This is a genomic window from Pseudomonas sp. M47T1, assembly GCF_000263855.1.
Lineage (GTDB): Bacteria > Pseudomonadota > Gammaproteobacteria > Pseudomonadales > Pseudomonadaceae > Aquipseudomonas.
The window spans coordinates 57,672-112,874 of record NZ_AJWX01000019.1 but is presented as its reverse complement, the minus strand read 5'-3'; the positions used below and the strand labels follow the sequence as shown (position 1 = coordinate 112,874).

Genomic DNA, 55,203 nt, shown 5'->3' with positions numbered 1-55,203 from the left:
AGGCCACGCGGCGCATCCGCCAGTTGCCCGAGCATGCCGACCTTCCCATCATCGCCCTTACCGCCAACGCCTTGCTGGGCGATCGCGAGGCATGCCTGAGCGCCGGCATGAACGATTACCTGGCAAAGCCGTTCAAACGTACGGATCTGCAGCAGATCCTGCAGCGTTGGCTTACACCTTAAATGCGCCGCCAAGGCAGCCGGGGCTGGCGATAAATGCTAAAGTGCGGCAGTCTTAGACGTTACATCAGGCAAAATGAACTGCCTGGGTAAAAAATTTCAGTGCACAGGTGTACTTCTTTGACCCTGGCGCTGTGACTTTCACTACAACGCAATAGTCTATGTGTAGGCTGCCGGGTCAAAGGCGCAATCGCTTTGGCACGGCCGGGAGAATTTGCCCCACTGCCACACGGGACTATTGAGGAGCTCGCATGACCAAACAACACGCCTTTACTCGGGATGAACTACTGAGCTGCAGCCGCGGCGAGATGTTCGGCCCAGGTAACGCGCAACTGCCCGCCGGTAACATGCTGATGGTCGATCGCATTGCCCATATCAGCAACGAAGGTGGCAAGTACGGCAAAGGTGAATTGGTCGCCGAGCTGGATATCAATCCGGACCTCTGGTTCTTCGCCTGCCATTTCGAAGGTGATCCGGTGATGCCGGGCTGCCTGGGCCTCGACGCCATGTGGCAACTGGTCGGTTTCTTCCTGGGCTGGCAGGGTCTGCCGGGCCGCGGTCGCGCACTGGGTTCGGGCGAGGTGAAATTCTTCGGTCAGGTATTGCCGACCGCCAAGAAGGTCACCTACAACATCCACATCAAACGCGTCCTGCGCGGCAAGCTGAACCTGGCCATTGCCGATGGTTCTGTCAGCGTTGACGGCAAAGAGATCTACACCGCCGAAGGCCTCCGGGTCGGCGTGTTCACATCCACCGAAAATTTCTAAGGGTTATCCGCATGCGCCGCGTCGTTATCACTGGTCTGGGCATTGTTTCCTGCTTGGGCAATGACAAAGACACCGTCACCGCAAACCTGCGTGCAAACCGCCCTGGCATCCGCTTCAATCCGGAATATGCCGAAATGGGTCTGCGCAGCCAGGTTTCCGGCTCCATTGACCTCAACCTCGAAGAGCTGATTGACCGCAAGGTCTACCGCTTCGTTGGCCACGCCGCCGCCTACGCCTACCTGGCCATGGCCGACGCCATCAAGGATTCGGGCCTGACCGACGAGATGGTCTCCAACCCGCGTACCGGCCTGATCGCCGGCTCGGGTGGTGCGTCCACGCTCAACCAGATGGAAGCGCTGGACATCCTGCGCGAAAAAGGCGTGAAGCGCGTTGGTCCATACCGCGTGACCCGCACCATGAGCAGCACGGTCTCCGCCTGCCTGGCCACGCCCTTCAAGATCAAGGGCCTGAACTACTCCATCGCTTCTGCCTGCGCCACCAGTGCTCACTGCATCGGTACCGCCATGGAACAGATCCAGATGGGCAAGCAGGACATCGTCTTCGCCGGTGGCGGTGAAGAAGAGCACTGGAGCCAGTCGTTTCTGTTCGACGCCATGGGCGCCCTGTCCAGCAAGCGCAACGACACCCCTGAAAAGGCCTCTCGCGCCTACGACAACGACCGTGATGGCTTCGTCATCGCTGGCGGTGGCGGCATGGTGGTGGTCGAGGAACTGGAACACGCCCTGGCCCGTGGCGCCAAGATCTACGCGGAAATCGTCGGTTACGGCGCCACTTCCGATGGCTACGACATGGTTGCCCCAAGCGGCGAAGGCGCTATCCGCTGCATGCAGCAGGCGCTGTCCACCGTCGACACCCCTATCGACTACCTGAACACCCACGGTACCTCGACCCCGGTCGGCGACGTCGCGGAAATGAAAGGTGTGCGTGAAGTGTTCGGCGACAAGGCTCCGGCCATCAGCTCCACCAAGAGCCTGTCGGGTCACTCCCTGGGCGCCGCCGGCGTTCACGAAGCGATCTACTGCATGCTGATGATGGAAGGCAACTTCATTGCCGGCTCCGCCAACATCGACGAACTGGACCCAGCCGTTGCCGACATGCCGATCCTGCGCGAGACTCAGGAAAACGCCAAGATCGACACCGTCATGAGCAACAGCTTCGGTTTCGGTGGCACCAATGCCACGCTGGTGCTCAAGCGCTGGCAGGGCAAGTAAGGGCTTACCCCCTTACTGAAAAAGAACGGCACCTTCGGGTGCCGTTTTTTTTGGCCTGCATCATCGCGCCCCGTGCGAGCGGGTTCTACCCGCGAAGGCCACACCGCGCAGTCATTGAAAAACCGCAGCGCGCTTTTCGCGGGTAGAACCCGCTCCCACCTAATTCGTAGCCCCCAGCACAAACGTACCAGCATGGCCTGGCGACACGGGCTACAGTAGGGCGATCATGCACAAGGACCGCCCGATGACCATCACCGTCAACACCGAATCCGCCGACAGCTTTCGCCACAGCCTGCAGATCGACGACCACGCCCTGTTCACCGACCTGCCCAAGGCCTTGGGCGGCGACGATTCAGCCCCCTCCCCCCACGACTATTTCGATGCCGCCCTGGGCGCCTGCAAGGCCCTGACCCTCAAGTACTACGCGCAGAAAAAAGGCATCCCGCTGACCGGCGTATCCGTGGACGTGCAGCGCGACGACAGCCAGGAGCAAAAGGGCCACTACGCGATCAACGTGATACTGACCCTCAAGGGCGTACTTACCGCAGAACAGCGCGCCGAACTGCACCGCGTGGCCGACCGCTGCCCCGTACACAAACTGATGACCACCACCGACGTGGCCATCACCACCACGCTGGCCGAAGGCGCCTTCAGCCAGTAACGGAGCCCATCATGCCGCACTTGGTGATCCGCCCACCCGCCGAAGACGTCGAAGGCCAGCCCATCCTGCGCCCACTGCCGTCGCGGCAATGCCGCGCCGTGGGGCCCTTCGTGTTTTTCGACCACATGCTCGCCACCGTCTATGCCCCCGGGCATGGCGTGAACATTCGCCAGCACCCGCACATCGGCCTGTCCACCCTCACCTACCTGTTCGAAGGCGAACTGCTGCACAAGGATAGCCTGGGTTCGGACCAGCGCGTAGCACCCGGCGAAGCCAGCTGGATGACCGCAGGCAAGGCCATTGCCCATGTGGAGCGCACACCGGACGATCTGCGCGCCAGCGGTTCACGCCTGCACGGCCTGCAGATATGGTTGGCATCGCCTGTGAGCGTCGAACAGGGCGACAGCCACTATCGCCATCACCTGGCAGGCGATCTGCCCGTCAGCGAGAGCCTGGGCGTTCGTATCCGCATGATCGCCGGGGAAGGCTTCTGCCTGACGTCGCCAGTGCCGGTTCTTTCCCCCACCCTGTACGCTGAAGTCCACATGGTGGCGGGCAGCACGCTACTGATTCCTGATGAACATCTGGAGCGGGCGCTGTATGTGCTGGAGGGTGATATGCAACTGCAAGACGAGGCGGTGCAGCCATTGACGCTGCTGGTGCTCGACGCCGGAGAACAACCGACGCTGGTGGCGCAGTCAGACTGCCATCTGATGCTGATCGGTGGCGCACCGCTGGATGGCCCGCGACGAATGAACTGGAATTTCGTCGCCAGCGACGTGGCCTTGATTGATCAGGCGCGGGCGAAATGGGCGGCCAGGGACTGGCCGACTGTGCCGGGCGAAACCGAAAGGATCGAATTGCCCTCAAGCCGCAGAAATTAGTGTGGGAGCGGGCTCTGCCCGCGAAGAAATCGCCACATTTCGTCAGACGGAACGCGGCGCGACATTCGCGGGCAAAGCCCACTCCCACAGGGCCTACCGCGTTACACCGCTGGTTTGAAGACTTCTTCCAGCAAGTTGTGCATGGCCGTGAACGCACGGTCTGCCACTACCTTGTTGTACATCTGCACGCCCGGGTTGTTGGCTTCCACGTCGGTGAACGAGTGGTACGCACCGCCGTAGCTGGTGAACTGCCAATCCACACCGGCAGCATTCATTTCTTCTTCAAACGCCGGCAGCTGCTCTTTCGGCACCAATGGGTCGCTGGCACCGTGCAGCACCAGCACCTTGCCCTTGATGTTCTTGCCATCGGCCGGGTTCGGGGTGTCCAGGGTACCGTGGAACGATACGGCAGCCTTCAGCGGCGCGCCGGTACGGGCCAGCTCCAGGGAGCAGCAACCGCCGAAGCAGAAACCGAAAGTAGCCAACTGGTCCTTGTCCACCGCAGCAGTGGTCTGGGCCTGCAACTGCTCGAACGCGACCTGCATGCGCTTGCGCAGTTCGGCACGGTCAGTCTTGAGCGGCATCATCGCCGCCAGGCATTCCTCGTTGCCTTTCGGGCGCACGGCCTGGCCGTACAGGTCGGCCAGCAGCACCACATAACCTTGGGCGGCGACGGACTGCGCGATACGCTCGGCGCCTTCGCTCACGCCTACCCAGTTAGGGGCCATCAGCAAGCCCGGGCGCGGGGATACCACCGCAGCGTCATACACCAGGCGGCTTTCATACGGCTTGCCATCGATCTGATAGACAACGGATTGAACGGTAACAGTCATGATGTTTCCCCAATACAAAGAGAGTAGGACTTAAACGCAAAAACCCGCCGAAGCGGGTTTTTGCTGCAACAGTTTAAACGGACAATTCAACCAGCAGCTTGTTCAGACGGCGCACGTAGGCGGCCGGGTCCTTCAGGCTGTCACCGGCAGCCAGGGCTGCCTGATCGAACAGGATGTGCGAGAAGTCGGCGAAACGGTCTTCGCTCTGCTCGTGATCCAGTTTCTCGATCAGCGGGTGAGAGGGGTTGAACTCGAAGATCGGCTTGGAATCCGGCACCTTCTGCCCGCTGGCTTCCAGGATCTGACGCATCTGCAGGCCCAGGTCCTGCTCACCGATAGCCAGGATCGCTGGCGAGTCGGTCAGGCGATGTGACACGCGCACTTCGCTGACGCTGTCGCCCAGCGCGGCTTTCAGGCGTTCGATCAGGCCTTCCTTATCCTTGGCCACTTCTTCCTGGGCTTTCTTGTCTTCTTCCGAATCCAGCTTGCCCAGGTCCAGGTCACCACGGGCCACGTCGACAAAACCCTTGCCGTCGAAGTCGGTCAGGTAGCTCATCAGCCACTCGTCGATACGGTCGGTCAGCAGCAGCACTTCGATGCCTTTCTTGCGGAAGACTTCCAAGTGCGGGCTGTTCTTGACCTGCGCGTAGGACTCACCGGTGAGGAAGTAGATCTTGTCCTGACCTTCCTTGGCGCGGGCCAGGTAGTCGGCCAGGGACACGGACTGCTCGCCGCTGTCGTCGTGGGTAGACGCAAAGCGCAGCAGCCCGGCGATTTTTTCCTTGTTGGCGAAGTCTTCCGCCGGACCTTCCTTGATGACCTGGCCGAAGTTCTTCCAGAAGCCCTTGTACTGCTCAGGCTCGTTCTTGGCCAGCTTCTCCAGCATGTCCAGTACGCGCTTGGTGAGGGCGGTTTTCATCGAATCGATGATCGGGTCTTTCTGCAGGATTTCCCGCGACACGTTCAGCGACAGGTCGTTGGAATCGACAACACCCTTGATGAAGCGCAGGTACAGCGGCAGGAACGACTCGGCCTGGTCCATCACGAACACGCGCTGCACGTAAAGCTTCAGGCCTTTTGGCGCCTCACGCTGGTACAGGTCGAAGGGCGCACGGGCCGGCACGTACAGCAGCGAGCTGTACTCCAGCTTGCCTTCGACCTTGTTGTGGCTCCAGCTCAGCGGGTTCTCGTAGTCGTGAGCGATGTGCTTGTAGAACTCCTGGTATTCCTCGTCCTTCACCTCGGTGCGCGGACGGGTCCACAGGGCGCTGGCACGGTTGACGGTTTCCCATTCAACGGCAGGCTTTTCCTCGCCTTCGGCCGCTTCCTGTTCTTTCGGCAACTCGATGGGCAGGGCAATGTGGTCGGAGTACTTCTTGATGATGTTGCGCAGGCGCCAGCCATCGGCGAACTCGGACTCGTCGGCCTTCAGGTGCAGCACGATGCGGGTACCGCGGTCGGCCTTGTCGACGTTGGCCACTTCGAAGTCGCCCTCGCCCTTGGAGGACCAGTGCACGCCTTCGCTGGCGGCGCTGCCGGCGCGACGGCTGTACACGTCAACCTGGTCGGCAACGATGAACGCGGAATAGAAGCCCACGCCGAACTGGCCGATCAGGTGCGAGTCTTTTTTCTGGTCACCCGTCAGGTTTTTCATGAAGTCGGCGGTGCCGGACTTGGCGATGGTACCCAGGTGGGTAATCACGTCGTCACGGTTCATGCCGATGCCGTTGTCTTCGAGGGTGACGGTCTTGGCGTCCTTGTCGAAGCTCACGCGAATCTTCAGCTCGGCGCCGCCTTCAAGCAGTTCGGGCTTGGACAATGCTTCGAAGCGCAGTTTGTCGACAGCGTCGGATGCGTTGGAGATCAATTCGCGAAGGAAAATTTCCTTGTTGGAATACAGCGAATGGATCATGAGGTGCAGCAGTTGCTTCACCTCGGTCTGGAAGCCCAGGGTTTCTTTTTGAGTTTCCACACTCATGGTCATCAAACTCCAATCAGATGGCAAAGGCCGCGGGCTCAAGCGCAGTTGCGGCGGGATGACAACGAGATGGGGGCACCGGCAGTGATTTCAAGGGGCCGTGCTTTCATCAATCTTGAAATGCGCTCGCGCGGTGGCGATGGGCTCTTGCGGATCGGCCTGCCAGGCCGTGATCGCCACATTGGTCACTCGCCGCCCCTGGCGCCATAGCTGGCAGCGGGCAAACGTATCGCGGTAGAGCCCGGCGCGCAGGTAGTCCACGGAAAAGTCGATAATCTTCGGCACCTGCTCAGTGCCCGTGAACAGAATCAACTGCAGGGCTGCGGCCAGCTCCATGAACCCGGCAATCACGCCGCCGTGGATGGCCGGCAACAAAGGGTTACCAATATTGTTGCGATTGGCCGGCAGGCAGAACAGCACGCCCTGCTCTTCGCGACGGCACTCAATGCCGATCAACGAGGCATAAGGGATCAATGCCAGCAGCGGCGCGTAATCGTTGCGTTCATGGGCCACCCGCAGTTGGTCGCGCAAAGCCTGGTCAATCATGGTCGGGCTCCCTGGCCAAGCGCGCCGGCGAATGCCGTGCCACCCTTGATGCCCTTGCCCAGGCGCATGAAAGTGCCCACCACCTGGGCGATGGGCTGCTCGGCACTGTCCTGGTAGGCAAAGCCGCGCGTGAAGATCACGTCACGCGTCACACGATAACATTCAGCGTAGCCATGGATCGCCTTGTGGGCCTGCGCCGGATGGATGTAGTCAATGCGCAGGTCCAGCGTGGGGCACACCTCGAAACTGGGTAGCACGCACAGCGTGGCGATACCGCAAGTGGTGTCCATCAAGGTGGTGACCGCCCCGCCATGTATGACGCCAGTCTGCGGGTTGCCAACGATGGCCGGCGAATACGGCAGCATCAGTGTCACGCCCTTTTCGTCGATAGCAGTGACACTCAGGCCAATGATCTGACAGTGCGGCAACGCGCTGATAAATCGGCGGGCTTGCTGTAACAACGGCGTTTCAGTCATATGACAAGGCCTTGGTTATTATTTTTCGAATCAGCACACTGTGAATAAAAAGTCTATACGGATCCAACACTTATATATCGCTGAGCGGTACGGAACTTACATTGCCGGTCAACGCTCGAAGGGAAAGTAGATATCTTCAATAAGGAGAAACACCCCATGCGTAAAACTTTAGCTTATGCCCTGATGCTGGCCGCTTCCCTTGGCCTGGCTGCCTGCGACAAGAAATCCGAGGACAAAGCCCAGGATGCGCAGCAACACGCCGAACAAGCACAACAGAAGATGGACGACGCTCAGGATAAAATGAACGACGCCGCTAAAGAAAACGCTGAAGCTGCCAAATCCAACGACGAAGCCAACCAGGAACGCGCCAAGGAAAACTCCGACGGTGCCTCCAACGTGCAGACTCCAGCACCTCAGGCAACCACACCGAGCGAACCTGCGAAAAACTGAGCCGCGTAAACCGCGTCAGTCAAAGCCCGGCCAATTGCCGGGCTTTTTTGTGGGCGCCTGCAAAAACTATTGGATGGTCGACAATACCCAGTACCGATAAACGGGGCTAAGCATTAACAACAGCGAACACACCAGTCCGATCATCCACACCAAAGAACGCTGGGAGGGTTTGTCGTACCAATACAGCGGCAAGTAAATGAGGCGACAGATGATGAAGATGATTGCCAGCAAATCAATGACCCAGCCTTGGGTCTGGGTGGTGTGGGCCATCAGCACCCCTACCGCGAACAGTATGAAGGCCTCGAAGCTGTTCTGGTGGGCCGCCACCGCCCGCGCGCCCTGCCCGGTGAGCTGCCCCTGCTGCGCGCGGGGCTGATGGTTGTTGTAGCCACCCTGCTCTTTCATGGCTTTGGTCACGGGTACGCGGGCCACGTAGATCAGGATGGCGGCGATAAAGACACACCAAAACGGGATACTCATGGGGGCAGCTTCCTTTTAAGGGTCGCGATGCGAACCGGTACAGGGGGTATAGCACGCGGTTACGACGTTGATCTGGCTTTGGCTTTGGCTTTTGGTCTTGCTCCCGTGCTTTTGATCTGGCCGGTACGCGGCGTTAGGGCGGTTGCGTGGGGCATGCCAAAACGAAAATGCCCCGCATCCGTCGATGCAGGGCATTTCAATATTGCATTGGCAGCTTGTGGCCGCCTGCAAAGGTCTGCTACCAGATATCAGGCAACCGCTTCGCGCGCCTTGCCCATCACCCGATCAACCACCACAGCAGCAGCCAAGGTAGCCACCGATGGCACCAGCCACGCCAGCCCCTGGTCGCTCAACGGCAGGTGAGCCAGCGACGCTGGCAGCCAGTCGGCGAAGCCGGCGCCCTTCAGAGCGTCAACCAGGCCGAAGATCAGCGAAACACCCATCACCGGCGCGAACACGCGAGTCGGCGAGGTGAAGAACTCCTTGCAGAAACTCAACGCCACCAACACGATGCACGGCGGGTAGATGGCCGTCAGCACCGGAATGGAGAAGGCAATCAGCTTGGTCAGGCCCAGGTTGGAGACCAACAGCGAGAAGCCGGCCAGCAGCACTACCAGGGCCTTGTAGGACAGAGGCAGGCACTTGCTGAAGTACTCGGCGCATGCGCAGGTCAGGCCTACCGCAGTGACCAGGCAGGCCAGGGAGATCAGCACAGCCAGGAAGCCACTGCCCAGCGAACCGAAGGTGTGCTGCACGTAGGCATGCAACACCATGGCGCCGTTGGTGGCATCGGCGGCGATGATATGGCTGCCTTCACCCAGGCGGAACAGGCTGACATACACCAGCGCCAGGCCAACGCCGGCGATCAGGCCGGCGATGATCGCGTAGCGGGTGATCAGCTTCGGCGACTCCACACCGCGCGAGCGGATGGCATTGACAATGACAATACCGAACACCAGGGCGCCCAGGGTATCCATGGTCAGGTAGCCGTTGATGAAGCCGTTGGAGAACGGTGCCGCCTGGTAGGCCGGTTGCGCGTCACCCACCGGGCCTGCCGGCAGCATGAACGCGGCGATGCCCAGCGCGGCCAGCGCGATGATCTTCAGCGGCGCCAGGAAACGGCCGACGGTATCGAGCAGCTTGCCCGGGTACATCGACACGGCCAGCACCACGACGAAGTACACCAGGCTGTAGCAGAACAACGCAGTCGGGCTGTCGCCGGTCAGGGGCGCCAGGCCCACTTCAAACGACACGGTGGCGGTACGCGGGGTAGCGAACAGCGGGCCCACGGCCAGGTAGCTGACCGCTGCCAGCAGGCCGCCAGCGACCTTGCCGATCGGGCTGCTGAGCGCGTCCATGCCGCCGCCGACTTTCGCCAGGGCAACCACGGTCACCACCGGCAAACCCACGGCGGTGATCAGGAAGCCAAAGGCGGCCATCCACGCATGCGGACCGGCCTGCAGGCCGACGATAGGCGGGAAGATGATGTTGCCAGCGCCCACGAACAACGCAAACGTCATGAAACCAAGTGCCAGAATGTCCTGGCCTTTCAACACTTTCATTAAGGAATCCACACTACTGAATCGGAATTTAGAGAGGGATCTCCCCATGGGTCAGGGAAATGCGGCCAGGCTGGATAAGCCGGGCCCTTTGCAGCGCGCAACCACCCCTTTTGGGGGCGAATCGCAGAATGGCGGATAGCGTATCGGATCTGGGCGATAAACGCACTGATATTGCACATACCGTCCGATGAACGCGCGGTAATGTCGCAGGAACGACCGTTTTTGCCGATTTATAAAGGTGAAACGTTTCTTCAGAAGCAGCTGACAGACACACCCTTGATCGGCCGATAGGCTTGCCGGCTTTCCCTTGAGGTTGAATGCGCCATGCACCCCGATGAGCCGAATCCCGCCACCCCAAGACTGAAAACGGCGCGCCTGCTGCTCACGCCCTTGCGCGAGCACGACGCCGATGCATTCCAGGCGCTGTTTGCGCATTGGCACATCGTCCGCCACCTGACTCACCACGTACCCTGGCCCTACCCTGCCGGCGAGGCGAAGCGCTTCATTGTGCAGGATGCGCTGCCCGCCATGGCCAGGGGCCAGGAATGGCACTGGAGCCTGCGCCTGCGCAGTGACCCGGCACAACTGATCGGCGGCATCTGCCTGATGGATGAAGAGGACGACAACCGTGGCTTCTGGCTGGGCCAGGCGTGGCAGCGCCAGAGGCTGATGAGTGAAGCGTGCCGCGCGGTAAACCGCTTCTGGTTCCAGACCCTGGGCCGCGAACGCCTGCGGGTGGCCAAATCGGCCGAATGCCTGGCCTCAAGGCGCCTGTCGGAACGCGAAGGCATGCACAAGGTGCTGGAGCGCCCGGCGATGTTCGTCAGCGGCCCGGCCGTCGAGCAGGTGTGGGAGCTGAGCCGCACCGCCTGGCTGGCACACCACGCGCCGCACATTACCTGACGCCCCGCGTTGCACCCGCTGCCGCCAGGCTGCGCTGGCCCTTGCGTGCGCTGTAGACCTTCAGCGAGGCATGGGGTCAGCGCAGCCTGCGACAACGGCTACAGCGGCACGCAGAAACGACAAAGGCCACCCGAAGGTGGCCTTTGCTGGTTCAGCGAATCAGGAAAGCCTTAGGCCTTCTTGATTTCCCAACCGGTCAGCTCGGCCAGGGCCTTGCCGATGTCGGCCAGCGAACGCACGGTTTTCACGCCAGCGTCTTGCAGGGCAGCGAATTTCTCGTCTGCAGTGCCTTTGCCGCCGGAGATGATTGCGCCTGCGTGGCCCATGCGCTTGCCTGGAGGGGCAGTCACACCAGCGATGTAGGAAACAACCGGCTTGGTCACGTGAGCCTTGATGTAGGCAGCCGCTTCTTCTTCAGCCGAACCGCCGATCTCGCCGATCATTACGATCGCCTCGGTCTTCGGGTCTTCCTGGAACAGCTTCAGGATGTCGATGAAGTTGGAGCCCGGGATCGGGTCACCGCCGATGCCGACGCAGGTCGACTGGCCGAAACCGGCGTCGGTGGTCTGCTTCACGGCTTCGTAGGTCAGGGTGCCGGAACGCGACACGATACCTACCTTGCCCGGCAAGTGGATGTGACCTGGCATGATGCCGATCTTGCACTCGCCCGGAGTGATGACGCCTGGGCAGTTCGGGCCGATCAGGGTAACACCCAGCTCGTCGCACTTGACCTTGGCATCCAGCATGTCCAGGGTAGGAATGCCTTCGGTGATGCAGATGATCAGCTTGATACCGCCGAACGCCGCTTCAAGGATGGAGTCCTTGCAGAACGGAGCCGGAACGTAGATCACGCTGGCGGTAGCGCCGGTGGCTTTGACTGCCTCGGCAACGGTGTTGAACACAGGCAGGTTCAGGTGAGTGGTACCACCCTTGCCCGGGGTCACGCCGCCAACCATCTTGGTGCCGTAGGCGATGGCTTGTTCGGAGTGGAAAGTACCCTGCGAGCCGGTGAAGCCCTGGCAGATGACTTTGGTATCTTTATTGATCAGGACGCTCATTACTTGCCCTCCGCAGCTTTAACGACTTGTTGAGCAGCGTCGGTCAGGCTGGTGGCCGCGATGATGTTCAGACCGCTTTCTGCCAGTACTTTGGCGCCCAGGTCAGCGTTGTTGCCTTCAAGGCGAACAACAACCGGGATTTTCACGCCGACTTCTTTCACGGCGCCAATGATGCCTTCGGCAATCATGTCGCAGCGAACGATGCCGCCGAAGATGTTGACCAGCACTGCGGCGACATTGGAGTCGGACAGGATGATCTTGAACGCTTCGGTCACGCGCTCTTTGGTAGCGCCGCCGCCCACGTCCAGGAAGTTGGCAGGCTTGCCGCCGTGCAGGTTGACGATGTCCATGGTACCCATGGCCAGGCCGGCACCGTTGACCATGCAGCCGATGTTGCCTTCCAGTGCCACGTAGTTCAGTTCGAACTTCGCTGCGTGGGCTTCACGGGCGTCGTCTTGCGACGGGTCGTGGAAAGTCTTCAGCTTGGGCTGACGGTACATGGCGTTGGCGTCGATGTTGATCTTGGCATCGAGGCAGTGCAGATCGCCGTCGGCCTTGATCACCAGCGGGTTGACTTCCAGCAGGGCCAGGTCGTGGTCCTGGAACAGCTTGGCCAGGCCAACGAAGATCTTGGCGAACTGGGCAACCTGCTTGCCTTCCAGACCCAGCTGGAATGCCAGGTCGCGACCCTGGAACGGCTGTGCGCCAACCAGTGGGTCGATGGTAGCTTTCAGAATCTTTTCAGGAGTGTCGTGAGCGATCTTCTCGATGTCGACGCCACCTTCGGTGGAAGCCATGAACACGATACGACGGCTGGAACGGTCAACGACTGCGCCCAGATACAGCTCTTTGGCGATATCGGTGCAGGATTCAACCAGGATCTTGGTAACAGGCTGGCCATTGGCGTCAGTCTGGTAAGTCACCAGGCGCTTGCCCAGCCATTGCTGTGCAAATGCCTTGGCGTCTTCTTTGCTGCGAACCAGCTTGACGCCGCCCGCTTTACCGCGACCACCGGCGTGGACCTGAGCCTTGACGACCCATTCGGTCCCGCCGATTTTCTCGCAAGCTTCTGCTGCTGCTTCCGGGGTGTCTACTGCGTAGCCCTTGGATACTGGCAGGCCGTATTCAGCGAACAGCTGCTTACCCTGATACTCGTGAAGATTCATGCTAATTACCGTCTTCGTTAGGTACTGCGCTTCGGCGCTGCGCTCTCATGGAGTGCCGCGCCACCTGTGACTGCTGCTCGAAGGGAGCCGAGGATGCGTGGTCCCTGGATGCCCTGCGAGGTGAGTCCGACGAACTTTCCGCGGTGAGTCGTTGCACGCAAGACTCACGACGGGCGGCCCGTCGTGGTTTCTTATTGTTTCACTTAACGCTTTTTACGGTTGGCAATGTGAATGGCACCGCCATTCACGGCCAGCGCTGCTTCGTGCAGTGCTTCGGACAGAGTCGGGTGGGAGAAAACCATCATCCCGAGGTCTTCGGCGCTGGTGCCGAATTCCATGCCGATTGCGCCTTGCTGAACCAGTTCTGCTGCGCTTGGGCCGATTACATGAACACCCAGTACGCGGTCAGTCTTGGCATCAGCGATAACTTTTACAAAACCGCCGGTATCGTTTGCTGCCATGGCACGGCCACTGGCGGCGAACGGGAAGGTGCCCACGTTAACTTCAACGCCTTCAGCCTTCAAGGCCTGTTCGGTTTTACCTACCCATGCGATTTCCGGGTGTGTGTAGATAACCGATGGGATCAGGTCGTAGTTCATCTGGGTCTTGTGGCCCTTGATGCGCTCGACAACCATGATGCCCTCTTCCGAGGCCTTGTGCGCCAGCATCATGCCACGTACCACGTCACCGATGGCGTAGACGCCCGGAACGCTGGTGGTGCAGTGATCGTCGACAAAAACGAAGCCGCGCTCGTCGATGTTCACGCCGCTGTCGGAGGCCAGCAGGTCGGTGGTCACCGGGCGACGGCCCACGGCCACGATCAGCTTGTCGAAGGTGATCTTCTGTTCGCCGTTGGCGTCGGTGTAGGTCACTTCGACTTCTTCGCCGTTGACCTTGGAACCAGTGACGCGAGCGCCCAGCTTGATGTCCAGACCTTGCTTGGTCAGGGTTTTGTAGGCTTCTTTCGAGACGGCGGCATCAGCGGCCATCAGGAAGGTGTCCAGGGCTTCCAGAACGGTAACCTGCGCGCCCAGGCGCGACCATACCGAACCCAGCTCCAGGCCGATAACGCCGGCACCAATCACGCCCAGGCGCTTTGGCACGGCCTGGAATTCCAGGGCGCCGGTGGAGTCGACGATGACATTGTTGTCGACCGGAGCCGGCGGAATGTCGATAGGACGCGAACCCGACGCCAGGATGACGTTCTCGGCCTCGATGACTTCGGTGGTGCCGTCAGGCTTGGTGACTTCGACTTTCTTGCCAGCCAGCAGCTTGCCGTGGCCCTGGATCGAAGTGACGCCGTTGGCCTTGAACAGGGTGGCAACGCCGGAGGTCAGGCCTTTGACGATGTTGGCCTTGCGGCCGACCATCGCCGACACGTCCATGGACACGCCGCTGTGGCTGATGCCGTGGATGGCAAAGCCGTCCTGGGCTTCGTGGAACTTCCAGGAGCTGTCCAGCAGTGCCTTGGACGGAATGCAGCCGACGTTCAGGCAGGTACCGCCCAAGGCCAGTTTGCCTTCCTTGTCGGTGTACTTCTCGATGCAGGCAGTCGAAAGACCGAGTTGTGCGGCCTTGATCGCAGCCACATAGCCGCCAGGGCCCGCACCAATCACTACCACGTCGAATTTCTGAGTCATAAATAGGTTCCTATTAGCTTCAAGCGTCAAGCTGCAAGCTGCAAGCTAGAGCCACACCGCGAACGGCCTGAGGGCGTTAGCTTACAGCTTTCAGCTGCTGTTCGGACTTTAAGCCGCGAGCTCCAAGCAAGGGCCACAACGCAACCGGCTTGCGGCTTGCGGCTTGTAGCTTGCAGCTCGCAGCTGCTTCATCAGATGTCCAGCAGCAGACGAGCCGGATCTTCCAGCAGATTCTTGATGGTCACCAGGAAGGTTACCGCTTCCTTGCCGTCGATCAGGCGGTGATCGTAGGACAGTGCCAGGTACATCATCGGGCGAATCACAACCTGGCCATTCACGGCCATCGGACGCTGGAGGATGTTGTGCATGCCCAGGATGGCTGCCTGTGGCGGGTTGACGATCGGGGTCGACATCATCGAACCGAAGGTACCGCCGTTGGTGATGGTGAAGGTACCACCGGTCATTTCTTCCATCGACAGCTTGCCGTCGCGGGCCTTCTTGCCGAAGGTGGCGATGCCGCCTTCAATTTCGGCCAGGCTCATGAGCTCGGCGTTACGCAGAACCGGTACCACCAGACCACGGTCGCTGGACACGGCAACGCCGACGTCGGCATAGCCGTGGTAGACGATGTCGGCACCGTCGATCGAGGCGTTGACGGCCGGGAAGCGTTTCAGCGCTTCGGTGGCAGCCTTGACGAAGAACGACATGAAGCCCAGGCGCACGCCGTTGTGGGACTTCTCGAACAGGTCCTTGTACTTCGAACGCAGGGCCATGACTTCGGTCATGTCGACTTCGTTGAAGGTAGTCAGCATGGCCATGTTCGACTGTGCTTCAACCAGACGCTCGGCAACCTTGGCACGCAGGCGGGTCATCGGCACGCGTTTTTCAACGCGATCACCGGCGGCTAGCACAGGGGCAGCAGCGGCAGCGGCAGGCTTGGCAGCTGGCGCGGCGGCAGGTGCGGACTTCTTGGCTTCGATGGCGGCAACCACGTCTTCCTTGGTCACGCGGCCGTCTTTGCCAGTGCCCTTGATGCTGCTCAGGGCAATGCCGTTTTCTTCGGCCAGCTTGCGGGCAGCCGGAGCGCCGATGGCGTCTTCGTCGCCAGCAGCAGCAGGGGCAGCAGCGGCAGCGGCAGGCGCGGCAACTGGAGCGGCGGCAGCGGCGCCGCCTTCAACGATGGAGCCCAGGATTTCGTCGGACAGCACGGTTTCGCCTTCGCCCTTGACGATGGCACCCAACACGCCATCAGCGGTGGCCAGTACTTCCAAAACTACTTTGTCGGTTTCGATGTCGACGATCAGTTCGTCGCGCTTGACCGCTTCGCCCGGTTGCTTGTGCCAGGTGGCAACGGTGCCATCGGCAACCGATTCCGGGAAAGTAGGGGCTTTGATCTCGATAGCCATTATCAGTGGTTCCTTAAATTCGGTTTCTTGTGCGCGATGGCATCAAACAGTGAATGCGTCTTTCAGCAGTTTTTCCTGCTGCTCGGCGTGCATCGAAGCGTAACCACAGGCTGGCGCGGCCGAAGCATCGCGACCGGCGTACTCCAGGACCAGGCCCTTCTTGTGGTTGTTGAAGCTGCGACGCATATGGTGCTGGCTGCTGTACCAGGCGCCCTGGTTCATCGGCTCTTCCTGGCACCACACCACGTGTTCGAGGTTGGTGTAGGGGGCGAGCGTCTCCATCAGGTCATCTTCAGGGAACGGGTACAGTTGCTCCAGACGCACGATAGCGATGTCATCACGGCCTTCGGCACGACGTTTTTCCAGCAGGTCGTAGTAGACCTTGCCGCTGCACAGCACCAGGCGCTTGACCTTGGCCGGCTCGATGGCGTCGATTTCCGGGATCACGGTCTGGAACGAGCCTTCGGCGAGGTCTTCCAGGGTCGAGATGGCCAGCTTGTGACGCAGCAGCGACTTGGGCGTCAGCACGATCAGCGGCTTGCGCAGCGGACGGATGACCTGACGACGCAGCAGGTGGTAGATCTGAGCCGGGGTAGTCGGCACGCACACCTGGATGTTGTGCTCGGCGCACAGCTGCAGGTAACGCTCCAGACGCGCCGAGGAGTGCTCAGGCCCCTGCCCTTCATAACCGTGCGGCAGCAGCATGGTCAGACCGCACAGGCGGCCCCACTTGTGCTCGCCACTGGTGATGAACTGGTCGATCACCACCTGGGCGCCGTTGGCGAAGTCGCCGAACTGGGCTTCCCAGATCACCAGTGCGTTCGGCATGGTGGTGGAGTAGCCGTATTCGAACGCCAGTACCGCTTCTTCGGACAGGAACGAATCGTACAGGTCGAAACGTGGCTGGCCGGCGTAGAGGTTCTGCAGCGGCACGTAGGTCGATGCATCTTTCTGGTTGTGCAGCACGGCATGACGGTGCGAGAACGTACCACGGCCGATGTCCTGGCCGGTCATGCGCACAGGGTGACCTTCGAACGCCAGGGTCGCGTACGCCATGGTTTCGGCGTAACCCCAGTTGATCGGCAGGCCGCCGGCTTGCATCTTCTGGCGGTCTTCGTAGATCTTCGCCACCTGGCGCTGAACCACGAAACCCTCGGGGATTTCCAGCAGCTTGGCGGACAGTTCCTGCAGGGTCTTCAGGTCGAAGCGGGTGTCGTGACGCGCGGTCCAGGCATGGCCCAGGTACGGACGCCAGTCCACGAACAATTCCTTGTTCGGTTCCTTCACCAGGCTTTTCACAACGTGCAGACCGTTGTCCAGCGCGTTGCGGTACTCGTCCACCTGAGCCTGCACGGCGTCGGCATTGAGGCTGCCACCCTGGATCAGGCGCTCGGCATACAGCTCGCGCGTGGTGCGCTGCTTGGCGATCTGCTGGTACATCAGCGGCTGGGTGCCGCTTGGCTCGTCGGCCTCGTTGTGGCCGCGACGACGGTAGCAGACCAGGTCGATGACGATGTCACGCTTGAACTGCATGCGGTAGTCGATCGCCATCTGGGTCACGAACAGCACTGCTTCCGGATCATCACCGTTCACGTGCAGGATCGGCGCCTGGATCATCTTGGCAACGTCGGTGGCGTACTCGGTGGACCGCGAGTCCAGCGGGTTGCTGATGGTGAAGCCGACCTGGTTGTTGATGACGATGTGAATCGTGCCGCCGGTCTTGAAACCGCGGGTCTGGGACATCTGGAAGGTTTCCAGCACCACACCCTGGCCTGCGAACGCCGCGTCACCATGGATCGAGATCGGCAGCACCTTGTCGCCGACCGCGTCGTTGCGACGGTCCTGACGGGCGCGCACGGACCCTTCGACCACCGGGGAAACGATTTCCAGGTGAGACGGGTTGAACGCCATGGCCAGGTGGACTTCGCCGCCCGCGGTCATCACGTTGGACGAGAAGCCCTGGTGATACTTCACGTCACCGGAGCCCAGCTCGACCTTCTTCTTGCCTTCGAACTCGTCGAACAGCTCGCGCGGGTTCTTGCCGAAGGTGTTCACCAGCACGTTCAGGCGGCCACGGTGGGCCATGCCGATCACGACTTCCTTGGTGCCGTAGGAACCGGAACGCTGGATCATCTCGTCGAGCATCGGAATCAGGCTTTCGCCGCCTTCCAGACCGAAACGCTTGGTGCCCGGGTATTTGGTGCCCAGGTACTTCTCCAGGCCTTCTGCCGCGGTGACGCGCTCGAGCACATGGCCCTTGATGTCGGCAGAGTAGACCGGACGGCTGCGTACGCTTTCCAGACGCTGCTGGAACCACTGGCGCTGTTCGGAATCGACGATGTGGGTGAACTCGGAGCCGATGGTGCGGCAATATGTCTGCTGCAAAGCTTCGAGAATTTCGCGTAGGCTCGCTTCCTCCTTGCCGATGAACAGGTCGCCGGCACGGAAGGTCGTATCAAGATCGGCATTGGTCATGCCGTAATGATTGATTGACAGGTCTGCCGGTGCAGGTCGCTGCCACAGCCCCAGCGGGTCCAGCTGGGCCGCCTGATGGCCGCGCATGCGGTAGGCCTGGATCAATCGCAGCACTTCAACTTGCTTCTTCTCGTGCTCGCTGCTCACGCTACCGGCGGAAACCGGTTGGGCGCGGCGCTGGTTTTTCGCCAGCAACACGAAATGATCGCGAATTGTGGAGTGCGAAACATCGGTAGCTGCGCCACCATCGGCAGGCAGCTTCTGGAAGTAGGTGCGCCACTCTTCTGGCACAGCGTTAGGGTCGTGCAGGTAGAGTTCGTAGAGCTCTTCCACATAGGCAGCGTTACCACCGGAAAGGTAGGCACTGCTCCACATGCGCTGCATCACGCTTTCTTGCATGCTTGGTCACCCTCGTTTGGGGACTCCACCGGCGTTGACGCCACAGCAAGCTTGAATAAGTCCGAGTGCAGCGACTACAACAAGCCACCGAGTATCACGCAAGTAGTCCGGGTACCAGCCCGGATGCCCCTGCTGGTCTCATTACTTCAAAATTAAAAGCGACGACCTTATGGGTCACGCTTTGGTTGTCACCAAGGTGCGGGTTGAAGAAGACCCGCACCCCGGAGGTTTACGTTACAGCAGGTAAATCAGACGCCGCTTTGCAGCAGCATGTTACGTACGTGACCGATTGCCTTGGTAGGGTTCAGACCCTTCGGGCAAACGTTTACGCAGTTCATGATGCCCCGGCAGCGGAACACGCTGAACGGGTCATCCAGGGACGCCAGACGCTCGGTGGTCTTGGTGTCACGGCTGTCAGCCAGGAAACGGTAGGCTTGCAGCAGTGCAGCAGGGCCCAGGAACTTGTCAGGGTTCCACCAGAAGGACGGGCAGGAAGTCGAGCAGCAAGCGCACAGGATGCACTCGTACAGACCGTCCAGCTTCTCACGCTCTTCAGGCGACTGCAGACGCTCGATGGCCGGGGCCGGCGTGTCGTTCTGCAGGAATGGCTTCACCTTCTCGTACTGCTTGTAGAAGATGCTCATATCGACGACCAGGTCACGTATTACCGGCAGACCAGGCAGAGGACGGATAACCAGTTTGTTACCTTTTACGACAGCGGACAATGGCGTGATGCACGCCAGGCCGTTCTTGCCGTTGATGTTCATGCCGTCGGAGCCGCAAACGCCCTCACGGCAGGAGCGACGGTAGGAGAAACCCTCGTCCTGTTCCTTGATCAATGCCAGGACGTCCAGGACCATGATGTCCTTGCCGTCGGTATTGACCTGGAAGGTCTGCATGGACGGCGCGGTATCCACGTCCGGGTTGTAGCGATAAACACTGACTTGCAACATGGCGGCCACCCTTAGTAAGTCCGGACTTTAGGTTCGAAAGTCGGAACGGTTTTCGGCGAGAAGTTCACAGCGCGCTTGGCGACGCGTTTCTCACCCGGGAAGTACAGGGTGTGGCACAGCCAGTTTTCGTCGTCGCGGTCTTCGAAGTCTTCACGGGCGTGGGCGCCGCGGGACTCTTTGCGATGCTCGGCGGCGATCGCAGTGGCTTCGGCCACTTCCAGCAGGTTCTGCAGTTCAAGCGCTTCGATGCGAGCCGTGTTGAAGCCCTGGCTCTTGTCGTTGATCTTGACGTTGGCGATACGCTCGCGCAGGTTCGCCAGCTGGGCGATGCCTTTCTGCATGTATTCGCCGGTGCGGAACACGCCGAAGTAGTTCTGCATGCATTGCTGCAGCTCTTTGCGCAGGGTAGCCACGTCTTCGCCAGTGGTACGGCTGTTCAGGCCGTTCAGGCGCGCCAGAGCCACTTCGATATCGGTGTCGCTGGCACGGCTGTATTCAACGCCTTCGCTCAGCGCCTGCTCCAGGTGCAGACCGGCGGCGCGACCGAATACCACCAGGTCGAGCAGCGAGTTGCCGCCCAGGCGGTTGGCACCGTGAACCGATACGCACGCCACTTCACCCACTGCGAACAGGCCAGGGATGATGGTGTCCACGCCTTCGGCGTTCTGGGTAATGGCCTGGCCATGAATGTTGGTGGCAATGCCGCCCATCATGTAGTGGCAGGTTGGAACAACCGGCACCGGCGCGACCACAGGGTCCACGTGGGCGAAGGTCTTGGACAGCTCGCAGATGCCTGGCAGGCGGCTGTGCAGCACTTCCTCGCCCAGGTGGTCGAGCTTGAGCATCACGTGGTCGCCGTCCGGGCCGCAACCGTTGCCGGCGATGATCTCTTTAACCATCGAACGGGCAACCACGTCGCGACCGGCCAGGTCCTTCGCGTTCGGCGCATAACGCTCCATGAAACGCTCGCCGTGCTTGTTGATCAGGTAGCCACCTTCACCACGGCAGCCTTCGGTAACCAGTACACCGGCGCCGGCGATGCCGGTCGGGTGGAACTGCCACATCTCGATGTCCTGCACCGGCACGCCGGCACGCAGGGCCATGCCCACGCCGTCGCCGGTATTGATCAGGGCGTTGGTGGTGGACGAGTAGATACGGCCGGCACCGCCAGTGGCCAGTACGGTCGCGTCAGCGCGGATGTACGAGGTTTCGCCGGTTTCGATGCAGATGGCGATCACGCCGACGAACTGGCCGTCGGAGTTCTTCACCAGGTCAACGGCGTAGTATTCGTTCAGGAATACGGTACCGGCCTTCAGGTTGGCCTGGTACAGGGTGTGCAGCAGCGCGTGACCGGTACGGTCGGCCGCAGCGCAGGTACGGGCAGCCTGGCCACCCTTGCCGAAGTCCTTGGACTGGCCACCGAACGGACGCTGGTAGATGCGGCCCTGTTCGGTACGGGAGAACGGCAGGCCCATGTGTTCCAGCTCGAAGACCGCTTCAGGGCCCACGGAACACATGTATTCGATAGCGTCCTGGTCACCGATGTAGTCGGAACCCTTGACGGTATCGTACATGTGCCAGCGCCAGTCATCGTTCGGGTCGGCGGAGGCGATGGCGCAGGTGATGCCACCCTGGGCCGATACAGTGTGCGAACGAGTCGGGAACACCTTGGTGACCACGGCAGTCTTGTGACCGCCCTGTGCCAGTTGCAGTGCGGCACGCATGCCCGCGCCGCCGCCACCGATGATGATGGCGTCGAAAGTCATTGAATTGATGCTAGCCATGAATCAGATACCCCAAAGAATCTGCACACCCCAGACGAAGTAGGCGAACATTGCTACGCCGCATACTGCCTGGAACAGGAAACGCACTGCTGTAGCGGCCTTGCCCAGCGCCATCGGCGTCAGGTAGTCGGTCGCGATCGTCCACATGCCAACCCAGGCGTGAGCACTGAGGGCCACCAGCGCCAGAAGGCTGAAGATGCGCATGGCGTTGTGGGAGAACAGCGCATGCCATTGGTCGTAGCCAATGCCCGGGTGCGCGACGAGGTATCCGATCAGGAAAATGAAATAAGCCGCGAGAACAACCGCCGACACACGTTGTGCCATCCAGTCGTAGAGGCCCGAACGCGAAAGATTCGTAACGCTGGTTACCATATCCAAACTCCTGCCAGAACGATCAGCACCACGGAAACGGCGATGATGATTTTGGAGCCCCGGCGACCGCCTTCCAGCGTTTCACCGATACCCGCATCCATGATCAGATGGCGCACACCGGCCACCAGGTGATACAGCAGGGAGGACAAAAGACCCCATGCAACGAACTTGGCCAGAGGGCTGGTCAAGGTGTCCTTCACGGAGGCGAAACCTTCCTCGGAACCCAGGGATTTGCCCAATGCATAAAGCATGAAGCCGATACCCAGGAACAGGATGATGCCCGATACGCGGTGAAGGAACGACGTTACGCCGGTTATGGGGAGTTTGATGGTCCTTAGGTCTAGGTTTACAGGTCGTTGGCTATTCACGGCTTTTTTTCACACTGAAGAGCCCCTAGCAAGCAGGGCAAGTTGTCGGGAAGTGTACTGGTCAGGTACCCACCACCCAGGGAGTGACGACGTCAGCGGAAACGGGCTGAAAAGCCCCTGACGGTCGGCTGCCGAGTATAGACAGTTAGGATACTAATGACAACGCGCCGGCCTACCCCGAAGAGCTGATTGCGCTCTCGGAAAAAAAGGCGTAAATGGCAGGGAACAGCGAGGAAAAACTGCGCTAAAAGCCTTGTACAGCCTGACTTTAAGCAAATTGACATTCGGATTTATCTCACTATAGTGGTGCGGGCCCTGCGTGGGGGGTCTGTCTGATGATTTCAAGCATTAATAGGAGGCCACATGGCTGACAAAAAAGCGCAGTTGATCATCGAGGGCGCAGCCCCCGTCGAGCTGCCGATTTTAACCGGCACCGTTGGTCCCGATGTTATCGACGTCAGGAGCCTGACTTCCACGGGCCGCTTCACCTTTGACCCTGGTTTCATGTCGACCGCCTCGTGCGAGTCGAAGATCACCTACATTGATGGTGACAACGGCATCCTGCTGCATCGCGGCTATCCGATCGAGCAACTGGCCGAGAAATCCGACTACCTGGAAACCTGCTACCTGCTGCTCAACGGCGAACTGCCGACAGCCGAGCAGAAGGCCCAGTTCGTCAGCAACGTGAAGAACCACACCATGGTTCACGAGCAGTTGAAGACGTTCTTCAACGGCTTCCGTCGCGATGCTCACCCGATGGCCGTGATGTGCGGCGTGGTGGGTGCGCTGTCGGCGTTCTACCACGACTCCCTGGACATCAATAACCCGCAGCACCGCGAGATTTCCGCCGTGCGCCTGGTTGCCAAGATGCCTACCCTGGCCGCCATGGTGTACAAGTACTCCATGGGCCAACCCATGATGTACCCGCGCAACGACCTGTCGTACGCGGAAAACTTCCTGCACATGATGTTCAACACCCCGTGCGAGATCAAACCGATCAGTCCAATCCTGGCCAAGGCCATGGACCGCATCTTCATCCTGCACGCCGACCACGAACAGAACGCCTCGACGTCCACCGTGCGCCTGGCAGGCTCCTCGGGTGCCAACCCGTTCGCCTGTATCGCCGCCGGCATCGCCGCACTGTGGGGCCCTGCCCACGGCGGTGCGAACGAAGCGGTACTGACCATGCTCGATGAAATCGGCGATGTATCCAACATCGACACGTTCATCGCCAAGGCCAAGGACAAGAACGACCCGTTCAAACTCATGGGCTTCGGTCACCGCGTGTATAAAAACCGCGACCCGCGTGCCACCGTGATGAAGCAGACCTGCGACGAAGTTCTCAAAGAGCTGGGCATCAAGAACGACCCGCAACTGGAACTGGCCATGCGCCTGGAAGAGATCGCACTGACCGATCCGTACTTCATCGAGCGCTCGCTGTACCCGAACGTCGACTTCTACTCGGGGATCATCCTCAAGGCGATCGGCATTCCAACCAGCATGTTCACCGTGATCTTCGCCCTGGCTCGCACAGTAGGCTGGATCTCGCACTGGAAGGAAATGCTCTCCAGCCCGTACAAGATCGGCCGCCCGCGCCAACTGTACACCGGCTACGATTCGCGCGACGTGAGCAAACTGGAAGACCGCAAGTAAGGTTTCCCAGCTGCAAAAAAGGCTGCCCTCGGGGCAGCCTTTTTTATGCGTGATTGGACGCGGCTTGCGCCGCTGCTGCAGAGACCTGGAAGCAGCTGGCGCCAGGCTGCGGAAAGGTCCGCAGGACCCTCGGCGGCGTTATGCCAATCGCGGGCCCGCCGTGCGGGACTTCGCAGCCTGCGGCAGCTCCCCCCGTTGCCGCCAGCCTACTGCTCAGCCTTCGCGCGCAGGGCCTTGAGTGTGTTGAACGGCGCATCCACCACGAACTTGTTGGCCACGAACGACGGCACGCTGCCGCCCGGTTCAGTGTGCACCTGGTAGGTCACTTCGGTGCTGTCGGCGCCCTTGGGCACCAGCTTCCAGAAGCCATCCACCTGGGCCACGCGCACGAAACCCTTCTCTTCCGGCAGGTAGGCAGGCACCTCCTTCAGGTTCCGCGTCAGGGTGCCATCGGCGGCCTGCACGCTGGTCACTTCCAGCACCGAATCACGCGGGGTGACGGGCCAGGGGGTGTTGAACTGGGTATAGGTCCAGCTCTTGTCGCCTTCGGTCTTCAGCAATTTCTGCGACTTGCACTCGTGAATCCAGGCACAGGCGCCTGCCGCATCCTCCTGCAGCGCCTTGACCTTGGCCAGGGGTGCCTTGATGGTGGTAACACCGCGGTAAGCCTTGTAATCGGAACCCGGCACCGCACTCAGCGACACTTTGATGCCGTCTTCATCCTTCGCTGTTTGCCAATCCTCGGCATGCACCGCGGTGGCGACCAGCGCCGTCAAACCACATACAACAGCCAAACGATGCAGCGAACCCATAGCTATTTTCCTTATTGTCCAAGAGGCACACCGAACTCATCACCCTGATCAGGCTACAGATGTCATCTGTTCCCACCAACCCAACAACTGTATCGCTTGCGCAGAGGTTTCCCCGCACACCTCCGGGTCAGCGGAGAACCCCCCACAGACGGCGGGGCGCTCCGGGCGACCGAAAATCTGGCAGAGATTATCGGCACTCAGCTGCACACAACGCTCGCCCGCCGGCTTGCCGTTGGGCATGCCAGGGATAGGGGAAGAAATGGAGGGGGCGATGCAGCAAGCGCCACAGCCTTCACGGCACATCATGACAACAGGCCTCACGTGGAGCGATGAGTTGAATGAACAACGATAGTAACCGCTTAAACAGGCGTTTGAAATTGCCCGAAAGGTAAATTAGACAGGCCGATACTGCCAACCGCCTGCCCGATTACTGCTTGAACTCGAAATCCAGGGCCGCACCCTCGACTTCGCGGCTATTGTCGTTGCGTCGCTGCAATTGCAGCTCATTGCTGAGCAGACGACCGTTAAGCTGGAAGTCTTCCGATTTCTTTTCATCGAAATAGGACGGCAACAGGGATTTATCCCTGGCGGGCGCCGCCGCATCGATCTTCTTCTGCGGCTCCAGGGTGTTGACCATGGACTTGGGCAGGGTAAGGTCGATCTTCTGCTTGGGCAGATCGGCCGCAATGGCGTCGGCATCCTTGCGGCTCTTGGTCTTGCTGGCTACCGGCTTTTTCACCGGCGCGACCTTGGCTGGGGGCTTTTTCGGGGCCGCCGGCGCTTTTTTAGCAGGCGGCGCCGCCTTGACGGACTTTTTCGCAGGCACGGCTGCACTGTCCGCCTGAGCAACCAGCAGCGGTGTAGCAGTCAACGGCAACGGTTGCGAAAAAGCCGGCCCGGATCCCAGGCACAGCACCAGCAGTCCGATACAACGCAAGGCATTCATAGACACAGGCAGAAATGGCAGCACAAGCCTATATGCTCCCCGCTAGAGGGCTCGCTGGCAAGCCCCGCACAGGTTACAAAAGGTAAATCCTTAGTAAAACTGGCCGCTGGCCACTTCCTGGCAGAGCTGCCCGGCCAGCAGGCCCAGGGTCATCAGCGCCCGCTCCGCCTCCTTGTTCCACGGAATGCCGCAGTTCAGGCGAATGCAGTGGTTGAACTGCTCGGTATTACTGAAGATCAGCCCCGGCGCGATGCTGATACCCTGCTCAAGGGCCCGCACGTGCAATTCCTGGGTATTGACCCGGCCCGGCAAGCTCACCCACAGGATAAACCCACCCAGCGGCCGGGTGATCTGCGTACCCTCGGGAAAGAACTGCTGCACCGCCAACTGATAGGCGCTGAGGTTCTTGCGATATTCGTGACGGATGTAGCGCAAATGCCGGTCGTAGCCGCCATTTTCCAAGTAACTGGCGATGCCCATTTGGGTGACACTGCACGCCGAATGGGTGGTGAACGTCTGCAGGCGCTGAATTTCCGCCTGGTATTTGCCGGCAATCATCCAGCCCACGCGCACGCCCGGCGACAGGGTCTTGGAAAAACTGGAGCAGTACACCACATGCCCCAATCGGTCATAGGCCTTGAGCGCCTTGGTCTTGCCTTGGTCGAACATCAGCTCGCCGTAGATATCGTCCTCGACAATCTGGATATCGAAGTCTGAAGCCAGGCGCAGCAACTGCTTCATGCGCTCCTCGGGCATGGTGCCGCCCAACGGGTTGCTCAAGCGCGGCGTCAGCACCAGGGCCTTGATGGACCATTGGTTGGCTGCCAATTGCAACGCCTCCAGGCTGATGCCCGTGGACGGGTCACTGGGAATCTCGATGACCTTCAGGCCCAGCAGGTCTGCCAGTTGCAACAAGCCATAATAGGTAGGCGACTCGGCGGCGATCAGGTCGCCAGGGCGGGTCAGCACGCGCAACGACATTTGCAGCGCGTCCACACAGCCGTGGGTAATCACCACCTCGGAGGGGTCCACCACCACGCCGGCATCGCGCATGCGGATAGCCACCTGCCGACGCAATGGCTCGAAGCCCGGGCTGAACATGTAGCTGAACGCCCGCGGGCTATGGAAACGGGTAACCTTGGCGATCTGCTGATGCAGGGCGCGCACGGGCAGGTAATCCACATGGGGCACCGCTGCGCCCAGGGGAAACACGCCTTCGCGTCGCGACTCCACCAGCACCTGCTGGATGATGCTGGCGCGCGTCACCAACCCAGGGCGCTCCACCCGGGCGATATCCGGCGTAGGCGCGGTCAGGGCGGGGGTCTGGTGCACGTAGTAGCCCGACTGCGGCCGTGCACGGATCAGCCCCTGATCCTCGAGATTGGCATAGGCCTGCAGCACCGTGGCATGGCTGACATTGAGCTGCGAGCTCATCTTGCGCACCGACGGCACCCGCTCCCCCGGCTGATAGACGCCACGGCGAATATCGTCAGCCAGTTGCTGGGCGATGCGCTGGTAGAGCAGAAGACTGGTCATGGTGGAGCTTCTCGACTGATCAGGCGGTTTTATTGTCAGTACCGGAACAGTTGAAAAGTGTACGGGGACAGTTGCGCGAATGCGAGGGGATTGTGCCGCAAGATGCAGCCGCTGCCGCCACGCTGCGCTGGCCCTTATGTTCACTGAAGATGTTCAGCAAGGCACAGGGCCAGGGCAGCGTGGCGGCGAAATGTCAGCGGGCGGCGCCAAGCACGCCTTTTTCATCGGAGAAGACGATTTCCACCCGACGGTTCATCGCCCTGCCCCGCTCCGAGGCGTTGGCTTCCACCGGATACTGATCGCCGTAACCCTGCACCTGGATGCGTTTCTCGTCGATACCCAGGTCAACCAGGGTGTCGGCCACGGTCTGCGCGCGGTCCTTGGACAGTTCCACGTTGAAATCGCCGTCGCCGGTGTTGTCGGTGTAACCCTCGATGCGCACAACGCGCTTGGGGTTCAGTTGCAGAAACTGCACCAGTTTGAGGATCATGCGGTTGGCCGACGGTTTGAGCTCTGCCTCGCCACTGTCGAACAGCACGTCACCCAGGGTCAGCACCAGGCCACGATCGGTCTCGGTGGTGGCCATGCTGACAAACTGTTCCTCCAGCGCCTTGCCTTGCTGCTGCACGCTGTTGAGCTTGGACTCACGCAGGGCCAACTGCAGGCGCTGGCGCTCCAGGTCCTGCTTGGCCAGCCTTTCCTTGTTCAACGCCAATTGCGTGTGCTCGCGGGCGATTTCGCTGTAGCGCTGGCTCAGGTAGGCGTACTGGGCCACATCATCGCTGGTGCCCCAGTAGCTGGCCAGGCGCTCGGCGCGCGACAGCGACTCGCCCGCACGGATGACATCACGCGGCGCGCTGCGCAGCACGTCGGCATCATCCTTGACCTTCTGAAAGCTGGCGTTAGCCTGTTGCAGGCTAACCGCCGGTGCCTGGTGGCCGGCACAGCCCAACAGCCCGGCGCAGCCCAGGGCAATCAGGCTGGCGCCCAAACGTGTAGACCGACTCATTGCGCCTCCCCCAACTGCTTGTGCAGACGCACGATTCGAATATTGACCTGGGTCAGTTGCTCCTGGCTCTTTTCGGTCAACACCCGCGCCTCGGCCAGGCGTGCGTCCAGTTCGGACTGCTCGGCCAGCAGCCGGGCCTGGCGATAGGACTGCAAACCGTTGGCCGCCTGCGCACTGGCGAGCTTGTCGCTGGCCATCTTCATTTCAGCTACTTCGTCGGTTGCACCCACGGCGCGCGCCTGGTCCACGGCCTGTTCGGTCAGGCGCAGCTGTTCGGTGGGGGCCGGGTCACTGGCGCAGCCCGCCAGGGCCAGCAGTGCCGCCACGGCCATTGAAACTTGAATTCTCACACGGGTTCCCTACTGTTCTGGGGCACTGAGCGGTTGCTGCAAGCGCGCTTTCCAACGTTCGACATTGCGCTGCAATACCGCCTCGGCTTGGCCGGAAGCCGGCAATTCTGTCATCTTTTTTGCCAACTGTCCGCGCAGCCACGGATCATTGCACGCCGAGTTGTGCGAGAGCGCCAAGTACAAGCCCGGGCGGTCCAGCGGCGTCTCGTGGGCCGTCACATCATCGCCCAGCCCAAGGCTCTGGGATACGGCCTGCCCGGCATAACGCCCGGCCACCACGTATTCGACCTTGCCCAGCATCAATTGCTGAAAGGCGGCGGTCAGCGACGCGGCGGGCACAAGGCTCAGATTCTCGTCAGCGAAGCGCTTGAACGAGGCGCCGAGCCGCGCGCGGGCGGATACAGCGCCTGCATGCCCATGCAGGTCGCCCACGGTGTGATACACCATGGAGGAGCCGTTGCGCGTCCACACCAGGTAATCGTTGAGTGCCATGCGCGGGTGGATATAGTCCAGCGCTTCCAGCTCATCGAATGACATGGGCGCGTCCACCAGCAGGTCCATGCGCCCAGTGCTCACCTCTTCCAGGGCTTGCGTACGCTGACCGCTGTACAGCACCTCGACCTTGATACCCAACTCGTCGCCGATACGCTTGAGCTGATCGACGTTGGCGCCGATCAGGTGTTGCGGGTCATCCGGGTCGCGCCAGGAAAACGGTTGGGCGTCCGGGCTACCGGTGGCGATCAGACGCTCGCATTTGCCGGCGGCGCTGGCCAGCGAGGGCAGTAACAAAGCCAATGTGCAGGCGCCCACCAGAAAGGGTCGCTTCATACTTAATCCTTGCAGCCGCTACAAAAAAACTGACACAAAAAAAAGCCCGGCCTAATGGCCGGGCTCTTTTATAAGTGAAGCCGCTGGATCAGACCAGCTTTTCCAACTCGGGCACTGCTTCGAACAGGTCAGCCACCAGGCCGTAGTCAGCCACCTGGAAGATCGGCGCTTCTTCGTCCTTGTTGATCGCAACGATCACTTTGGAGTCTTTCATGCCGGCCAGATGCTGGATCGCGCCGGAGATACCGACGGCGATGTACAGCTGTGGCGCAACGATCTTGCCGGTCTGGCCGACCTGCATGTCGTTGGGCACGAAACCTGCGTCTACCGCGGCGCGCGAGGCACCCACGGCTGCGCCCAGCTTGTCGGCCAGGGCGTACAGGTGCTTGAAGTTGTCACCGTTCTGCATGCCGCGGCCGCCGGAAACGACGATCTTGGCAGCGGTGAGTTCTGGGCGGTCGGACTTCGCCAGCTCTTCGCCGACAAAGGACGACTTGCCAGCGTCATGGGCAGCGCCCACGGCTTCGATGGCAGCCGAGCCACCTTCGGCGGCAACAGCGTCGAAGCCGGTGGCGCGTACGGTGATGACCTTGATGGCAGCGCTCGATTGCACAGTGGCGATGGCGTTACCGGCGTAGATCGGACGCTTGAAGGTGTCAGCCGATTCCACCGAGATGATCTCGGAGATCTGGTCAACGTCCAGCTGGGCAGCCACGCGCGGCAGCACGTTCTTGCCGTTGGAAGTGGCAGGTGCCAGAACATGGCTGTAAGCCGAGGCCAACTCTACAACCAGCGGCGCGACGTTTTCCGGCAGGAAGTGCGCGTAGGCAGCATTGTCGGCAACCAGCACTTTCGCCACGCCAGCAATCTTGGCGGCCGCTTCAGCCACGGCGCCAACGCCTTGGCCGGCAACCAGCACGTGCACATCACCACCGATTTTCGCGGCAGCTGCGACGGTGTTCAGGGTAGCCGGGGCTACAGCACCCTTCTCGTGTTCAGCGATAACCAGGATAGTCATTTAGATTACCTTCGCTTCGTTTTTCAGTTTCTCGACCAGTTCTGCAACCGACTTGACCTTGATGCCGGCGCTGCGGGCAGCAGGGGCTTCAACCTTGACGGTCTTGTTGGTGGAAGCAACGCTTACACCCAGGGCATCAGGGGTAACGGTTTCCAGCGGCTTCTTCTTGGCCTTCATGATGTTAGGCAGCGATGCATAACGAGGCTCGTTCAGACGCAGGTCGGTGGTGACGATGGCCGGCAGGTTCAGCGAAACAGTTTGCAGGCCGCCGTCGATTTCACGGGTGACGCTGACCTTGTCGCCCGCCACGTCCACTTTGGACGCGAAGGTGCCCTGCCCGAAACCGGTCAGCGCTGCCAGCATCTGGCCGGTCTGGTTGTTGTCGCTGTCGATGGCCTGCTTGCCCAGGATCACCAGCTGTGGCTGTTCCTTGTCGACAACGGCCTTGAGCAGCTTGGCCACGGCCAGGGAGTTCAGTTCGTCGGCGGCTTCCACCAGAATGGCGCGGTCGGCGCCCAGTGCCAGGGCAGTGCGCAGTTGTTCCTGGGCAGTGCTCGGGCCGATGGTGACCACGACGATTTCAGTGGCAACGCCCTTTTCCTTCAAGCGCACGGCCTCTTCCACGGCAATTTCGCAGAAAGGGTTCATGGACATCTTGACGTTGGCGAGATCGACGCCGGAGTTGTCCGCTTTGACACGGACCTTGACGTTATAGTCGACCACTCGTTTGACAGCTACAAGAACCTTCATGGATTCCTCGTTACTCTCCGGTGAAAAGAATGTCGCCCAGGCAGGCCAGGCGATGCTCAGTGGGCACAAGGGCACCTTTAAAAACGACGGCGAGCGCGCTTTATTCAGCTTTGACCCCGGATTTCAACGACTTACCGGCAAAACCGGGGGAGTCATCGGTGGTGGCGACGTGTAAACTCCACTACATCAGGGGCAAAGGCTTGCCTGCGCGGCTCTGGCCTGGCTTTTAGAGATGCTCTTGTAGCCGAAGGACAACCTGCGGCAAATGCGAAACCGCCCGTATCTTGACCGCTACGCCCGGACCGGTCAATAACCGGAACCGCCCGGTCATGTACCCGCCCCCCCTGCGATTTTACTGGCCTTGGGCAAATTCAAACAAACGTTTGTATTGGACCCTGCCACTGGTGTAGATATAATGCGCGGCCAAAGAGATTGCGCTGTAGTGCATCCCCGAGCGCGCTACACAGCGCCCGGCGCCCACAAGCGCAACGCCAATAGAAGAAACTGTGAGCCTTGAGTAGGAGAGAACCTGTGGAACGCGAATACATGGAATTCGACGTGGTCATCGTCGGGCCGGCCCCGCTGGCCTGTCCGCCGCCTGCCGCCTGAAGCAGAAAGCCGCCGAGGCTGGCAAGGAAATCAGCGTCTGCGTGGTGGAGAAAGGCTCGGAAGTGGGCGCCCACATTCTCTCCGGCGCGGTGTTCGAACCTCGCGCGTTGAACGAACTCTTCCCGAACTGGAAAGAGCTTGGCGCGCCGCTGAACACCCCCGTCAAGCGCGACGACATCTACGTGCTGAAAAATGCCGAGGCCGCCAGCAAGGTCCCCGGCGCCTTCGTGCCCAAGACCATGCACAACGAAGGCAACTACATCATTTCCCTGGGCAACCTGTGCCGCTGGCTGGCCCAGCAGGCCGAGAACCTGGGCGTCGAGGTATACCCCGGTTTCGCCGCCCAGGAAGCCCTGATCGACGAAAACGGCGCCGTGCGCGGGATCCTCACCGGCGACATGGGCGTGGACCGTGAAGGCCACCCAAAGGAAGGCATGTACACCCCCGGCATGGAGCTGCGCGGCAAGTACACCCTGTTCGCCGAAGGCTGCCGTGGCCATATCGGCAAGCAACTGATCAAGCGTTTCAACCTGGACAACGACGCCGACGCCCAGCACTACGGCATTGGCCTGAAGGAAATCTGGGAAGTCGACCCGGCCAAGCACGAGCAAGGCCTGGTGGTGCACACCGCCGGCTGGCCGATGGACATCATGGGCACCGAGAACACCGGCGGCTCGTTCCTGTACCACCTGGAAAACAACCAGGTGGTGGTGGGCCTGATCGTCGACCTGTCGTACAGCAACACCTACCTGTCGCCGTTCGATGAGTTCCAGCGCCTCAAGCATCACCCAGTCATCAGCCAGTACCTGGAAGGCGGCAAGCGCATCAGCTACGGCGCCCGCGCCATTTGCAAGGGTGGCCTGAACTCGCTGCCGAAGATGGTCTTCAACGGTGGCGCGCTGATCGGCTGCGACCTGGGCACCCTGAACTTCGCCAAGATCAAGGGCAGCCACACCGCCATGAAATCCGGCATGCTGGCCGCCGATGCCGTGGCGGACAAACTGTTCGCAGGCGCCGAGGGCGGTGACCTGCTCACTGGCTACGTCGATGCGTTCAAGGCCAGCTGGCTGTATGACGAGCTGTTCGCCAGCCGCAACTTCGGTCCAGCCATCCACAAGTGGGGCGCGGTGCTGGGCGGTGCGTTCAACTACATCGACCAGAACATCTTCGGCGGCAAGCTGCCCTTCACCCTGCACGACACCAAGCCGGACTACGCCTGCCTCAAGCTGGCCAAGGACTCGAAGAAGATCGACTACCCCAAGCCCGACGGCAAGTTGAGCTTCGACAAACTGAGTTCGGTATTCCTCTCCAGCACCAACCACGAAGAGGAACAACCCTGCCACCTGAAGCTGACTGACCCGAGCATCCCGATTGGCACCAACCTGCCGCTTTACGATGAACCGGCGCAACGCTACTGCCCGGCCGGCGTGTATGAAGTCATCACCAAGGAAGACGGCGAGAAACGCTTCCAGATCAACGCCCAGAACTGCGTGCACTGCAAGACCTGTGACATCAAGGACCCGTCGCAAAACATCACCTGGGTAACCCCTGAAGGCTCGGGCGGCCCGACCTACCCGAACATGTAACCTTCTGTAGCGCTGGGGGCGGCCATCCGACCCCAGCGGCTATAACGACACAAACATGGCGTTGTGACAGCATTGTTATCAAGCGCCATACATCGCCGCAACGCTTCCGATACCCGAAAACACTGGAGTTCGCCGCATCTGGGCCGATAGAAAAGCATCAGGTCAGTGAGCGCATCACGGCCCTCAGTATCGGAGCCATTACCATGCACATCGAGCGCCTAGGCACTATCCAGAACGATCTGGAGCACACCGCCGCCCACCTTGAAGCGCTGTCGCACATGCTACAAGGCCACGCCCTGTTCCTGCGCCACTCCACCTATTCGGACAATTCGGCTGACATCGACTTCATCGAACGCCACCTCAGCGGCCTCGCCGCTTCCGTCACCGACCTGCGCGGCGTAGCCCGCAACATTGCCAAAGTCGCCTGACCGTTACTCCACCCGCAACGCCCACAACACTTCCAGCACATGCCAGGTCGCCTGTTCGACTTCCCCGGCACGATGAACGATGCCCAACTGACGGGACAATGGCGGTTGCAGCGAGCGCATCACCATGCGCGCATCGGTCAGCGGCGTGTCGGCTTCATGGGGCAGCAGCGTGGCCCCGTAGCCCGCCGCCACCAGGCTCTTGATCGCGTCGTTGTAATTGACGTGGATACGCGGCACCGGCTGCTGGCCGTCGCCGGCGAACCATTCGGCAGTCAACCGTGACAGACGCGTGGTGCTGTCGTTGAGGATCAGTGGCCGGGCCGCCAGCCACGCGGGCGTTACCACGTCAGGCACCTCCCACGCCGCAGGCAGGAACGCCATCACCGGGTCCCGGCGCCAGGGCTGAATCTGCACCCCCTTGACCGGCAGCTGAGGCAAGGCGATCAAGCCGATATCCAGGCTGCCGGCCGTCAGTTGGCGCAAGGTTTCCTGGGACGTCAGCACCGCCACCTGCACATCGATACCGGGATGGCGCTGGCCAAGGGCTTCCAACGCCTGGGGCAACAGCTGGGCAATCGCCCCCGTGGACGCGCCCAACCGGACCCTGCCTGCCAGCCCCTGCACCTGGCGCTGCACATCCTCCAACGCCTGCTGGGCATCGAGCAGCAGACGCCTGGCGCGCTCCACCAGCGTCTCGCCAATGGCCGTGGGCAGCACGCGGCCGCGCGCGCGGGACAACAGCGCGCCACCCACCCGCGCTTCAAGATCGGCAATGTGCAGGCTGACCGTGGGCGGCGCCAGGTTCAGCGCCCGCGCCGCCTCGGCGAACGAGCCCAGGTCGGCGATAACCACCAAGGTTCGCAGGCGGTCCAGGCTGATTTCACGCATGCTCGTAACCTTCAGAAAAACTGAACATGACGGTTGTCAAATTCAACTTTCCCAATACTACCTCGCGCTTGAAGATAGCGGCAGTCACTTCTTGCGAGCACACCAGCATGACCACCCCACTTGTCTTCATCGATGGCGACCAAGGCACCACCGGTCTGCAAATCCACCAGCGCCTGCGCCACCGCACCGACCTGCAACTGCTGCGCCTGGACCCACGCTTTCGCAAGGACCCGCAGCACCGCGCCGAGGCCATCAACGCCTGTGACATCGCCATCCTGTGCCTGCCTGACGACGCCGCGCGCGAAGCCGTTGCCAGCATTCACAACCCCAGCGTGCGGGTGATCGACGCCAGCTCCGCCCATCGCACAACGCCGGGCTGGACCTACGGCTTCGCCGAAATGGGCGCCGGCCAGGCCCAGGCAATCGCCCGCGCCAAGCGCGTCAGCAACCCAGGCTGCTACCCCACCGGCGCCATCGGCCTGCTGCGGCCCTTGTTGCAAGCGCGATTGCTGCCTGCCGACTACCCCGTCAGCATCAATGCGGTGTCCGGCTATTCGGGCAAGGGCCGCGCCGGTGTTGATGAATACGAAGGGGAAAATGCCGTTCAGGCGCCGGCGTTCCAGGTATACGGCCTGGGCCTGACCCACAAGCACGTGGCGGAAATCGCCCAGCACAGCGGCCTGGTTCACCGCCCGCTGTTCGTGCCGGCGTACGGCGCGTTTCGCCAAGGCATCGTGCTGACCATTCCCCTGCAGTTGCATCTGCTGGGCGCTGGCGTCACCGGGCAGACGCTGCATGCCTGCCTGACCGAGCACTATGCCGGCCAGCCCCCTGTACAGGTGATGCCGCTGGCGGACAGCAAGGCGCTGACCCTGTTGGACCCGCAGGTAATGAACGACACCGACGACCTGCGCCTGATGGTGTTCGAGCATGGCCAGCAGGTGCTGCTGGCGGCGGTGTTCGATAACCTGGGCAAAGGCGCGGCAGGGGCGGCGGTGCAGAACCTTGATCTGATGATCAAGCAACTCCCGTAGCAGCTTCGCCAGGCGGCGTCAGCAGCGCCGCCATAACATCTCTCGCAAATGTCCCCATAACCCTAAATCGTTCTCCTACATCGTCAGCCCAAAGGCGGGTCCATAGTTACGGCTGCAATGTCCTGTTCCACGAAGACCGGACAGTGCCTTTCGACAAGGCGCGGGTGGCGCTGGAAACAGAGCTGCCCATGTGGCAGGAGCTGTATGGCCTGCAGGACAATGCCGGCATACATCTGCGCCACTGGATTCACGCTGGATGGCTGCGCGAACACGATGACCCACTGACCCGCACCGACGCCTTCGAATTGGCCATGCGCTTCGCGCAAAGCCTTGAACACCGCGACAGCAGCGCCACCACATCGCATTTGCGTCTCGTGCAGGACGCCGTGCGCGACCTGGCAACAGCGCAGAGCCCGGCCCGGCGCAGATGCCTGCCTGGGGCCTGCGCGCCGCCGAGCGTGAAACGTTCAACAGCTTGCGTAACGGCCTCCTGGGCATTGGCAGGCTGGAGCAGGAGCGACTGCCCCAGGATTGGGTAAATGACGCGCTGAGGGAATGGGCCGCATCCGCTGGAACGTAACCTGTGCTCAGTTCGCGTTGGCCGGCTGAGCACGGTGCACGCCCCACCCCTGCTGCATCCCCGCCGCCGCCAGCAGAATCGCCACCACCCCCGCCCACTGCAGCGCCTCCAGCCGATGCCCAAAGGCGAACCAGTCCACAAAGATCGCCACGATCGGGTAGATAAAGCTCAGCGCCCCGGTCAACGCCGTCGGCAGCTTCTGGATAGCACCGTACAGCAACACATACATCAAGCCAGTGTGCACGATGCCCAAGGTCAGCAACGCGCCCCAACCCCGGAACTCATGGGGAAATGCGGAAACATCCGCCAACGGCGCCAACAGCAGCACGCCAGTGGTGACTTGCACCAGCGCAATCAGATGCGGCGCAATGCCTTTCAAGCGCTTGATGATCAGCGCCGCGATGGCATAAAGCGCAGCCGCCCCCAGCGCCATGGCAATGCCCATCAGGTAATCGTTGCCGCCCTGCCCGCCGTGGGCGCTGACAATGGCCAGCATGCCGGCGAAGGAAACGGCTAACCAGGACAGCTTGTGCAAGGTAATTTTCTCGCCCAGAAACAAGGCACCCAACCCCACCAGCATAAACGGCTGCACGTTATACACCGCCGTGCCGATGGCGATGGAGGCCCGCGAGTACGAGCCAAACAGCAACAGCCAATTACCCACGATGGCCACGCCGCTGAGCACCGCCAGCAGGAACGTGGTGCGGTTCAGCAAACCCGGGCGCAAGAACCCCATGCCTGCGCAAATGACCAGCAGCGTCAACGCGCCGAACACACAGCGCCAGAACACCACGTCCAGCACCGGCTGCCCCGAGAGCATCACCAGCCAGCCGATGGTGCCGGAAATCAGCATGGCCGCTACCATCTCCAGCGAGCCGCGATGCAGTGACTTATCCATTTCAAACCTCCTGAGCAATGGACACTATTATGCTCAGCGCCGGAGGGTGTTTTCCATGAGAAATGAAAGGCAAAAAATCTATTTAGGCTTTACTATCAAGCCAACAAGAACGTTTTGCCTACGGAAAAGCAGATGACCGACTCCATCGACCAACGCCTGATCGCCGCCCTGATGGAAGATTCACGTCGCTCGCTCAAGGCCCTGGCGCAGCTCACCGGCCTCTCCTCCCCCAGCGTCGCCGAACGCCTGCGCAAGCTTGAAGAGCGCGGCGTGCTCAAAGGCTACACGGTAGACATCGACCCCAAGGCGTTCGGCTACCAGCTCCAGGCCATCGTGCGCATCCGCCCGCTGCCGGGGCAACTGCAGGTGGTGGAGCGGCAGATCCAGCAGATACCGCAGTTCACCGAATGCGACAAAGTTACCGGGGACGACTGCTTCATCGCCCGGCTGCATGTGCGCAGCATTGAAGAACTGGACACGGTGCTGGACGACCTGAACGCCTACGCCGAAACCAATACCGCGATCATCAAGAAAAGCCCGGTGAAGCGGCGGTTGCCGCCGATGGAGTAGTACACAAGCACGACGATATCGTTGCGGTGCCGCGCATATCGAGCGCCGCCCGTGCGGCGCTACCCGGCCTGGCGGCCGGTGCAACATGGCTTGAACCGTGTGATGCCCTGCGCAGCCGCCTTGTCCGCCTTTAAACGCCCCCTACCTCCCCTGATATCCGCGCCGCCGCCCGCTGCACCACCACCACCAGCGACTCCATTTTCTCCAGCGACATGTACGGCACCGTGCTGGCCACGCTGATGGCCGCGATGATGCGCTTGCTGGCGTCACGAATGGGCGCTGCCACGCAGCGGATCGAGGGTTCGTTGTCTTCCAGGTCGAAGGCGTAGCCGCCTTTCACGTAGGCCTGCATGCGCGCGTGCACCTGCTCCCAGGTCTGTTCCGGATGGTTGGGCCACAGAACGTTGTGGCCTGCGGCCGGCTGGCTTATTTCGTAGAGGCGGTGCCATTCGGCAGGCGATGCGTCGAGCAACAGCGCCTTGCCGATGCCGGTGCGTGCCAGGGGCATGCGGTGGCCGACCCGCGAACGCATTTCCGGGCCATTGCGGCCGGGGTTCTTGTGCAGGTAGAGCACTTCGTCGCCGTCGCGGATGGCCAGGTGAATGGTGTCGCCGGTCAGGCGCGACAGCTCGTCCAGGTAGGGCGTGGCCAGCATCACCAACGGCACCTCGTCGCGGGCCTGGAAGCCCAGTTCGATGAGCTTGGGGCCCAGCAGGTAACCCACCTGGGGCAGCACGCGCAGGTAGCGTTCATCCACCAGGGCACTGGCCAGGCGGTGGGTGGTGCTGCGGGTGGTGCCGACCTGGCGGGCGATTTCCTTGAGGTCGCGGGCGCCGGCAGCCACGGCCTGGATCACGGCCAGGCCGCGCATCAGGGTTTGCGTGCCGGCGGGAGCGGCCTCCTTGGCCGGCGGGGTGACTTCGTCCTGCATGGGCAATCCTGTATCGGGTGCGAGGGAAACGGGCAGGCGCATTATGTTCGCCTGTCCGCGTCGGTGCCAGTCACAGCTGGATACGTTCGACCTTGCCCACCAGCACGATGTAGGACAGCGCCCCCAGCAGTGCCATCACGGCGATGTAGGTGATGGCCGGCGCAAAGGAGTCGCCGCTGGCCAGGAAGCCAATGGCGATGGGCGTGGTGATGGCCGACAGGTTGCCGATGAAATTGAACACCCCACCCGTCAACCCCAGCAAACGCGCAGGCGCCAGGGTGGAGACCAGCGACCAGGTAATCGATGCCAGACCGTTGCCGAAAAAGGCCACTGCCAGGCAGGCAATCACCAGCGCCGTGGAGTCGACGTAATTGGCGCCGATGATGCAGGTACTGATCAGCAGCCCGCCAATGATCGGCAGTTTGCGCGCCAGCCCAATGCTGGCCCCGCGACGTACCAGCCAGTCGGAGAAAAAACCCGAGCACAGCACGCCGACAAAGGCTGCCAGGAACGGCAGCGACGCCAGCATGCCGGACTTGATGAAGTCCATGCCGCGGTACTTCACCAGGTAGGTGGGGAACCAGGTGAGGAAAAACCACAGGGTAGAGTTAAGGCAGTACTGGCCCAGGTAGATGCCCCACAGCTTGCGCTTGCTGAGCACGACGCCCAGGTCAATCCAACTGAACCCTGGCTTGGCGGCCCGGGCCTTGGACTGCATGTCCACCAGCCCCCCGCCCTCACTGATCAGCTCGATTTCGGCGGCGTTGGCGCCCTTGAAGTCGCGCGGCTCGCGATACACCGCGTACCACACCGCCGCCCAGGCAATGCCCAGCACGCCGGTGGCGACAAACACCATGTGCCAGCCGAACGCATGTTGCAGCCAGGCCAATACCGGCGTCAGGAATGCCAGGCCGACAAACTGCCCCGAGGTGTAGAAACCGATGGCGGTGGCGCGCTCACGCTCCGGGAACCAGGTGGTGACCACGCGGCTGTTGATCGGGTACGCCGGCGCTTCCAGCGCCCCAACCGCCAGGCGCAGCACGAACAAGGCGACAAAGCTGCCGGCGAAGCCGAGCATCACGGTGGCCAGCGACCACAGGGCCAATGCCACGCTGTAGAGAATGCGCGGGGGCACGCGGTCCACCAGCCAGCCACCAGGGATCTGCATGGCGGCGTAAGTCCAACCGAACGCGGAAAACACCAGGCCCACGTGTACTGGGTCGATGGCCAGGTCACTGGTCAGCGCAGGGGCGGCAATAGACAGGTTGCTGCGGTCCAGGTAGTTGATCACTACCGTGATAAACAGCAGGACCATGATAAAGAAGCGCTTGCGGCTGGGCCTGGCCAGGGCCGCCTGCGCGTGCAGGGTCTGGGTGTGCATGGCATTCATGCCTCGTTCTTGTAATGGTTCGATCAGGTGATCCATCACCTCAACATCGTGAGAGCGGGCTCTGCCCGCAAAGCAGCCACTGCGGCGCCCGTTTCGCGGACAGAACCGGGCCCCACGTTTGATCCAGCGGGCCTCAGATCACCACTCGGCGAAGCTGCCATCGGCGTGGCGCCAGATTGGGTTGCGCCAGCGGTGGCCTACCGCGGCACGCTCCTTGACGTACTCTTCGTTGATCTCGATGCCCAGGCCCGGGCCATTGGGGATCTTGACGAAACCGTTGTCGTAGTCGAACACCTCGGGGTGCTTGACGTAGTCGAGCAGGTCGTTGCTTTCGTTGTAGTGAATGCCCAGGCTTTGCTCCTGGATGAACGCGTTGTAGCAGGCGGCGTCCAGTTGCAGGCAGGCTGCCAGCGCAATCGGGCCCAGCGGGCAATGCAGCGCCAGCGCCACGTCATAGGCCTCGGCCATGTTGGCAATTTTGCGGGTTTCAGTGATGCCGCCGGCATGGGAGGCGTCCGGCTGGATGATGTCCACATAGCCTTCGCTGAGCACGCGCTTGAAATCCCAGCGCGAGAACAGACGCTCACCCAGGGCAATCGGCGTGCTGGTCAACGGCGCGAGCTCCTTCAGCGCTTCGTAGTTCTCGCTGAGCACTGGCTCCTCGATGAACATCAGTTTGTAGGGGTCCAGTTCTTTCATCAGGACCTTGGCCATGGGCTTGTGCACCCGGCCATGGAAGTCCACGCCAATGCCCACGTTCGGGCCCACGGCGTCGCGCACGGCGGCGACGTTGGCCAGGCACAGGTCCACCTTGTCGAAGGTGTCGAGGAACTGCAGTTCTTCGGTGCCGTTCATCTTCACCGCCGTGAAACCACGCTCCACCGCTTCCTTGGCAGCCTTGGCGGTATCTGCCGGACGGTCACCGCCGATCCAGGAATACACGCGGATGCGGTCACGCACCTGGCCACCCAGCAAGTCACTCACCGACACACCCAGGGCCTTGCCCTTGATGTCCCACAGGGCCTGATCGATACCCGCCAGGGCACTCATGTGGATAGCGCCGCCACGGTAGAAGCCGCCGCGGTACAGCACGGTCCAGATATCTTCGATATTGCGCGGGTCCTTGCCGATCAGGTAGTCGGACAACTCCTCCACGGCAGCGGCCACGGTGTGGGCACGCCCTTCCACCACAGGCTCGCCCCAGCCGGTCACGCCTTCGTCGGTCTCGACCTTCAGGAAGCACCAGCGCGGCGGCACGATAAAGGTGGTCAATTTGGTGATTTTCATCGCTTGTCTCTCTTATCGATGTCTTTTAATTGCAAATCAGTGCAGGCGTTTCCAGGCGGCCACATAGGCCTTGGCGCGAGCGGCCACCTCATCAGCACTCATGCCCGGCTTGAACAGGCCCGAGCCCAGGCCAAAACCTGCCACACCGGCCTCGACGAAAGGCGCCATGTTGTCCGGGCTGATACCGCCCACGGGAATCAATGCCGTGCCTTTGGGCAACACCGCCAACAGGGCCTTGACCACACCGGGGTTGAGCATTTCGGCCGGAAACAGCTTCAGCGAGTCAGCCCCCTCTTCCAGCGCAGCAAACGCTTCGGTGGGCGTGACCACACCGGGCGACACGTACATGCCGGCCGCCTTGGCCGCGCGCAGCACCTTGGCATCGCTGTGCGGCATCACGATCAGTTGGCCACCGGCGGCCTTGACCTGGTTCACCTGCTCGGGCGTGAGCACCGTACCAGCACCGATCAGGCAATCGGCAGGCAGGCTGTCGCGCAGGATGCGGATGCTGTCGTAGGGGCTTGGGGAGTTGAGCGGCACTTCGATCACGCGAAAACCTTCGGCGTACAACACCTGGCCGATGGCCTGCGCCTCCTCCGGACGAAGGCCGCGCAAAATGGCGATCAGACCGTTGCTGGCGAGCGCTTGCTTGAGCATGTCAAACCTCTTCTGGCTGTGGGGCGAGCAACCCGGCCGCTAAGGCCAGGCTCCATAATCCGCGTTCGGTGGCCTGTTCGGCCACGCTGACCTGGGCGAAACCGCACAGGCCGAGGGCAAGGCGATAGCGCTGGCACAAGGCCGCGCTGCCAATCAACGTCACGTCGGGCAATGGCGCCTCGGCACGGCGGCTGCGTGACACATCGGCCAAGGCTCGCAATTCGTGGCCGATCATCAGGCCGGACAGGTAGTCGGGTTGCCGGGCGCCGCTCAACTGCCCGGTCAACCCCAGGGTACGGGCGCTGAACAGCGTAGAGAGCAGACCGATGTCGCCATCGGCCGACAGCGCCACTTCAACGCCGCGCACGAACGACGCTTCGTCAAAGGGGCCGCCGGGCTGCTGGGTGCGGCCGAGGATGGTGTGGGCGCAGACGGCGGCGTACAGCTCGCCGGTCATGAAGGTGTCGAACTGGCGAATGCAGCCATCCACCAGGCTTACCCATTTACTGTGGCTGCCGGGCAGGCCCACCAGCAGGGCATCCTGGCGCCTGTGAGGCGGCAGGTCCTGCAACAGGCCCAGTACCTGGGTTTCTTCGCCGCGCATCACATTGGGCAAGTGCGAATGCTGGATCACGCCAGGGACAATATGCAGCAGCGTGCCGCGCAAGGTCTCGACCACCTGCAGGCTGGCGCCCAGGTCTGCGACCCGCGCCGGGGTGGGGCAGTAGGCCGCCTCGCGCCACCCTTGGGCGCTGCCGACCATGCCACAGGCAATCACCGGTACCTGAGGGTCGGCATCCAGCCAATCACCACAGGCCTCGTCGAAGGCCAGTTCAAAGCCGTTGCTGCACAACTGCCCGGCAACCTCGCGGGCCGTGGTGGGCAACTGCATGATGCCCGAAGCCAACGAGCGCTGGTCCAGCACCTGGCCGTCGCGGCCGAGTTTATAAGCCCGAAGGGAAGTAGTCCCCCAATCGAGCGCGATCAAATGCGCCTGCATCGCTTCACCTGAGTTGTTTTTTGACAGTGAGGGCGTAGAGCTGATGAGGAACTATAGACTACGGATCGATAAAATCTCAATATATAATTTGATGTCCCATATTTTGGGATTGATAACGCACGGTTTGTTGCAATTGACGACCGGCCGCAGGCTGCGAAGGCCCGCATCACGGGCCCGTGATCGACATGACAACGCCACAGGTCCTGCGGACCTTTGCGCAGCCTGGCGACGGATGGCCGCCCCGCAGCACCTACATCGAGTTTTTATAACACCCATAAAAAACCGGCTTAAGCCGGTTTTTTTGCTGCGCACGGATATCAGCCGCAGGCTTGCGCCGCTTCCTGCACCAACACCCCACGCCCGGCATACACCAGCGCTGTCACCAGCCCCACCACGCCCATGATGGCGCAGAAACCCACGCACACCCACGGGCTGAACGGCATGGCGGCAATCAGCGCCAAAGGGGTAACGCTGGCCCACAAGGCGTAGGCAATGTTGTAGGTGAACGAGATGCCCGACACGCGAATAGCCGCCGGGAACAGCCCCACCATCACCGACGGCACCACCCCCACCACGCCGCAGGCCAGCCCGGCCAAGGCGTAACCCAGGCCCGGCAAGCCCCAGCCGCCCACCAGGTTGGCGTAAAGGGCGCCAATGCCCAGTGGCAACAGCAGGCTGTAGACCATCAGCGCGCGCCAGGCGCCAATACGGTCCACCAACAGCCCGGCCAGCACGCAACCGATGTTCAGAAAGACAATGCCCAGGCTGCTCAGGGCAAAGGTATGGCTGGCGGTGAGGCCAAACAGTTTCTGCATCACCGTGGGCGTAATCACCACCAGCACCACCACGGCCGACGTCAGCACGCAGGTGAGGATCACAGCGGGCAGCAGCGCCTGCCGGTAGTCGCGCAGCACGGCCTTGAGGGGCAACTCCACTACTCCTTCGCGCCGCTCGCGCAAGGCCAGGAACACCGGTGTTTCGCTCAACCAGCGCCGCAGCCACACACCGATGATGCCGAACACACCGCCCAGCAGGAACGGCAGTCGCCAGGCGTAGTCGAGGATTTCCTGCGGGGTGAACAATTGCGCCAGGGCCGTGGCCGTCAGGGCACCAATCAGGTAGCCGAACGTCAGGCCTGCCTGCAGGAACCCCAAGGCATAGCCACGCCGATTCACCGGCGTATGCTCGGCCACGAACACCCAGGCACTGGGCACCTCGCCCCCCACCGCGGCGCCTTGCAGAATACGCAGGGCCAGCAGGATCAGCGGTGCGGCATAGCCGATGTCGGCATAAGTAGGCATCACACCTATCAGCAGGCAGGGCAAGGCCATCATCAGGATGCTCAGGCTGAACACCTTCTTGCGCCCCAAATGATCAGCAAAATGCGCCATCAAGATGCCGCCCAGCGGGCGCGCCAGGTAACCGGTGACGAAAATGCCAAAGCTTTGCAGCAAGCGCAGCCATTCGGGCATTTGCGGCGGGAAAAACAGCTGACTGAGGGTCAGCGCGAAAAACACGAAGATGATGAAATCGTAGATTTCCAGGGCGCCGCCCAAGGCCGCCAGGCCGAGGGTCTTGTGGTCGGCCCGCGACAGCAGCAGCGGGCCTTGGGGGGAATTGGCAGTCATGAGGTATCCACGCTATGGGCAGCGGCGCCTATGCTGGCGCCTGCCAAAGGCGCAGAGGATAGCAAACTGTGCCGCGCTGCGCGGAGCGCAACGGCAAGAATGCCCGCGCCCTTGACCGGTACGACCCGGACAATCGGCATTGATTTATATTACATACATAATATGATCAAGCGACCGTCATCCACCAAGGACATCCCCATGCAGCCTGTTGATACCCACGACCTGGTCGCCCAGTGGCAAGCCCAGGAAACCGCCATGCGCGCTCGCCTGGCTGGCCCCGGCACCCTGACCCTGGCCGAAGTCAGCGCGCTGTCGCCCAGTGCGTTCTTCGACGGCATCGGCAACGGCGAACTGCCCTCCCCCCCCATCGGCACGCTGATGGATTTCGTGCCTATCGAATGGGGCCCCGGCTTGTTCATCTTTCAGGGCACGCCGGACGAACGCCATTACAACCCGCTGGGCAGCGTGCATGGCGGCTACGCCGCTACCTTGCTGGATTCATGCATGGGTTGTGCGATTCATACCCGCCTGCAACAAGGCCAGGGCTACACCACCCTGGAGTTGCGCATCAGCTATGTGCGTGCGTTGAACGCCGCCACCGGCCCCGTACGAGCCGAGGGCAAGGCCATTCATGTGGGCCGCTCGACGGCGCTGGCCGAAGGGCGCATCTACGACGCGCAAGGCAAGCTGTACGCGACTGCCAGCACCACGTGCATGATTCTGGGCAGCCCTGCGGGCCGCTGATGTTCAGGAATGGCGCAGCAGTGCCGGCTCGGGCGCCGGGCGCTTGCGGTTATGGCGGCGCTGGGTGATCACAGCCACCGGCTGTTCGATCAACTCGGGCGTGATGTCGACAATGTCCATGAGGGTCTGCAGCGCTTCGCTGTCCGGCAGCCGGGCGAGGCATACATTGATCGACTCGCGCTGCTGGGGCAGCAGCGTGGGCACGGGCACCGATTCGTTTTCGTACAGCAACGCGTGATGCACCTGGGGGCTGCCCTTGCACAGGCGCGGCAGGTCGACACCGGCACGCACCGCCATCTCGGTGTTGGCGATCAATAGGTCGAACGGTTCCACGGCACTTTGCACCAGGGCCAGCAACGTCTCGAACGACTGCACCGGCGCGATGCGGTAGTAGCCCATGTGGTTGAGCATGCGCTCGACATGCATCAATTGGCTGGGATGCTCGTCGGCGATCAGAATTCGCAATGCTTTGTTGATCATGTTCGGTGACCCGCGCCGCAGCGCCAAGGGCATCCTTGACCCGTGAGCCGTCACACAACAGACGGCATCCTCGAACGTCTGGCTCGATAGTCTTCCCGATAAGCGGTGAAATCAAGCATGGCGCAGACATTGCGGGGGCAAACCGATGATCGGACAAGTTAGTAAGCTGACTACTGGTTTTCCCATTGGTGCATGCGTACCCGGCAATGCTTCATGGCATTGACGATATGCTTTTCCACCAGCGAACGGGAGATGGCCAGGCGCTCGGCGATTTCCTGATGGGACAAACCTTCCAGCTTGCGCAGCAGGAAACTGTCGCGACACGGCTGGGGCAGTTCCTCAAGGGCTTGGCGCATCAGGTCCAGGCGCTGCCCCTGGTCCAACGCCTGCTGGGGGGCCGGGTTGAAGAATCGCTCATCGGCGTCCAGCACTTCCAGCGGCTCTGCCTGGCGCAACACACTGCGTCGATGGCCATCGATGACCAGGTTCAACGCCGTGCGATAAAGAAACGCCCGTGGGTGAGTAATTTCCGTGTCGCCACTGCGCTCCAGTACCCGTACATAGGCATCATGGGCCACATCCTCGGCCACTTGGCGGTTGCCCAGGCGTGCAGCCAGGAACCCGACCAGTTCCCGGTAATAGTTTTCCAGCACTGCACCGGGCCGCGTCATGGGCACGAACTTCCCTGGTTTCGGTTGATAAGCAGATAGTGGCATATTGCGATGTCGCGAATTATAATAATTCTCAAGCACGTTTTACCAGCCCATCCGCACAGACTTCGTCCGATTTCCCCAACAGCTTGTCCATAGGCACCAGCAGCAGGCCGCTCAAGCGCATGGGCCGGCCGGTCTGCCGGTACCCCAAGTGTTCATGGAAAGCGCAGGCGGTGCGCGTGCTGTAGAGCATGGCCCGGTGGTGCCCCTGGCGGCGCAGAATGGCTTCCATGGCGGCCATCAGGGCACGCCCCACCCCGCGGCGGAAACTCTCGGGTTGCACGTAGCACAGGCAGATCTCACCGCTGGCCAAGGCCAGGGCCACGCCCACCGGCTTGCCTTCAAGCCAGCCCAGGCGCAGGTACAGGGCATCGTCGGCGAGCCAGCGGCTTACGTCGTCACAGCGTTTGTTGCGCAGCCAGGCCTCGACAACGCAAGGGTTGTTGCGATGGTCCAGCGCGCACCCGCCGCGAATGGAGCGCTCCAGAATACGGCTGACGATACCCGCGTCACCCGACGCAGGGGGTTGGATGGCAATGAGCGGGTCCATGCTCGTTCTCCGGTCCGTTGGGGTTCATTACCCTACCCGCGCCCCGCACGCCTGGCGACCGCCGCCTGGTTACATCACGTGTAGGGGCACCTGCAGGCGAACCCGCAAGCCATCCTCGCCGCTGTCAAACGCCAGCCCACCGCCGCAGCGCTGCACAATCGCCTGCACAATCGCCAGCCCCAGGCCACAGCCTGCGCTTTGCGAACTGCGCCAGAAACGCTGGGTCAGGTTGGGCAAGTCCGCGGCGGCAATGCCAGGGCCATGGTCGCGTACCAGGAAGCAGGCTTGCGCGCCGCCATCGCTGACACTCAACGCCACCGGGGCATGGGCCGGGCTATGCCGCAGGGCGTTGTCGAGCAGGTTGCGCAACGCCGCCACCGCCAGGGCCGACGGCATGCGCAGGCGCGCGTCGGCCATCGCTGGCGGCAGGTCAAGAACGATACGGTGCCGATCGGCAGCACTGGCATCCTGCACCGCCATGCGCGCCACTTGCCCGGCGGTGCAGGCACAACCATCGTCGAAGGACAGGCTGCCTTCCACCCGTGCCAGCAGCAGCAACTGCTCAAGCGTGCGGTGCAGGCGGTCGGCACCGGCCTCGGCATGCGCCAGCGCGGTTTCCCGCGCGCCGCCGTCGGTCATGCGCGCCACTTGCAGGTGGGTCTTGATGGCCGTCAATGGGCTGCGCAGTTCGTGGGCCGCGTCGCCGGTCAAGCGACGCTCGCGCTCCAGGGTCTGGCCAATGCGCAGAAACAACTGGTTCTGGCTTTCCAGCAACGGTTGCAACTCCCGTGGCAAGGCGGGCACCTGCAAGGGTTCCAGCGAGTCGGCATTGCGTCGCGTCAGTGCATCGCGAATACGGTTCAAGGGCGCCAGGCCTACCCCCACGCACAGCCACAGCACCGCCAGGCTGCCGAACAGCGCCACCACCACGGGCACTGACGCGGCCAGCAGGATCGAATAATTGAGCGACTCGCGCTCCTCATGGCGATCGGCCGTGGTGATGCGCACGCCGCCATGCATCAGGGTGAAACTGCGCCAGTTGCCGCCATCGATCATCTGGTCGTGGAACCCGGTGCTCTGGTCATCCAACTGGTCGCTGGCGCCATGACTGCGGGCCAGGATCTCGCCACGCAGCGAACTGACCTGGCACGCCATGCCGTCCGGAATGCTCAACTGGTCGGCGCTGAAGCGTCGGCCCTCGCCCGGGCTGGCCAGGGGCGGCAACTGGTCCACCAGGCCCGCCACCATGCGCGCCGATGCCACCAGGCGCTGGTCCAGCGAGAACATCATCTGGTGCCGCAGGTCGCGGAACATCCAGGCGGCTGCCAGCGACCAGATCAGCAGAAAGGCCAGCCCCAGGATCAGGCTCAGGCGCAGACGCAGGCTCATGGCTGCACCTGGCCCAGGCGATAACCCAGGCCGCGGACGGTCTGCACAATGTCATTGCCCAGCTTGCGGCGCAGGTGGTGGATGTGCACGTTCAGGGCATTGCTTTCCACTTCGTCGGTGAAGCCGTAGACACTGTCCTTGAGTTGATCGCTGGACAGTACTCGCCCGCGACTGTGCAGCAGGGCCTGCAACAACGCCTGCTCACGGCGTGACAAGTCGATGGGCTGGCCCGCCAGCCAGGCCTGGCGGGTGCTGGGGTCGTAGCGCAGCGGGCCATGCTCGATGGCATTCACCGCACGCCCGGCCACCCGTCGCAGCAAGGTATGCAGACGGGCACAGAGTTCACGCAGGTCGAATGGTTTGAGCAGGTAGTCATCAGCGCCGGCTTCCAGGCCGGCGACCCGGTCGGTCACGGTGTCGCGCGCGGTCAGCACCAGCACCGGCAGCACCTCGCCCTGTTTGCGCAGGGCGCCCAGCAGCGCCAAGCCGTCCTCGTCAGGCAAGCCCAGGTCCAGCACCATCACGTCAAAGTGCGCCGCCTGCAACAAGGCCCTGGCCGCGCCAGCGGTGGCCACGCGGTCGACCGTCAGGCCCTGGGCCTGCAGGCCGGCAACAATGCCGCAGGCGATCAGGTCGTCGTCCTCGCAAAGCAGTACGTGCATAACAGTCATCCTGCGCAAAACCGGCAGTATCGCCGGTTATCATTAACCGGCGATTATGCCCCGTTCCCGCGCGCCCGGCGCACCGTTAATCGCCCCTTAACGGCTGGCCGCCACACTGCTCGCCTGCCATGAACAGGATGTGCCCATGTTGAGTCTAGGTGTTGGCCCCTTTGCCCTTTCAGTCGATCACCTGATTGTGCTGGCAGCATTTGCCGGTGCGCTGGTGACGGGTTGGTGGGCAGCACGTTATCGCACCGGGCGCAATCCAGAGGCAACGCTGTTCAGCCTGCTGGTGCTGGCGCTGCTGGGCGCGCGCCTGGGGTTCGTGGCCAGCTACGCCGGGGTTTACCTGGAAAAACCCTGGCAAATCGTTGACCTGCGCGACGGCGGCTTTTCATTGGCTGCCGGGCTGCTGACCCTGTTGGCATGCGCCGTCTGGAAAGGCTGGCGCCAGCCCGCCCTGCGCATGCCCCTGGCGGCGGCGCTGGCGGTCGGCCTGCTGTGCTGGTGGTCAGGCGGTATGCTGACCCGCGAGTATCAGCAGCGCCTGGGCATGCCCACCGCCGCCCTGCATGATCTGCACGGTGCACCAGTGAGCCTGCCGGGCACCGACCCGCGCCCGTTGGTGGTCAACCTCTGGGCCAGTTGGTGCCCGCCGTGCCGCCGTGAGGTACCGGTGTTGTTGGAGGCACAGGCTCAACGGCCGGACCTGCGTTTTGTGTTCATCAATCAGGGCGAGGCACCTGCCGCGGTCAGTAACTTCCTCGCCACGGCCGGCCTGGATCAGCAACAGATAGCCTACGACCCTGACAGCCAGTGGGGCCGGCAACTGGGTTCGGCGGCGTTGCCCACCACGCTGTTCTATAGCCACGACGGCACGCTGCTGGGCAGCCACCTGGGTGAATTGTCCGGGGCGAGCCTGGCCGATGCCCTGAACGTGTTCACCGCGCCCTGACCAGGCAGTGATGATGGCTTATACCGGGAAAAGGCAGAGTTAGACCTTATTCTCATTTGACAACGATTATCATTACGACTAACTTGATGCCCGTCGCGCAGCCTCTGCCCACCCCGCGAACCCTGCGCTAACCCACAGGCAACAAGGTGATTTCCATGATGGAACAACGGTCCACAAGCACGTGTGATACCCCACTGCTGCAAGCATTCGTCGATAACCGCACGCTCCTGGTGTCGATCGCCGCACGCATCACCGGGTGTCGCTCGCGGGCTGAAGACGTGGTTCAGGATGCCTTTTTCCGCCTGCGCTCGGCGCCGTCCATCACCAGTTCGTTCAAGGCGCAGCTAAGCTACCTGTTCCAGATCGTGCGCAACCTGGCCATCGATCACTACCGCAAGCAGGCCTTGGAACAACGCTACTGCACCCACGAAGACGAAGGTTTGAATGTGGTGATACCCGGCGCCACGCCGGAGGCCACGCACATTCACCAGGCCACCTTGAGCGTGGTGGAGCATGCGTTGGGCCAACTGCCCAAGCGCACCCGCTACGCCTTCGAGATGTACCGCCTGCATGGCGTGCCGCAAAAGGACATCGCCCGCGAACTGGGGGTGTCGCCCACCCTGGTGAACTTCATGATCCGCGATGCGCTGGTGCACTGCCGCAAGGCCTCGGGCGAGCGTGAGGCGGCCTGAGCCCGCCATTCAATATCTGCGGCGTAATCCAGGGCCTGCGTAACTCGCAGTCAGACCAGCCCGTTCTGACTGAAAAAGCCCTCGCGCCCTACCACCATCAGGGCCGCCCGCTTATGGGGAAAGTCAAATTCCTTTTCGCGGTAGAAGCCTTGCCCTTGCAAGTAGCCGATCATCTTGCCGTTGTCGGCCCGCGGTTCGGCCACCACACGCTGAGTTCGCGCGTCATCCAGAAACAAGTAGTGGGTCAGTGCCGACAGCCAGCTGGCGACTTTGTGCGGGCCACGATGGTTTTCTTCGCCCACCAGCATGTGAATGCCGCGGTCGTAATGGTCGGCGTCGAGAAACGGCGCGATGCGGTCCTCACGCGCCCAGTACGCCTCGAAGTAGGCAAAGGGCTGGTCGTCAAAACAACCGATAAGCGTAAGGGTATGCGGGTCGGCAGCCAGTTTTTCCAGGTAGGCACGATGCTGAGCCAGGTCGCCCTGCTCTTGCCAGAAATTCGACACCCGCGGGGTGTTCTGCCAGCGGTTGAACCGTTCCAGGTCCTGCTCGATATCCAGCGTGCGCAGCGACACCCACGCCTGAATGCGCGGGTCGAAACGCCGGTACACCTGGCCCGCAGGCTTGGGCGCGCGACGGGGGTGGCGCTTGCCGTCGGTGACCTGCAAATGCTCGGGGTACGCCGCCGTGGGCTGGGCCAGCCAAGGCTGCGGCAACTGCCAGAACAGATCACGCTCACACAGGTATTCACCTGGCGTCGCCCCCGTCACCAGTAGCCCGGACAACAACGCCTGCTCAGGCGGAACCGGTAACTGCCAGTGCACGCGGCGATACGCCGGGTAAGTGCTCAACAGCCAATAGCACCCAGCACGCAGGCCCTGGGCCGATACCTGGCCCGCTGGGGTAGCACGAATCACCTCAAGGCACTCGATACGCAGGTCAATCAGCACCTCGCCGTTCAGCGACAGGGTCACGTGCCGGTCGGTGGCATCGGCGACCAGGTCGCACCAATGAGGCAAGGGCAGCAAAGGATCGGTAGCGGTCATGGCAATGGCTCACGAAAACACAGGGGACGCCTGAATGACGTGAGCCACCGTGGGAAATTTACCCCACTGCCGGCTAGGGCACCGCGTGCGCCACCACCGGCTGCTCGGGCAACGGCCGCACAGCGATCTTGTAAGGGTCGAACACTTTGAACATCTCGCCATTGTTACGCAGTGTTTGCAGCAGCTGATGAAACTGCTCGCCGGTAATGGGCGCCTGCGGACGCAACAGCGCGTAGTGATGGTACAGCTGGTCAATGCGGTCGGAGATCAGGAACTCCTTGGCCACGCCCGGATTGCGGTTCAGGTAGTCGTACAGGTACGAACGCGTCACCAGCGCAATGTCCGCGCGGTCGCGCAGCACCATCATCAGGTTGCTGTCGTGGGAATAGGTCAACGTGGCGTTGTAATGGTCGGCCAGGAATTTCGGATCGGCGTTGAAATTCGCGAACGCGTAGTGATAGCCACTGAACAGCGCCAGGCGTTTGCTGGACAGATCGGCGAAATACGTCTGGTCACGGTGCTCGCCACGCCGGGCGATGAAGATCTCGGCATCCTCAAGCCCCATGTCGACGCTGGTGTGCGGGATTTTCTCCCAGCCCCATTCGGGGTTTTCGAAGATCGCCATATCAATGCGGCCGTCTTCGAAGTCACGGAAGCGCCGCGGAATGGAAGTGGGCACCAGCACGAAGTGGAACTGCGACTGTGCGCCGTTGAGGTCCTCCACCAACTGCGGCAGCAAACCGGTGTCGGCACCGGTTTCGGGCCGCACCGTGTAGGGCGGGAAATGCGCCGCGCCCACTCGTACTTCCTGCGCCGCCATGGCCGGCAACGCCCCCAGGCCCAGGCCCGCCCACATCAGTAACCGCGCAAGGGTGCGCAGGCGTGTCGCAGTCAAGATCGTGTACCTCGGGGCAGGGGGCATTGGATCCCCATAAATTAGGCGTTTGCTGGCCTTTCGACAACTGCAAAGATCGCCTCACCCCTCCTTGAGCAGCAACTGCAGCGCCTGTTCAGCCAACTGCTCCAGGCTCAGGCTACCTTGTGGCTTGAACCAGGTGGTGGTCCAACACAGGGCACCGGTCAGGAAGCGGCGGATAATAAACACATCACCATTGACCAGCCCCGCGTCCCGCGCCTCGCCCAACACCTGCAGCCACACCTGCTCGTAACGTTCGCGCAAGGCCAATACCTGGGCCTGGCCTTCGTCCGACAGCGAACGCCACTCATACACCAGCACCGCCATGGCCTCGCCGGTACCGCCCATGATCGACTGCAATTCGCAGCGGATCAGCGCCAGCACCCGCTCGCGCACGGTGACAGCTTCGGCAAGTTCGGCCTGCATCAGCGCTGTGTTGTAGAGCATGGTTTGCTTCATCACCGACCGCAGGATCTCGTCCTTGCTCTTGAAGTGATGGAAGATGCTGCCCGACTGAATGCCCACGGCGCTGGCCAGGTCGCGCACCGTGGTGCGGTCGAAGCCCTTGCTGCGAAACAGATGGGCCGCCGTCTGCAAGAGCAGCCCGCGCGGGCTGTCGGGATCGGTCAATTGGCCGCTGGCGACCAGTTGCTGCATGACTTCTCGGGCCTTGTGTTCGTCCACGTGCTTGCCTCCCCACCACCTACAATCGGCTATGCAAGGCAATTTAGGCCCTGGTCGCAGCCCAAGCAAGCGCTTGGGCAAATACCGGGTATATCGGAACTCTTTGCACTTAGCTACGCTCTAGCCAGAATGAGCACAGCGCACTGGAGCCTGCTATGCCGCATTGGCTGGTCATCGATCTGGAAGCCACCACGGATGAGGGGGGCTGGCCGGTCACGGAAATGGAAATCATTGAAATCGGCGCCAGCCTGGTGACACGTGATGGACGCGAAGTGGACCACTTCCAGCGTTTCGTGCGACCGCACCGGCGGCCATGCCTCACGCCGTTCTGCCGGGAGCTGACGCACATCACCCAGGCCAACATCGACAGCGCCGCGCCACTGACCGATGTCTGGCCACAGTTCGAGCGTTGGCTGGGGCACCACCATGCCAACCTTCAGGGCTGGGTCAGCTGGGGTGACTACGACCGCCAGCAACTGCTGCTCAGTTGGCAACAACACCAATTGCACAGCCTGCTGGCCGACGTGCCGCACACCAACCTCAAGCAGCGTTTCGCCAAGGCTCGCAAGCTACAGCGGCCGCTGGGCCTAAACGGCGCCCTGCAACTGGCCGGGATGAACTTCAACGGGCAGCAGCACCGGGCCCTGGAAGATGCGCGCAACACCGCACGGTTGCTGCCCCTGACCCTGGCCAACTAGACGGCTAAAAGCACGTGCACGGCTTGCCGGGCTTGGGCATACTGGCCGCCCTTTTGACCCTATCCTGAGGATTCGCCCATGTTTAAAGTCAACGAGTACTTCGACGGCACCGTCAAGTCGATTGCCTTCGAAATGAAAGAAGGCCCTGCCACCATCGGCGTCATGGCCCCAGGCGAATATGAATTCGGCACCGCGCAGAAAGAAATCATGCACGTGGTCACCGGCAAACTGATCGTCAAGCTGCCTGACAACACCGAATGGGAAACCTTCGAAGGCGGCACGCGCTTCAACGTGCCAGCCAACAGCAAGTTCCAGCTGAAAGTGGAAGTGGAAACCGCCTACCTCTGCGAATACCGCTGAGTCTGAATGTGGGAGCTGGCGTGCCAGCGCCCACAGGTCACACCGCATCCGCGGTGTGAAACTGCAACGCCGCCAGCCGCGCATACAGCGCATTCGCGGCGATCAACTGCCGGTGCGTCCCCACCGCCACTACCCTGCCCTGTTCGATCACCGCAATGCGGTCGGCATTCTGTACCGTTGCCAGGCGATGCGCGATCACCAGCGTGGTGCGGCCGTGCATCAGGCTTGGCAAGGCCTGTTGAATCAAGTGTTCACTTTGAGCATCCAGCGCACTGGTGGCTTCGTCCAGCAGCAGGATAGGCGCGTCCACCAGCAATGCCCGGGCTATCGCCAGCCGCTGGCGCTGGCCGCCTG

Annotated in this window: 59 protein-coding genes and 2 pseudogenes (2 of these 61 running past the window's edge); 20 read left to right on the top strand and 41 right to left on the bottom strand. The window is 61.8% G+C overall.

Going from position 1 to position 55,203, the window contains the following annotated elements; translation table 11 throughout:
- From PMM47T1_RS19535 to PMM47T1_RS19515, 5 genes are all read left to right on the top strand, one after another.
- Positions 1-182: the final stretch of a response regulator gene (locus tag PMM47T1_RS19535; protein WP_008372116.1), read on the top strand. The gene continues 1,717 nt to the left of window position 1, outside the view; 182 of the gene's 1,899 nt are visible here — the last part of the coding sequence; the start codon falls outside the window, past its left edge; the stop codon is at positions 180-182.
- A 248-nt stretch (positions 183-430) separates the two neighbouring features.
- Positions 431-946, top strand: a complete 516-nt coding sequence (gene fabA / locus PMM47T1_RS19530; protein WP_008372114.1) for a 3-hydroxyacyl-[acyl-carrier-protein] dehydratase FabA — start codon at positions 431-433, stop codon at positions 944-946.
- An 11-nt stretch (positions 947-957) separates the two neighbouring features.
- Entirely contained in the window at positions 958-2,178 is a 1,221-nt protein-coding gene (gene fabB, locus PMM47T1_RS19525) for a beta-ketoacyl-ACP synthase I (RefSeq protein WP_008372112.1), read from the top strand.
- 244 nt (positions 2,179-2,422) lie between these two features.
- Positions 2,423-2,839, top strand: a complete 417-nt coding sequence (locus PMM47T1_RS19520) for an OsmC family protein (RefSeq protein ID WP_043301270.1) — start codon at positions 2,423-2,425, stop codon at positions 2,837-2,839.
- A gap of 11 nt (positions 2,840-2,850) precedes the next feature.
- Positions 2,851-3,723: a pirin family protein gene (locus PMM47T1_RS19515; RefSeq protein ID WP_008372108.1), complete on the top strand. Its 873-nt coding sequence runs from the start codon at positions 2,851-2,853 to the stop codon at positions 3,721-3,723.
- A 101-nt stretch (positions 3,724-3,824) separates the two neighbouring features.
- Here PMM47T1_RS19515 and PMM47T1_RS19510 read toward each other — a convergent pair whose 3' ends face one another.
- The 4 genes from PMM47T1_RS19510 to PMM47T1_RS19495 all read right to left on the bottom strand — a co-directional run bounded on the left by PMM47T1_RS19510 (position 3,825) and on the right by PMM47T1_RS19495 (position 7,556).
- Positions 3,825-4,559 (bottom strand): dienelactone hydrolase family protein, encoded by a 735-nt coding sequence (locus tag PMM47T1_RS19510; protein WP_085989357.1) that lies wholly within the window; start codon positions 4,557-4,559, stop codon positions 3,825-3,827.
- A 70-nt stretch (positions 4,560-4,629) separates the two neighbouring features.
- Positions 4,630-6,534 (bottom strand): molecular chaperone HtpG, encoded by a 1,905-nt coding sequence (gene htpG / locus PMM47T1_RS19505; protein WP_008372105.1) that lies wholly within the window; start codon positions 6,532-6,534, stop codon positions 4,630-4,632.
- Between the two features lie 90 nt (positions 6,535-6,624).
- Positions 6,625-7,080, bottom strand: a complete 456-nt coding sequence (locus PMM47T1_RS19500; RefSeq protein ID WP_008372103.1) for a PaaI family thioesterase — start codon at positions 7,078-7,080, stop codon at positions 6,625-6,627.
- Positions 7,077-7,556, bottom strand: coding sequence for a PaaI family thioesterase (locus PMM47T1_RS19495; protein WP_008372099.1), 480 nt, complete (start codon positions 7,554-7,556; stop codon positions 7,077-7,079). Before PMM47T1_RS19495 ends, PMM47T1_RS19500 begins: the two co-directional genes overlap by 4 nt.
- A 156-nt stretch (positions 7,557-7,712) precedes the next feature.
- Between PMM47T1_RS19495 and PMM47T1_RS19490 the strand changes: the two genes are divergently transcribed.
- On the top strand, positions 7,713-8,006 hold the full coding sequence (locus PMM47T1_RS19490; RefSeq protein WP_008372097.1) for a hypothetical protein: 294 nt from the start codon (positions 7,713-7,715) through the stop codon (positions 8,004-8,006).
- Positions 8,007-8,072: 66 nt separating this feature from the next.
- Here PMM47T1_RS19490 and PMM47T1_RS19485 read toward each other — a convergent pair whose 3' ends face one another.
- Entirely contained in the window at positions 8,073-8,486 is a 414-nt protein-coding gene (locus PMM47T1_RS19485) for an MAPEG family protein (RefSeq protein ID WP_008372094.1), read from the bottom strand.
- Between the two features lie 248 nt (positions 8,487-8,734).
- On the bottom strand, positions 8,735-10,048 hold the full coding sequence (gene brnQ / locus PMM47T1_RS19480) for a branched-chain amino acid transport system II carrier protein (RefSeq protein WP_008372091.1): 1,314 nt from the start codon (positions 10,046-10,048) through the stop codon (positions 8,735-8,737).
- A gap of 324 nt (positions 10,049-10,372) precedes the next feature.
- Between brnQ and PMM47T1_RS19475 the strand changes: the two genes are divergently transcribed.
- Positions 10,373-10,951 (top strand): GNAT family N-acetyltransferase, encoded by a 579-nt coding sequence (locus PMM47T1_RS19475; protein ID WP_008372089.1) that lies wholly within the window; start codon positions 10,373-10,375, stop codon positions 10,949-10,951.
- Between the two features lie 170 nt (positions 10,952-11,121).
- Here PMM47T1_RS19475 and sucD read toward each other — a convergent pair whose 3' ends face one another.
- From sucD to sdhC, 9 genes are all read right to left on the bottom strand, one after another.
- A complete protein-coding gene (sucD, locus tag PMM47T1_RS19470) occupies positions 11,122-12,009 on the bottom strand; it encodes a succinate--CoA ligase subunit alpha (protein ID WP_008372086.1) in 888 nt (295 codons plus the stop codon).
- Complete coding sequence (sucC, locus tag PMM47T1_RS19465; RefSeq protein WP_008372085.1) at positions 12,009-13,175, bottom strand: ADP-forming succinate--CoA ligase subunit beta; 1,167 nt, start codon at positions 13,173-13,175, stop codon at positions 12,009-12,011. Before sucC ends, sucD begins: the two co-directional genes overlap by 1 nt.
- A gap of 203 nt (positions 13,176-13,378) precedes the next feature.
- On the bottom strand, positions 13,379-14,815 hold the full coding sequence (lpdA, locus tag PMM47T1_RS19460; protein ID WP_008372083.1) for a dihydrolipoyl dehydrogenase: 1,437 nt from the start codon (positions 14,813-14,815) through the stop codon (positions 13,379-13,381).
- A gap of 191 nt (positions 14,816-15,006) precedes the next feature.
- Positions 15,007-16,221 (bottom strand): 2-oxoglutarate dehydrogenase complex dihydrolipoyllysine-residue succinyltransferase, encoded by a 1,215-nt coding sequence (gene odhB, locus PMM47T1_RS19455; protein WP_008372081.1) that lies wholly within the window; start codon positions 16,219-16,221, stop codon positions 15,007-15,009.
- A 42-nt stretch (positions 16,222-16,263) separates the two neighbouring features.
- Positions 16,264-19,095 (bottom strand): 2-oxoglutarate dehydrogenase E1 component, encoded by a 2,832-nt coding sequence (locus PMM47T1_RS19450; protein WP_008372078.1) that lies wholly within the window; start codon positions 19,093-19,095, stop codon positions 16,264-16,266.
- 248 nt (positions 19,096-19,343) lie between these two features.
- On the bottom strand, positions 19,344-20,048 hold the full coding sequence (locus PMM47T1_RS19445) for a succinate dehydrogenase iron-sulfur subunit (protein WP_008372076.1): 705 nt from the start codon (positions 20,046-20,048) through the stop codon (positions 19,344-19,346).
- Positions 20,049-20,059: 11 nt separating this feature from the next.
- Positions 20,060-21,832: a succinate dehydrogenase flavoprotein subunit gene (gene sdhA, locus PMM47T1_RS19440; protein WP_008372074.1), complete on the bottom strand. Its 1,773-nt coding sequence runs from the start codon at positions 21,830-21,832 to the stop codon at positions 20,060-20,062.
- 3 nt (positions 21,833-21,835) lie between these two features.
- Entirely contained in the window at positions 21,836-22,204 is a 369-nt protein-coding gene (gene sdhD / locus PMM47T1_RS19435) for a succinate dehydrogenase, hydrophobic membrane anchor protein (RefSeq protein ID WP_008372073.1), read from the bottom strand.
- Positions 22,198-22,572 carry a succinate dehydrogenase, cytochrome b556 subunit gene (gene sdhC, locus PMM47T1_RS19430; protein ID WP_008372071.1) on the bottom strand — a complete coding sequence of 125 codons (375 nt, stop codon included), beginning with the start codon at positions 22,570-22,572 and terminating at the stop codon, positions 22,198-22,200. Before sdhC ends, sdhD begins: the two co-directional genes overlap by 7 nt.
- A gap of 363 nt (positions 22,573-22,935) precedes the next feature.
- Here sdhC and gltA point away from each other — a divergent pair, with 363 nt between their 5' ends.
- Positions 22,936-24,225, top strand: coding sequence for a citrate synthase (gene gltA / locus PMM47T1_RS19425; RefSeq protein ID WP_008372069.1), 1,290 nt, complete (start codon positions 22,936-22,938; stop codon positions 24,223-24,225).
- 206 nt (positions 24,226-24,431) lie between these two features.
- On the opposite strand, the gene PMM47T1_RS19420 is transcribed toward gltA, so the two are convergent.
- The 9 genes from PMM47T1_RS19420 to PMM47T1_RS19385 form a co-directional block, all read right to left on the bottom strand.
- Positions 24,432-25,037, bottom strand: coding sequence for an START domain-containing protein (locus tag PMM47T1_RS19420; RefSeq protein WP_008372067.1), 606 nt, complete (start codon positions 25,035-25,037; stop codon positions 24,432-24,434).
- 48 nt (positions 25,038-25,085) lie between these two features.
- Entirely contained in the window at positions 25,086-25,343 is a 258-nt protein-coding gene (locus PMM47T1_RS29185; RefSeq protein ID WP_081492682.1) for a YkgJ family cysteine cluster protein, read from the bottom strand.
- A gap of 121 nt (positions 25,344-25,464) precedes the next feature.
- Complete coding sequence (locus PMM47T1_RS30400; RefSeq protein WP_238536635.1) at positions 25,465-25,776, bottom strand: translation initiation factor 2; 312 nt, start codon at positions 25,774-25,776, stop codon at positions 25,465-25,467.
- Positions 25,777-26,073: 297 nt separating this feature from the next.
- Positions 26,074-27,519 (bottom strand): aminotransferase-like domain-containing protein, encoded by a 1,446-nt coding sequence (locus PMM47T1_RS19410; protein ID WP_008372059.1) that lies wholly within the window; start codon positions 27,517-27,519, stop codon positions 26,074-26,076.
- Positions 27,520-27,712: 193 nt separating this feature from the next.
- Complete coding sequence (locus PMM47T1_RS19405) at positions 27,713-28,528, bottom strand: OmpA family protein (RefSeq protein ID WP_043301269.1); 816 nt, start codon at positions 28,526-28,528, stop codon at positions 27,713-27,715.
- Positions 28,525-28,878: a DUF4398 domain-containing protein gene (locus PMM47T1_RS19400; RefSeq protein ID WP_008372056.1), complete on the bottom strand. Its 354-nt coding sequence runs from the start codon at positions 28,876-28,878 to the stop codon at positions 28,525-28,527. Before PMM47T1_RS19400 ends, PMM47T1_RS19405 begins: the two co-directional genes overlap by 4 nt.
- 9 nt (positions 28,879-28,887) lie before the next feature.
- On the bottom strand, positions 28,888-29,706 hold the full coding sequence (locus PMM47T1_RS19395; RefSeq protein WP_008372054.1) for a substrate-binding periplasmic protein: 819 nt from the start codon (positions 29,704-29,706) through the stop codon (positions 28,888-28,890).
- Between the two features lie 88 nt (positions 29,707-29,794).
- Positions 29,795-30,724 (bottom strand): electron transfer flavoprotein subunit alpha/FixB family protein, encoded by a 930-nt coding sequence (locus PMM47T1_RS19390; RefSeq protein WP_008372052.1) that lies wholly within the window; start codon positions 30,722-30,724, stop codon positions 29,795-29,797.
- Positions 30,725-31,474: an electron transfer flavoprotein subunit beta/FixA family protein gene (locus PMM47T1_RS19385; protein WP_008372049.1), complete on the bottom strand. Its 750-nt coding sequence runs from the start codon at positions 31,472-31,474 to the stop codon at positions 30,725-30,727.
- Here PMM47T1_RS19385 and PMM47T1_RS29910 point away from each other — a divergent pair.
- From PMM47T1_RS29910 to PMM47T1_RS19375, 3 genes and pseudogenes are all read left to right on the top strand, one after another.
- Complete coding sequence (locus tag PMM47T1_RS29910; RefSeq protein ID WP_157213051.1) at positions 31,473-31,649, top strand: hypothetical protein; 177 nt, start codon at positions 31,473-31,475, stop codon at positions 31,647-31,649. The two genes, PMM47T1_RS19385 and PMM47T1_RS29910, sit on opposite strands and share 2 nt — an antisense overlap.
- Before the next feature lie 356 nt (positions 31,650-32,005).
- A pseudogene (locus PMM47T1_RS19380) lies at positions 32,006-33,669 on the top strand (electron transfer flavoprotein-ubiquinone oxidoreductase).
- A gap of 203 nt (positions 33,670-33,872) precedes the next feature.
- Positions 33,873-34,097, top strand: a complete 225-nt coding sequence (locus PMM47T1_RS19375; protein WP_008372044.1) for a hypothetical protein — start codon at positions 33,873-33,875, stop codon at positions 34,095-34,097.
- A gap of 3 nt (positions 34,098-34,100) precedes the next feature.
- Here the strand turns inward: PMM47T1_RS19375 and PMM47T1_RS19370 are convergent, their stop codons facing one another.
- Complete coding sequence (locus PMM47T1_RS19370) at positions 34,101-34,985, bottom strand: LysR family transcriptional regulator (RefSeq protein WP_008372042.1); 885 nt, start codon at positions 34,983-34,985, stop codon at positions 34,101-34,103.
- 107 nt (positions 34,986-35,092) lie between these two features.
- On the opposite strand from PMM47T1_RS19370, the gene argC reads away from it, so the two are divergent.
- The 3 genes and pseudogenes from argC to PMM47T1_RS30950 all read left to right on the top strand — a co-directional run bounded on the left by argC (position 35,093) and on the right by PMM47T1_RS30950 (position 36,599).
- The gene (gene argC, locus PMM47T1_RS19365; protein WP_008372040.1) at positions 35,093-36,019 is read left to right on the top strand and encodes an N-acetyl-gamma-glutamyl-phosphate reductase; all 927 of its coding nucleotides are present in this window, start codon (positions 35,093-35,095) and stop codon (positions 36,017-36,019) included.
- Between the two features lie 32 nt (positions 36,020-36,051).
- A pseudogene (locus tag PMM47T1_RS29180) lies at positions 36,052-36,423 on the top strand (DUF3375 family protein); the annotation flags it as partial.
- 23 nt (positions 36,424-36,446) lie between these two features.
- Positions 36,447-36,599 carry a Wadjet anti-phage system protein JetD domain-containing protein gene (locus PMM47T1_RS30950; RefSeq protein WP_157213050.1) on the top strand — a complete coding sequence of 51 codons (153 nt, stop codon included), beginning with the start codon at positions 36,447-36,449 and terminating at the stop codon, positions 36,597-36,599.
- 7 nt (positions 36,600-36,606) lie between these two features.
- On the opposite strand, the gene PMM47T1_RS19355 is transcribed toward PMM47T1_RS30950, so the two are convergent.
- Positions 36,607-37,497 carry a DMT family transporter gene (locus PMM47T1_RS19355; protein ID WP_008372035.1) on the bottom strand — a complete coding sequence of 297 codons (891 nt, stop codon included), beginning with the start codon at positions 37,495-37,497 and terminating at the stop codon, positions 36,607-36,609.
- A 132-nt stretch (positions 37,498-37,629) separates the two neighbouring features.
- Between PMM47T1_RS19355 and PMM47T1_RS19350 the strand changes: the two genes are divergently transcribed.
- Complete coding sequence (locus tag PMM47T1_RS19350) at positions 37,630-38,067, top strand: Lrp/AsnC family transcriptional regulator (protein ID WP_008372033.1); 438 nt, start codon at positions 37,630-37,632, stop codon at positions 38,065-38,067.
- Between the two features lie 130 nt (positions 38,068-38,197).
- On the opposite strand, the gene PMM47T1_RS19345 is transcribed toward PMM47T1_RS19350, so the two are convergent.
- The 6 genes from PMM47T1_RS19345 to PMM47T1_RS19320 form a co-directional block, all read right to left on the bottom strand.
- The gene (locus tag PMM47T1_RS19345; protein WP_008372030.1) at positions 38,198-38,998 is read right to left on the bottom strand and encodes an IclR family transcriptional regulator; all 801 of its coding nucleotides are present in this window, start codon (positions 38,996-38,998) and stop codon (positions 38,198-38,200) included.
- A 70-nt stretch (positions 38,999-39,068) separates the two neighbouring features.
- Positions 39,069-40,379: an MFS transporter gene (locus PMM47T1_RS19340; protein WP_008372027.1), complete on the bottom strand. Its 1,311-nt coding sequence runs from the start codon at positions 40,377-40,379 to the stop codon at positions 39,069-39,071.
- 147 nt (positions 40,380-40,526) lie between these two features.
- Entirely contained in the window at positions 40,527-41,675 is a 1,149-nt protein-coding gene (dgoD, locus tag PMM47T1_RS19335) for a galactonate dehydratase (RefSeq protein ID WP_008372025.1), read from the bottom strand.
- Positions 41,676-41,711: 36 nt separating this feature from the next.
- Positions 41,712-42,332, bottom strand: a complete 621-nt coding sequence (locus PMM47T1_RS19330) for a 2-dehydro-3-deoxy-6-phosphogalactonate aldolase (protein ID WP_008372023.1) — start codon at positions 42,330-42,332, stop codon at positions 41,712-41,714.
- 1 nt (position 42,333) lies between these two features.
- Entirely contained in the window at positions 42,334-43,332 is a 999-nt protein-coding gene (locus tag PMM47T1_RS19325) for a 2-dehydro-3-deoxygalactonokinase (protein ID WP_008372020.1), read from the bottom strand.
- A 317-nt stretch (positions 43,333-43,649) separates the two neighbouring features.
- The gene (locus tag PMM47T1_RS19320; RefSeq protein ID WP_008372019.1) at positions 43,650-44,960 is read right to left on the bottom strand and encodes an MFS transporter; all 1,311 of its coding nucleotides are present in this window, start codon (positions 44,958-44,960) and stop codon (positions 43,650-43,652) included.
- A 198-nt stretch (positions 44,961-45,158) separates the two neighbouring features.
- On the opposite strand from PMM47T1_RS19320, the gene PMM47T1_RS19315 reads away from it, so the two are divergent.
- A complete protein-coding gene (locus tag PMM47T1_RS19315) occupies positions 45,159-45,704 on the top strand; it encodes a PaaI family thioesterase (protein WP_008372017.1) in 546 nt (181 codons plus the stop codon).
- A 3-nt stretch (positions 45,705-45,707) separates the two neighbouring features.
- On the opposite strand, the gene PMM47T1_RS19310 is transcribed toward PMM47T1_RS19315, so the two are convergent.
- The 5 genes from PMM47T1_RS19310 to PMM47T1_RS19290 all read right to left on the bottom strand — a co-directional run bounded on the left by PMM47T1_RS19310 (position 45,708) and on the right by PMM47T1_RS19290 (position 49,498).
- Entirely contained in the window at positions 45,708-46,184 is a 477-nt protein-coding gene (locus tag PMM47T1_RS19310; protein ID WP_008372015.1) for a response regulator, read from the bottom strand.
- A gap of 170 nt (positions 46,185-46,354) precedes the next feature.
- Entirely contained in the window at positions 46,355-46,855 is a 501-nt protein-coding gene (locus PMM47T1_RS19305; protein ID WP_008372013.1) for a sigma-70 family RNA polymerase sigma factor, read from the bottom strand.
- Positions 46,856-46,928: 73 nt separating this feature from the next.
- On the bottom strand, positions 46,929-47,447 hold the full coding sequence (locus tag PMM47T1_RS19300; protein ID WP_008372011.1) for a GNAT family N-acetyltransferase: 519 nt from the start codon (positions 47,445-47,447) through the stop codon (positions 46,929-46,931).
- Positions 47,448-47,516: 69 nt separating this feature from the next.
- Positions 47,517-48,836, bottom strand: coding sequence for an ATP-binding protein (locus PMM47T1_RS19295; RefSeq protein WP_008372010.1), 1,320 nt, complete (start codon positions 48,834-48,836; stop codon positions 47,517-47,519).
- Complete coding sequence (locus PMM47T1_RS19290; RefSeq protein ID WP_008372008.1) at positions 48,833-49,498, bottom strand: response regulator; 666 nt, start codon at positions 49,496-49,498, stop codon at positions 48,833-48,835. The genes PMM47T1_RS19295 and PMM47T1_RS19290 overlap by 4 nt, the downstream gene beginning before the upstream one ends.
- A 145-nt stretch (positions 49,499-49,643) precedes the next feature.
- On the opposite strand from PMM47T1_RS19290, the gene PMM47T1_RS19285 reads away from it, so the two are divergent.
- Together PMM47T1_RS19285 and PMM47T1_RS19280 are read left to right on the top strand one after the other, a co-directional pair.
- Entirely contained in the window at positions 49,644-50,453 is an 810-nt protein-coding gene (locus PMM47T1_RS19285) for a TlpA disulfide reductase family protein (RefSeq protein WP_008372006.1), read from the top strand.
- A 155-nt stretch (positions 50,454-50,608) separates the two neighbouring features.
- On the top strand, positions 50,609-51,145 hold the full coding sequence (locus tag PMM47T1_RS19280; RefSeq protein ID WP_043301267.1) for an RNA polymerase factor sigma-70: 537 nt from the start codon (positions 50,609-50,611) through the stop codon (positions 51,143-51,145).
- Between the two features lie 50 nt (positions 51,146-51,195).
- Here the strand turns inward: PMM47T1_RS19280 and PMM47T1_RS19275 are convergent, their stop codons facing one another.
- From PMM47T1_RS19275 to PMM47T1_RS19265, 3 genes are all read right to left on the bottom strand, one after another.
- A complete protein-coding gene (locus tag PMM47T1_RS19275; RefSeq protein WP_008372002.1) occupies positions 51,196-52,191 on the bottom strand; it encodes a GNAT family N-acetyltransferase in 996 nt (331 codons plus the stop codon).
- Positions 52,192-52,264: 73 nt separating this feature from the next.
- Entirely contained in the window at positions 52,265-53,047 is a 783-nt protein-coding gene (locus PMM47T1_RS19270) for a substrate-binding periplasmic protein (protein WP_008372001.1), read from the bottom strand.
- A gap of 120 nt (positions 53,048-53,167) precedes the next feature.
- The gene (locus PMM47T1_RS19265) at positions 53,168-53,791 is read right to left on the bottom strand and encodes a TetR/AcrR family transcriptional regulator (protein ID WP_008371999.1); all 624 of its coding nucleotides are present in this window, start codon (positions 53,789-53,791) and stop codon (positions 53,168-53,170) included.
- Positions 53,792-53,946: 155 nt separating this feature from the next.
- On the opposite strand from PMM47T1_RS19265, the gene PMM47T1_RS19260 reads away from it, so the two are divergent.
- Together PMM47T1_RS19260 and ppnP are read left to right on the top strand one after the other, a co-directional pair.
- Positions 53,947-54,489: an exonuclease domain-containing protein gene (locus PMM47T1_RS19260; RefSeq protein WP_008371997.1), complete on the top strand. Its 543-nt coding sequence runs from the start codon at positions 53,947-53,949 to the stop codon at positions 54,487-54,489.
- A 78-nt stretch (positions 54,490-54,567) separates the two neighbouring features.
- Entirely contained in the window at positions 54,568-54,849 is a 282-nt protein-coding gene (gene ppnP, locus PMM47T1_RS19255; RefSeq protein WP_008371995.1) for a pyrimidine/purine nucleoside phosphorylase, read from the top strand.
- A gap of 37 nt (positions 54,850-54,886) precedes the next feature.
- Here the strand turns inward: ppnP and PMM47T1_RS19250 are convergent, their stop codons facing one another.
- A protein-coding gene (locus tag PMM47T1_RS19250) for an ABC transporter transmembrane domain-containing protein (protein ID WP_008371994.1) crosses the window boundary here: on the bottom strand, positions 54,887-55,203 show its 3' end. It continues 1,456 nt past the right edge of the window; only the last 317 of its 1,773 coding nucleotides appear in the window; its start codon lies off the right edge, out of view — the gene reads right to left on this strand; the stop codon is at positions 54,887-54,889.

Coding starts and splice junctions, on each gene's coding strand:
- fabA (WP_008372114.1), top strand. CDS start 431: ATGACCAAACAACACGCCTTTACTCGGGATGAACTACTGAGCTGCAGC.
- fabB (WP_008372112.1), top strand. CDS start 958: ATGCGCCGCGTCGTTATCACTGGTCTGGGCATTGTTTCCTGCTTGGGC.
- PMM47T1_RS19520 (WP_043301270.1), top strand. CDS start 2,423: ATGACCATCACCGTCAACACCGAATCCGCCGACAGCTTTCGCCACAGC.
- PMM47T1_RS19515 (WP_008372108.1), top strand. CDS start 2,851: ATGCCGCACTTGGTGATCCGCCCACCCGCCGAAGACGTCGAAGGCCAG.
- htpG (WP_008372105.1), bottom strand. CDS start 6,534: ATGAGTGTGGAAACTCAAAAAGAAACCCTGGGCTTCCAGACCGAGGTG.
- PMM47T1_RS19500 (WP_008372103.1), bottom strand. CDS start 7,080: ATGATTGACCAGGCTTTGCGCGACCAACTGCGGGTGGCCCATGAACGC.
- PMM47T1_RS19495 (WP_008372099.1), bottom strand. CDS start 7,556: ATGACTGAAACGCCGTTGTTACAGCAAGCCCGCCGATTTATCAGCGCG.
- PMM47T1_RS19490 (WP_008372097.1), top strand. CDS start 7,713: ATGCGTAAAACTTTAGCTTATGCCCTGATGCTGGCCGCTTCCCTTGGC.
- PMM47T1_RS19485 (WP_008372094.1), bottom strand. CDS start 8,486: ATGAGTATCCCGTTTTGGTGTGTCTTTATCGCCGCCATCCTGATCTAC.
- brnQ (WP_008372091.1), bottom strand. CDS start 10,048: ATGAAAGTGTTGAAAGGCCAGGACATTCTGGCACTTGGTTTCATGACG.
- PMM47T1_RS19475 (WP_008372089.1), top strand. CDS start 10,373: ATGCACCCCGATGAGCCGAATCCCGCCACCCCAAGACTGAAAACGGCG.
- sucD (WP_008372086.1), bottom strand. CDS start 12,009: ATGAGCGTCCTGATCAATAAAGATACCAAAGTCATCTGCCAGGGCTTC.
- sucC (WP_008372085.1), bottom strand. CDS start 13,175: ATGAATCTTCACGAGTATCAGGGTAAGCAGCTGTTCGCTGAATACGGC.
- lpdA (WP_008372083.1), bottom strand. CDS start 14,815: ATGACTCAGAAATTCGACGTGGTAGTGATTGGTGCGGGCCCTGGCGGC.
- odhB (WP_008372081.1), bottom strand. CDS start 16,221: ATGGCTATCGAGATCAAAGCCCCTACTTTCCCGGAATCGGTTGCCGAT.
- PMM47T1_RS19450 (WP_008372078.1), bottom strand. CDS start 19,095: ATGCAAGAAAGCGTGATGCAGCGCATGTGGAGCAGTGCCTACCTTTCC.
- PMM47T1_RS19445 (WP_008372076.1), bottom strand. CDS start 20,048: ATGTTGCAAGTCAGTGTTTATCGCTACAACCCGGACGTGGATACCGCG.
- sdhA (WP_008372074.1), bottom strand. CDS start 21,832: ATGGCTAGCATCAATTCAATGACTTTCGACGCCATCATCATCGGTGGC.
- sdhD (WP_008372073.1), bottom strand. CDS start 22,204: ATGGTAACCAGCGTTACGAATCTTTCGCGTTCGGGCCTCTACGACTGG.
- gltA (WP_008372069.1), top strand. CDS start 22,936: ATGGCTGACAAAAAAGCGCAGTTGATCATCGAGGGCGCAGCCCCCGTC.
- PMM47T1_RS19420 (WP_008372067.1), bottom strand. CDS start 25,037: ATGGGTTCGCTGCATCGTTTGGCTGTTGTATGTGGTTTGACGGCGCTG.
- PMM47T1_RS29185 (WP_081492682.1), bottom strand. CDS start 25,343: ATGATGTGCCGTGAAGGCTGTGGCGCTTGCTGCATCGCCCCCTCCATT.
- PMM47T1_RS19410 (WP_008372059.1), bottom strand. CDS start 27,519: ATGACCAGTCTTCTGCTCTACCAGCGCATCGCCCAGCAACTGGCTGAC.
- PMM47T1_RS19405 (WP_043301269.1), bottom strand. CDS start 28,528: ATGAGTCGGTCTACACGTTTGGGCGCCAGCCTGATTGCCCTGGGCTGC.
- PMM47T1_RS19395 (WP_008372054.1), bottom strand. CDS start 29,706: ATGAAGCGACCCTTTCTGGTGGGCGCCTGCACATTGGCTTTGTTACTG.
- PMM47T1_RS19390 (WP_008372052.1), bottom strand. CDS start 30,724: ATGACTATCCTGGTTATCGCTGAACACGAGAAGGGTGCTGTAGCCCCG.
- PMM47T1_RS29910 (WP_157213051.1), top strand. CDS start 31,473: ATGGATTCCTCGTTACTCTCCGGTGAAAAGAATGTCGCCCAGGCAGGC.
- PMM47T1_RS19385 (WP_008372049.1), bottom strand. CDS start 31,474: ATGAAGGTTCTTGTAGCTGTCAAACGAGTGGTCGACTATAACGTCAAG.
- PMM47T1_RS19375 (WP_008372044.1), top strand. CDS start 33,873: ATGCACATCGAGCGCCTAGGCACTATCCAGAACGATCTGGAGCACACC.
- PMM47T1_RS19370 (WP_008372042.1), bottom strand. CDS start 34,985: ATGCGTGAAATCAGCCTGGACCGCCTGCGAACCTTGGTGGTTATCGCC.
- argC (WP_008372040.1), top strand. CDS start 35,093: ATGACCACCCCACTTGTCTTCATCGATGGCGACCAAGGCACCACCGGT.
- PMM47T1_RS30950 (WP_157213050.1), top strand. CDS start 36,447: ATGCCTGCCTGGGGCCTGCGCGCCGCCGAGCGTGAAACGTTCAACAGC.
- PMM47T1_RS19355 (WP_008372035.1), bottom strand. CDS start 37,497: ATGGATAAGTCACTGCATCGCGGCTCGCTGGAGATGGTAGCGGCCATG.
- PMM47T1_RS19350 (WP_008372033.1), top strand. CDS start 37,630: ATGACCGACTCCATCGACCAACGCCTGATCGCCGCCCTGATGGAAGAT.
- PMM47T1_RS19345 (WP_008372030.1), bottom strand. CDS start 38,998: ATGCAGGACGAAGTCACCCCGCCGGCCAAGGAGGCCGCTCCCGCCGGC.
- PMM47T1_RS19340 (WP_008372027.1), bottom strand. CDS start 40,379: ATGCACACCCAGACCCTGCACGCGCAGGCGGCCCTGGCCAGGCCCAGC.
- dgoD (WP_008372025.1), bottom strand. CDS start 41,675: ATGAAAATCACCAAATTGACCACCTTTATCGTGCCGCCGCGCTGGTGC.
- PMM47T1_RS19330 (WP_008372023.1), bottom strand. CDS start 42,332: ATGCTCAAGCAAGCGCTCGCCAGCAACGGTCTGATCGCCATTTTGCGC.
- PMM47T1_RS19325 (WP_008372020.1), bottom strand. CDS start 43,332: ATGCAGGCGCATTTGATCGCGCTCGATTGGGGGACTACTTCCCTTCGG.
- PMM47T1_RS19320 (WP_008372019.1), bottom strand. CDS start 44,960: ATGACTGCCAATTCCCCCCAAGGCCCGCTGCTGCTGTCGCGGGCCGAC.
- PMM47T1_RS19315 (WP_008372017.1), top strand. CDS start 45,159: ATGCAGCCTGTTGATACCCACGACCTGGTCGCCCAGTGGCAAGCCCAG.
- PMM47T1_RS19310 (WP_008372015.1), bottom strand. CDS start 46,184: ATGATCAACAAAGCATTGCGAATTCTGATCGCCGACGAGCATCCCAGC.
- PMM47T1_RS19305 (WP_008372013.1), bottom strand. CDS start 46,855: ATGACGCGGCCCGGTGCAGTGCTGGAAAACTATTACCGGGAACTGGTC.
- PMM47T1_RS19300 (WP_008372011.1), bottom strand. CDS start 47,447: ATGGACCCGCTCATTGCCATCCAACCCCCTGCGTCGGGTGACGCGGGT.
- PMM47T1_RS19295 (WP_008372010.1), bottom strand. CDS start 48,836: ATGAGCCTGCGTCTGCGCCTGAGCCTGATCCTGGGGCTGGCCTTTCTG.
- PMM47T1_RS19290 (WP_008372008.1), bottom strand. CDS start 49,498: ATGCACGTACTGCTTTGCGAGGACGACGACCTGATCGCCTGCGGCATT.
- PMM47T1_RS19285 (WP_008372006.1), top strand. CDS start 49,644: ATGTTGAGTCTAGGTGTTGGCCCCTTTGCCCTTTCAGTCGATCACCTG.
- PMM47T1_RS19280 (WP_043301267.1), top strand. CDS start 50,609: ATGATGGAACAACGGTCCACAAGCACGTGTGATACCCCACTGCTGCAA.
- PMM47T1_RS19275 (WP_008372002.1), bottom strand. CDS start 52,191: ATGACCGCTACCGATCCTTTGCTGCCCTTGCCTCATTGGTGCGACCTG.
- PMM47T1_RS19270 (WP_008372001.1), bottom strand. CDS start 53,047: ATGTGGGCGGGCCTGGGCCTGGGGGCGTTGCCGGCCATGGCGGCGCAG.
- PMM47T1_RS19260 (WP_008371997.1), top strand. CDS start 53,947: ATGCCGCATTGGCTGGTCATCGATCTGGAAGCCACCACGGATGAGGGG.
- ppnP (WP_008371995.1), top strand. CDS start 54,568: ATGTTTAAAGTCAACGAGTACTTCGACGGCACCGTCAAGTCGATTGCC.